This is a genomic window from Nocardia sp. NPDC019323 (assembly GCF_044389845.1).
In the GTDB taxonomy this organism is placed as follows: Bacteria; Actinomycetota; Actinomycetes; order Mycobacteriales; family Mycobacteriaceae; genus Nocardia; species Nocardia implantans.
On record NZ_JBIRYN010000013.1, the window covers coordinates 56809 to 112588 of the forward strand.

General features: G+C 69.3%; 57 protein-coding genes and 1 riboswitch (2 of these 58 running past the window's edge). Of the genes, 36 read left to right on the forward strand and 21 right to left on the reverse strand.

Going from position 1 to position 55780, the window contains the following annotated elements; translation table 11 throughout:
- The 3 genes in view from ACH49X_RS31260 to ACH49X_RS31270 are tightly spaced (each overlapping or abutting the next) and all read right to left on the reverse strand, a layout consistent with a single transcriptional unit that may run on beyond the window.
- Window positions 1-106, reverse strand: the 5' portion of a protein-coding gene (locus tag ACH49X_RS31260) for a cyclase family protein (RefSeq protein ID WP_357208953.1). 611 nt of this gene lie to the left of the window's left edge; the window shows 106 of its 717 coding nt (coding positions 1-106); the start codon lies at window positions 104-106; its stop codon lies off the left edge, out of view.
- Window positions 103-2952, reverse strand: coding sequence for a protein kinase (locus tag ACH49X_RS31265; RefSeq protein ID WP_357208955.1), 2850 nt, complete (start codon window positions 2950-2952; stop codon window positions 103-105). The genes ACH49X_RS31260 and ACH49X_RS31265 overlap by 4 nt, the downstream gene beginning before the upstream one ends.
- Window positions 2949-5495, reverse strand: a complete 2547-nt coding sequence (locus tag ACH49X_RS31270) for a serine/threonine-protein kinase (protein WP_357208957.1) — start codon at window positions 5493-5495, stop codon at window positions 2949-2951. Before ACH49X_RS31270 ends, ACH49X_RS31265 begins: the two co-directional genes overlap by 4 nt.
- A 178-nt stretch (window positions 5496-5673) precedes the next feature.
- On the opposite strand from ACH49X_RS31270, the gene ACH49X_RS31275 reads away from it, so the two are divergent.
- On the forward strand, window positions 5674-7146 hold the full coding sequence (locus tag ACH49X_RS31275; protein WP_357208959.1) for an amidase family protein: 1473 nt from the start codon (window positions 5674-5676) through the stop codon (window positions 7144-7146).
- Here the strand turns inward: ACH49X_RS31275 and ACH49X_RS31280 are convergent.
- The 3 genes from ACH49X_RS31280 to ACH49X_RS31290 all read right to left on the reverse strand — a co-directional run bounded on the left by ACH49X_RS31280 (window position 7136) and on the right by ACH49X_RS31290 (window position 10886).
- On the reverse strand, window positions 7136-8023 hold the full coding sequence (locus ACH49X_RS31280) for a LysR family transcriptional regulator (protein WP_195078008.1): 888 nt from the start codon (window positions 8021-8023) through the stop codon (window positions 7136-7138). The two genes, ACH49X_RS31275 and ACH49X_RS31280, sit on opposite strands and share 11 nt — an antisense overlap.
- A 428-nt stretch (window positions 8024-8451) precedes the next feature.
- Entirely contained in the window at window positions 8452-9285 is an 834-nt protein-coding gene (locus ACH49X_RS31285) for an SDR family oxidoreductase (protein WP_357208961.1), read from the reverse strand.
- Complete coding sequence (locus tag ACH49X_RS31290; RefSeq protein ID WP_195078010.1) at window positions 9282-10886, reverse strand: aldehyde dehydrogenase family protein; 1605 nt, start codon at window positions 10884-10886, stop codon at window positions 9282-9284. Before ACH49X_RS31290 ends, ACH49X_RS31285 begins: the two co-directional genes overlap by 4 nt.
- A 171-nt stretch (window positions 10887-11057) precedes the next feature.
- Here ACH49X_RS31290 and ACH49X_RS31295 point away from each other — a divergent pair, with 171 nt between their 5' ends.
- Window positions 11058-12371 carry a helix-turn-helix domain-containing protein gene (locus tag ACH49X_RS31295; protein WP_357110666.1) on the forward strand — a complete coding sequence of 438 codons (1314 nt, stop codon included), beginning with the start codon at window positions 11058-11060 and terminating at the stop codon, window positions 12369-12371.
- Window positions 12372-12383: 12 nt separating this feature from the next.
- Here ACH49X_RS31295 and ACH49X_RS31300 read toward each other — a convergent pair whose 3' ends face one another.
- The gene (locus tag ACH49X_RS31300) at window positions 12384-12650 is read right to left on the reverse strand and encodes a DUF2277 domain-containing protein (RefSeq protein ID WP_195078011.1); all 267 of its coding nucleotides are present in this window, start codon (window positions 12648-12650) and stop codon (window positions 12384-12386) included.
- A gap of 153 nt (window positions 12651-12803) precedes the next feature.
- Between ACH49X_RS31300 and ACH49X_RS31305 the strand changes: the two genes are divergently transcribed.
- On the forward strand, window positions 12804-13637 hold the full coding sequence (locus ACH49X_RS31305) for a DUF1266 domain-containing protein (RefSeq protein ID WP_195078012.1): 834 nt from the start codon (window positions 12804-12806) through the stop codon (window positions 13635-13637).
- Here ACH49X_RS31305 and ACH49X_RS31310 read toward each other — a convergent pair.
- Window positions 13617-14495, reverse strand: a complete 879-nt coding sequence (locus ACH49X_RS31310; RefSeq protein ID WP_323124576.1) for a hypothetical protein — start codon at window positions 14493-14495, stop codon at window positions 13617-13619. The genes ACH49X_RS31305 and ACH49X_RS31310 overlap by 21 nt on opposite strands.
- Window positions 14496-14922: 427 nt before the next feature.
- Between ACH49X_RS31310 and ftsH the strand changes: the two genes are divergently transcribed.
- The 19 genes from ftsH to ACH49X_RS31405 all read left to right on the forward strand — a co-directional run bounded on the left by ftsH (window position 14923) and on the right by ACH49X_RS31405 (window position 33654).
- Window positions 14923-17298, forward strand: coding sequence for an ATP-dependent zinc metalloprotease FtsH (gene ftsH / locus ACH49X_RS31315; RefSeq protein ID WP_195078014.1), 2376 nt, complete (start codon window positions 14923-14925; stop codon window positions 17296-17298).
- A gap of 138 nt (window positions 17299-17436) precedes the next feature.
- Window positions 17437-18048 carry a GTP cyclohydrolase I FolE gene (gene folE, locus ACH49X_RS31320; RefSeq protein ID WP_323124589.1) on the forward strand — a complete coding sequence of 204 codons (612 nt, stop codon included), beginning with the start codon at window positions 17437-17439 and terminating at the stop codon, window positions 18046-18048.
- 71 nt (window positions 18049-18119) lie between these two features.
- Complete coding sequence (gene folP, locus ACH49X_RS31325) at window positions 18120-18977, forward strand: dihydropteroate synthase (RefSeq protein WP_195078392.1); 858 nt, start codon at window positions 18120-18122, stop codon at window positions 18975-18977.
- Window positions 18974-19411, forward strand: coding sequence for a dihydroneopterin aldolase (gene folB / locus ACH49X_RS31330; RefSeq protein WP_195078016.1), 438 nt, complete (start codon window positions 18974-18976; stop codon window positions 19409-19411). Before folP ends, folB begins: the two co-directional genes overlap by 4 nt.
- Window positions 19412-19469: 58 nt before the next feature.
- The gene (gene folK, locus ACH49X_RS31335; RefSeq protein ID WP_357208963.1) at window positions 19470-20006 is read left to right on the forward strand and encodes a 2-amino-4-hydroxy-6-hydroxymethyldihydropteridine diphosphokinase; all 537 of its coding nucleotides are present in this window, start codon (window positions 19470-19472) and stop codon (window positions 20004-20006) included.
- Between the two features lie 2 nt (window positions 20007-20008).
- Window positions 20009-20479 carry a DUF3180 domain-containing protein gene (locus ACH49X_RS31340; RefSeq protein WP_195078393.1) on the forward strand — a complete coding sequence of 157 codons (471 nt, stop codon included), beginning with the start codon at window positions 20009-20011 and terminating at the stop codon, window positions 20477-20479.
- 70 nt (window positions 20480-20549) lie between these two features.
- Entirely contained in the window at window positions 20550-21488 is a 939-nt protein-coding gene (locus ACH49X_RS31345) for a DUF6779 domain-containing protein (RefSeq protein ID WP_357208965.1), read from the forward strand.
- Window positions 21489-21628: 140 nt separating this feature from the next.
- A complete protein-coding gene (locus ACH49X_RS31350; protein ID WP_357208967.1) occupies window positions 21629-22573 on the forward strand; it encodes a DUF2520 domain-containing protein in 945 nt (314 codons plus the stop codon).
- Window positions 22573-23550, forward strand: coding sequence for a pantoate--beta-alanine ligase (gene panC, locus ACH49X_RS31355; protein ID WP_357208968.1), 978 nt, complete (start codon window positions 22573-22575; stop codon window positions 23548-23550). Before ACH49X_RS31350 ends, panC begins: the two co-directional genes overlap by 1 nt.
- Before the next feature lie 13 nt (window positions 23551-23563).
- On the forward strand, window positions 23564-23983 hold the full coding sequence (gene panD, locus ACH49X_RS31360; RefSeq protein ID WP_067794633.1) for an aspartate 1-decarboxylase: 420 nt from the start codon (window positions 23564-23566) through the stop codon (window positions 23981-23983).
- A 17-nt stretch (window positions 23984-24000) separates the two neighbouring features.
- Window positions 24001-24798, forward strand: coding sequence for a type III pantothenate kinase (locus ACH49X_RS31365; protein ID WP_357208969.1), 798 nt, complete (start codon window positions 24001-24003; stop codon window positions 24796-24798).
- Window positions 24799-24979: 181 nt separating this feature from the next.
- Window positions 24980-25576 carry a cysteine dioxygenase family protein gene (locus tag ACH49X_RS31370; protein WP_195078021.1) on the forward strand — a complete coding sequence of 199 codons (597 nt, stop codon included), beginning with the start codon at window positions 24980-24982 and terminating at the stop codon, window positions 25574-25576.
- Window positions 25577-25584: 8 nt separating this feature from the next.
- On the forward strand, window positions 25585-26007 hold the full coding sequence (locus tag ACH49X_RS31375) for a rhodanese-like domain-containing protein (RefSeq protein WP_195078395.1): 423 nt from the start codon (window positions 25585-25587) through the stop codon (window positions 26005-26007).
- Window positions 26008-26211: 204 nt separating this feature from the next.
- Window positions 26212-27768 (forward strand): lysine--tRNA ligase, encoded by a 1557-nt coding sequence (lysS, locus tag ACH49X_RS31380; RefSeq protein WP_397071604.1) that lies wholly within the window; start codon window positions 26212-26214, stop codon window positions 27766-27768.
- Between the two features lie 115 nt (window positions 27769-27883).
- Window positions 27884-28243 carry an Lsr2 family protein gene (locus tag ACH49X_RS31385; protein ID WP_039794672.1) on the forward strand — a complete coding sequence of 120 codons (360 nt, stop codon included), beginning with the start codon at window positions 27884-27886 and terminating at the stop codon, window positions 28241-28243.
- A 182-nt stretch (window positions 28244-28425) separates the two neighbouring features.
- A complete protein-coding gene (locus ACH49X_RS31390; RefSeq protein WP_195044519.1) occupies window positions 28426-29073 on the forward strand; it encodes an FHA domain-containing protein in 648 nt (215 codons plus the stop codon).
- A gap of 126 nt (window positions 29074-29199) precedes the next feature.
- Complete coding sequence (locus tag ACH49X_RS31395) at window positions 29200-29778, forward strand: DUF1772 domain-containing protein (protein ID WP_195078022.1); 579 nt, start codon at window positions 29200-29202, stop codon at window positions 29776-29778.
- Window positions 29779-29911: 133 nt separating this feature from the next.
- On the forward strand, window positions 29912-30808 hold the full coding sequence (locus ACH49X_RS31400; protein WP_195078397.1) for a triacylglycerol lipase: 897 nt from the start codon (window positions 29912-29914) through the stop codon (window positions 30806-30808).
- 290 nt (window positions 30809-31098) lie between these two features.
- Window positions 31099-33654, forward strand: a complete 2556-nt coding sequence (locus tag ACH49X_RS31405; protein ID WP_067794648.1) for an ATP-dependent Clp protease ATP-binding subunit — start codon at window positions 31099-31101, stop codon at window positions 33652-33654.
- Window positions 33655-33721: 67 nt separating this feature from the next.
- On the opposite strand, the gene ACH49X_RS31410 is transcribed toward ACH49X_RS31405, so the two are convergent.
- The 4 genes from ACH49X_RS31410 to ACH49X_RS31425 form a co-directional block, all read right to left on the reverse strand.
- Window positions 33722-34525 (reverse strand): LLM class flavin-dependent oxidoreductase, encoded by an 804-nt coding sequence (locus tag ACH49X_RS31410; RefSeq protein ID WP_357208970.1) that lies wholly within the window; start codon window positions 34523-34525, stop codon window positions 33722-33724.
- Between the two features lie 28 nt (window positions 34526-34553).
- The gene (locus ACH49X_RS31415; protein WP_323124579.1) at window positions 34554-34823 is read right to left on the reverse strand and encodes a hypothetical protein; all 270 of its coding nucleotides are present in this window, start codon (window positions 34821-34823) and stop codon (window positions 34554-34556) included.
- A gap of 462 nt (window positions 34824-35285) precedes the next feature.
- A complete protein-coding gene (locus tag ACH49X_RS31420) occupies window positions 35286-35978 on the reverse strand; it encodes a response regulator transcription factor (RefSeq protein WP_357208972.1) in 693 nt (230 codons plus the stop codon).
- Window positions 35979-36009: 31 nt separating this feature from the next.
- Entirely contained in the window at window positions 36010-37584 is a 1575-nt protein-coding gene (locus ACH49X_RS31425) for a histidine kinase (protein ID WP_357208973.1), read from the reverse strand.
- Between the two features lie 204 nt (window positions 37585-37788).
- Here ACH49X_RS31425 and ACH49X_RS31430 point away from each other — a divergent pair, with 204 nt between their 5' ends.
- Both ACH49X_RS31430 and ACH49X_RS31435 read left to right on the forward strand, forming a co-directional pair.
- Window positions 37789-38691 carry an ABC transporter ATP-binding protein gene (locus tag ACH49X_RS31430; protein WP_357208974.1) on the forward strand — a complete coding sequence of 301 codons (903 nt, stop codon included), beginning with the start codon at window positions 37789-37791 and terminating at the stop codon, window positions 38689-38691.
- Entirely contained in the window at window positions 38688-39551 is an 864-nt protein-coding gene (locus ACH49X_RS31435) for an ABC transporter permease (RefSeq protein ID WP_357208975.1), read from the forward strand. The genes ACH49X_RS31430 and ACH49X_RS31435 overlap by 4 nt, the downstream gene beginning before the upstream one ends.
- 55 nt (window positions 39552-39606) lie before the next feature.
- Here the strand turns inward: ACH49X_RS31435 and ACH49X_RS31440 are convergent, their stop codons facing one another.
- On the reverse strand, window positions 39607-40227 hold the full coding sequence (locus ACH49X_RS31440) for a TetR/AcrR family transcriptional regulator (RefSeq protein ID WP_195078027.1): 621 nt from the start codon (window positions 40225-40227) through the stop codon (window positions 39607-39609).
- A 110-nt stretch (window positions 40228-40337) separates the two neighbouring features.
- Here ACH49X_RS31440 and ACH49X_RS31445 point away from each other — a divergent pair, with 110 nt between their 5' ends.
- The 3 genes from ACH49X_RS31445 (at window position 40338) to ACH49X_RS31455 (ending at window position 41911) form a co-directional block, all read left to right on the forward strand.
- Complete coding sequence (locus tag ACH49X_RS31445) at window positions 40338-40985, forward strand: FMN-dependent NADH-azoreductase (protein WP_195078028.1); 648 nt, start codon at window positions 40338-40340, stop codon at window positions 40983-40985.
- A gap of 1 nt (window position 40986) precedes the next feature.
- Complete coding sequence (locus tag ACH49X_RS31450) at window positions 40987-41307, forward strand: multidrug efflux SMR transporter (RefSeq protein ID WP_195078029.1); 321 nt, start codon at window positions 40987-40989, stop codon at window positions 41305-41307.
- A gap of 163 nt (window positions 41308-41470) precedes the next feature.
- Entirely contained in the window at window positions 41471-41911 is a 441-nt protein-coding gene (locus ACH49X_RS31455; RefSeq protein ID WP_067794871.1) for an OsmC family peroxiredoxin, read from the forward strand.
- A gap of 57 nt (window positions 41912-41968) precedes the next feature.
- On the opposite strand, the gene ACH49X_RS31460 is transcribed toward ACH49X_RS31455, so the two are convergent.
- The 4 genes from ACH49X_RS31460 to mhuD form a co-directional block, all read right to left on the reverse strand.
- Entirely contained in the window at window positions 41969-42451 is a 483-nt protein-coding gene (locus ACH49X_RS31460; protein ID WP_357208976.1) for a hypothetical protein, read from the reverse strand.
- A gap of 35 nt (window positions 42452-42486) precedes the next feature.
- Window positions 42487-43293 carry a CbtA family protein gene (locus ACH49X_RS31465; protein ID WP_357208977.1) on the reverse strand — a complete coding sequence of 269 codons (807 nt, stop codon included), beginning with the start codon at window positions 43291-43293 and terminating at the stop codon, window positions 42487-42489.
- Complete coding sequence (locus ACH49X_RS31470) at window positions 43284-43478, reverse strand: CbtB-domain containing protein (protein ID WP_039794710.1); 195 nt, start codon at window positions 43476-43478, stop codon at window positions 43284-43286. Before ACH49X_RS31470 ends, ACH49X_RS31465 begins: the two co-directional genes overlap by 10 nt.
- Window positions 43479-43507: 29 nt before the next feature.
- Window positions 43508-43660, reverse strand: a riboswitch (cobalamin riboswitch).
- Between the two features lie 80 nt (window positions 43661-43740).
- The gene (gene mhuD / locus ACH49X_RS31475; protein WP_039794711.1) at window positions 43741-44055 is read right to left on the reverse strand and encodes a mycobilin-forming heme oxygenase MhuD; all 315 of its coding nucleotides are present in this window, start codon (window positions 44053-44055) and stop codon (window positions 43741-43743) included.
- A gap of 58 nt (window positions 44056-44113) precedes the next feature.
- Between mhuD and ACH49X_RS31480 the strand changes: the two genes are divergently transcribed.
- Window positions 44114-44860, forward strand: coding sequence for an alpha/beta fold hydrolase (locus ACH49X_RS31480; protein WP_195078032.1), 747 nt, complete (start codon window positions 44114-44116; stop codon window positions 44858-44860).
- 25 nt (window positions 44861-44885) lie between these two features.
- Here ACH49X_RS31480 and ACH49X_RS31485 read toward each other — a convergent pair whose 3' ends face one another.
- The gene (locus ACH49X_RS31485; RefSeq protein ID WP_357110704.1) at window positions 44886-45806 is read right to left on the reverse strand and encodes an A/G-specific adenine glycosylase; all 921 of its coding nucleotides are present in this window, start codon (window positions 45804-45806) and stop codon (window positions 44886-44888) included.
- A gap of 88 nt (window positions 45807-45894) precedes the next feature.
- Here ACH49X_RS31485 and ACH49X_RS31490 point away from each other — a divergent pair, with 88 nt between their 5' ends.
- Both ACH49X_RS31490 and ACH49X_RS31495 read left to right on the forward strand, forming a co-directional pair.
- Window positions 45895-46518, forward strand: a complete 624-nt coding sequence (locus ACH49X_RS31490; protein WP_195078033.1) for a carbonic anhydrase — start codon at window positions 45895-45897, stop codon at window positions 46516-46518.
- A gap of 123 nt (window positions 46519-46641) precedes the next feature.
- On the forward strand, window positions 46642-47289 hold the full coding sequence (locus ACH49X_RS31495; RefSeq protein WP_357110707.1) for a hypothetical protein: 648 nt from the start codon (window positions 46642-46644) through the stop codon (window positions 47287-47289).
- Window positions 47290-47300: 11 nt separating this feature from the next.
- Here ACH49X_RS31495 and radA read toward each other — a convergent pair whose 3' ends face one another.
- Both radA and ACH49X_RS31505 read right to left on the reverse strand, forming a co-directional pair.
- A complete protein-coding gene (radA, locus tag ACH49X_RS31500; RefSeq protein WP_195078035.1) occupies window positions 47301-48698 on the reverse strand; it encodes a DNA repair protein RadA in 1398 nt (465 codons plus the stop codon).
- Window positions 48699-49322: 624 nt separating this feature from the next.
- Window positions 49323-50078, reverse strand: coding sequence for a hypothetical protein (locus ACH49X_RS31505; protein WP_357111122.1), 756 nt, complete (start codon window positions 50076-50078; stop codon window positions 49323-49325).
- Window positions 50079-50486: 408 nt separating this feature from the next.
- Between ACH49X_RS31505 and carD the strand changes: the two genes are divergently transcribed.
- From carD to ACH49X_RS31535, 6 genes are all read left to right on the forward strand, one after another.
- Window positions 50487-50975: an RNA polymerase-binding transcription factor CarD gene (gene carD / locus ACH49X_RS31510; RefSeq protein ID WP_011206964.1), complete on the forward strand. Its 489-nt coding sequence runs from the start codon at window positions 50487-50489 to the stop codon at window positions 50973-50975.
- 2 nt (window positions 50976-50977) lie between these two features.
- On the forward strand, window positions 50978-51703 hold the full coding sequence (gene ispD, locus ACH49X_RS31515; protein WP_195078036.1) for a 2-C-methyl-D-erythritol 4-phosphate cytidylyltransferase: 726 nt from the start codon (window positions 50978-50980) through the stop codon (window positions 51701-51703).
- Window positions 51704-51705: 2 nt separating this feature from the next.
- Complete coding sequence (gene ispF / locus ACH49X_RS31520; RefSeq protein WP_195078402.1) at window positions 51706-52173, forward strand: 2-C-methyl-D-erythritol 2,4-cyclodiphosphate synthase; 468 nt, start codon at window positions 51706-51708, stop codon at window positions 52171-52173.
- Between the two features lie 64 nt (window positions 52174-52237).
- Complete coding sequence (cysS, locus tag ACH49X_RS31525) at window positions 52238-53644, forward strand: cysteine--tRNA ligase (RefSeq protein WP_357111125.1); 1407 nt, start codon at window positions 52238-52240, stop codon at window positions 53642-53644.
- On the forward strand, window positions 53644-54621 hold the full coding sequence (rlmB, locus tag ACH49X_RS31530; RefSeq protein WP_195078038.1) for a 23S rRNA (guanosine(2251)-2'-O)-methyltransferase RlmB: 978 nt from the start codon (window positions 53644-53646) through the stop codon (window positions 54619-54621). The genes cysS and rlmB overlap by 1 nt, the downstream gene beginning before the upstream one ends.
- 62 nt (window positions 54622-54683) lie before the next feature.
- Complete coding sequence (locus ACH49X_RS31535) at window positions 54684-54962, forward strand: DUF4190 domain-containing protein (protein ID WP_195078039.1); 279 nt, start codon at window positions 54684-54686, stop codon at window positions 54960-54962.
- 153 nt (window positions 54963-55115) lie between these two features.
- Here ACH49X_RS31535 and ACH49X_RS31540 read toward each other — a convergent pair whose 3' ends face one another.
- A protein-coding gene (locus tag ACH49X_RS31540; RefSeq protein WP_195078040.1) for an enoyl-CoA hydratase/isomerase family protein crosses the window boundary here: on the reverse strand, window positions 55116-55780 show its 3' portion. 142 nt of this gene lie beyond the right edge of the window; the window shows 665 of its 807 coding nt (coding positions 143-807); its start codon lies off the right edge, out of view; the stop codon is at window positions 55116-55118.

Genomic DNA, 55780 nt, shown 5'->3' on the forward strand with positions numbered 1-55780 from the left:
CGATGTCGGTGCGGAATTCCGGATCGTCCGGATACAGCGGCGTGGTGACCGGATCGTGGACGTGCGACAGGTTCACCAGCCGTCCGAGCGGGCGGGGTGCGGTCATCGCGTCCGCTGGGGAATCGCTCTGGCCAGAGCGAGCAGATCCGCTTCCAGGAGCCGGAACAGTCGATAGGTCAGCACGAAGGCCAGGATGCCACCCACGCTCAGCACACGCACCGGAACGATCACCAGCTCCAGGTCGGCGGCCTCGACGAAGGTCGCGCTGGCCACGCCGAGCAGCGGCACCGACGCCGCAACACCCAGGTAGAAACTGCCGCGCCTGGCCAGCGCGCGCAGCTGGCGTTCGTCGTCGGGACCGATGCCGCCGCGCACCAGAAGCTGTGGATAGATCGCTCGCACCGAGTAGACCATGATCGGAAAGAACGGGTAGGCCAGCGCGATCGCCGCGCACACCACCTGCGCGGCGAAGAAGTGCAAGAAGGTGCCGCGCGGCAGGTCGACGCCCGAGAAGGCCAGCCCCAGCGGCCAGACGATGCCCGCGACCAGCCAGAAGCCGAACGGTATCCACACCGCCCAGTCGCCCATCAGCAAGGTGTCGCGGCGGGCTTGGGCGAGTGTGCGCGCGGAGTACCCCTCGCCACGGCCGAGGCGATGGGAGATGGCGAGCGGACGCCGGGTCATGAACACCAGCAGCAGCGCGGCGACCGGGAACGCGATGAGGTTGTTGATCAACCCGACCGCCGCGAACTTTTCCTGGTCGGCGACCGACATCCGGTCGATGATCAGGGTCTGGTTCAGCTGGATGTTGTAGAAGCTGGCCAGCAGGTTCGGCACGCCGACGCACAGCGCCGCGACCGGGAGCAGCCACCCGCGGGCACGGTGGGCGAGGCTGCGTGGCGGGGGATCGACCAGGTCGCGCGCGCGGCTGTCCAGGCACAGGTCGAGTTGTCCCGCGAGTTCGGCGCCGCCGCGCCAGCGCCGCTGCGGGTCTTCGTGCAGGCAGTCCAGCAGCACGCGGCGCAGCGCGGCCGGGGTGCCCTCCGGCAGGCGTGCGAGCGCGGCGGCCGGGACGCCGCCGCGGCGCACCGCGAGCATCCGCGCGTACGTCTCGGCGTCCGGGCCGTTCTCGTCCAGTGGCGGATCATCGAACGGGGTTGCGCCCGTGAGCATTTCCCATAGCAGCACTCCGAGGGAGTAGACGTCGCTGGCGTCGCCGGGGGCGGGTGCGTCGGGGACGAGATAGCGGGTCAGCTGCTCCGGGGAGCGGTAGACCAGCGCGTCGGTCGCGCCGGGGCCGGGCGGCGCGATGCGGCCCGTCGTCTCACCGAGGGCGAAGTCGGCGAGTTTGGGAATACCCTCCGCGGTGAACAGCACGTTCGCCGGTTTGATGTCGTGGTGCAGCACGCCGTGGTGCGCCGCGTAATCCAGCGCGTCGGCCAGCCGCCTGCCCACCCACGCCACGGTCTCCGGCCAGTCCAGCCGCGCGATCTCGGCACGCACGCTGGAATCCGCCGGGCGGATCTCGCCCTTGGCCTCCATGGCGGTGTCCACCGCGCGTAGCAACAGAGCGCCGCCGTCGGTCACGGGGCCGCGACGGCGTTGCTCGAGCAGGCCGACCGCCGTGCCGCCGGGGAGATATTGCATGTAGACCAGGCGTGGGAGCACCGCCGTCCGGGATTCCGGCGCGACGGGCGGTCCCGAGGCCGCGGCCGCGGTGCCGTCCGGCGCGGCGGCGACGGTCGCGTCCGGATCGCTCGAACGCTCGGTCGCCGCGTCCGGATAGGCCGGCACCGTTGCGGCTCCGCGGAGGTCGGCCGAGCGTCCGGAATCGGGAAGCAGAAGGCGGCCCGGGTGAATCGGAGCGAGCGTGGGTGGATCGCCGACCACCACGGTGTCGTCGTCCTTCGATTCCGGTGCGTCCGTCGCATCGCCTGCGGAGGAGGGCTGGGTGACGGTCGGAGAGCGCCCGTCGCCGTCGCGGGTGCGCGGTTCGTCATCGCCGGGGTGGCTCGCTGTCCGGGGTGGGTGTGCCGTGATGGTTTCGTCGTCACCCGGGCGACCCGCCCTCCGGGGTGGGTGTGCCGTGATGGTTTCGTCGTCGCCGGGGCGGCTCGTCGTCCGGGGTGGGTGCGCCGCAATCGTTTCGTCGTCACCGGGGCGGCTCGTCCGGCTGGGTGGGACGGCCGTGAGGGTGGCGTCGAGCTCGAAGGGTTCAGCGGTTGTGGTGCCGAGGTCCGGGTGCGGCGCGGTGATCGTGCCCTGCACCGCGTTGTGGCGGCCGTGCGCGGAACCGGCGACCGTGAGGACCTGTGCGGCGTCGGCGCTGAGCACGCGCTGGTCGAAGACCCGCACGATGTGGGCGTGATCGAGCTGGGCCATCGTGTGGGCCGCGCCCGCCCGCCCCGCCGAGAACCGGACGGCGACCAGCCGTTGCATGGAATGCTGCCTGGCCAGGAAGACCCGGCCGAGCAGCCCGGCGCCCAGGTCCGTGAGCAGGTCGAAGTCATCGATCCGCAGGCCGGGGGCGAGGTCGGCCAGCGCGGCGACGGCCTCGCTGGACTCGGCCTCCGGTTGGTCGTCGCCCGCGAGATCGGCGAGCCGTTCGCCGACCGCGCCGGCCAGTTCCGGGTACTCGGCCAGGAAGTCATCCAGCGGCAGCGGTCCGCGCCCGCGGCGCGCCAGGAATTCCTCGCACAGCAGATCGACCAACTCAGGGCTGGTTGCCACTTCGGGGAATTCCTCGCGATAGTCGGCGATCCGTTTACCGGGCCCGCCGTACTGCCACCGCCGTCGCAGATCCACCCGGATCAGCTCGACCAGGACAGCCAGGCGAACCTGCGTGCCGTCGGGCACGTAGTCGCGGATCTGCGGCGGCAATCGATCACCATGGAGGCTGCGCTGCCAGTCGGCGGAGAACCGGGCGACGGCATCGGTGCGGGTCAAGCTCACGTGCTGGTCTCCGCGGCGGTCGTGGCGGCTCGGGCCGACCGGCCATCGGCGGCGCCCGTCTCGGCGGAATCCGGATCGACCACCCGCTCCAGCGCCCGCAGATCCGCTTCCAGCGCGCGGAACAGCAGATAGGTGCCCACGAAGGCGAGTATGCCGCCGACGCACAGCAGCCGGACCGCGACGATGACCGACGGGATATCGGACGGGGGCAGGAAGGTCACTCCGGCGACCGCGAGCAGCGGCACCGAGGCCGCCACCGCGAGGTAGCCGTTGCAGCGCCGGTCCAGGCCGCGCAGCCACACCGCGTCCTCGGGACTGATGTCACCGTGGCGGAGGAACAGCGGGTAGACGCATCGCACCATGTAGAAGGTCAGCAGGAAGAAGGGATAGGCCACCGCGATCGCGCCGCACACCACCAGCGAAGAGAAGAAGTGCACGACCGAGCGCGTCGATATCTCTCCGGTGGACACTTGCAGCGCGATCAGGAAGCACGGTGCGGCCAGCACCCACAGCGAGAAGGCCACCGCGACCGCCCGGTCGCCCATCAGCAGCGCGTCGCGTCTGGCACGTCGTAGCGTTGCGGGGTCGTATCGTCGCCCTTTGCGCAGGCCGCGGGGCACGATCAGCACGTATCTCGCCAGATACAGCACGAGCGCGATGCCGACCGGGAAGAAGATCGCGTTCACGATGCCGGTGATGATGAGGAAGGTCTGCTGGGCGTCCGCGGTCATCCGGTCGATGATCAGATGCTGGTTGTGCTGGATGTTGTACAGCGAGGCGAGCACGTTCGGCAGCGCCATCGCCACCAGCGCCACCGGCACGATGTACGGCCGCAGCCGCCGCCGCCAGCTGTTCGGCGCGGGGTCGACCAACTCCCGCGCACGCGCGTCCAGGCACATCTCCAGCTGCCTGGCCAGGATGGCGCCGTTGGACCAGCGATCGGCTCGCTCGGGAGCGAGACAGGTCAGCAGGATGCGGCACAAGGCGGCGGGACAGTCGGCCGGAACCCGCGACAGCGCGACGTCGTCCACGCCCGAGCTGCGTCGCTCCAGCATGGCCTCCAATGTGGTGTCGTCGCTTCGATCGCCTGCGCCGGCCGTCCGGTCGTCGAACGGTTTCGCTCCGGTGAGCAGCTCCCACAGCACCACGCCGAGGGAATAGATGTCGGCGCGGGTGTCCAGGTCGGCGGCGCTGCGGCCGAAGCCGGGGTGGCAGGCCTCCAGCTGTTCCGGCGACATGTAGGCCAGTGAGCCGCCGAAGTAGGCCACCGGGCTGGTGCCCTCCACGTTGCGGCTGAAGCTGATGTTGAAGTCGGCGAGTTTCGGCACGCCCTCGGCGGTGAGCAGGACGTTGGCCGGTTTGACGTCGCGGTGCAGCACGCCGTGCGATGAGGCGTAGTCCAGCGCCTCGGCCAGCCTGCGGCCCAGCCAGGCCACCGTCTCCGGCCAGCTCAGCGCCGCGATCTCGGCGCGCACGCTGGAATCGGTCGGACGGATCTCGCCCTTCTCCTCCATGGCCGCGTCGACGGCGTCCAGCAGGAGCCGGCCGCTGCGCTCGGCAGGCGGGGTCGCGCGCACCCAGCGCAGCACCCCCAGCAGTGTGCCTCCGGGGAGGAACTGCATGTAGAGCAGCCGCAGCCGGCGCGCTGCGCCCTGGGTGTCCTCCAGCAGCCGCTGGTCGAAAACCCGCACGATGTAGTCGTGGTCGAGTTGGGCCAGCGTCTGCGGCTCGGTGCCGTGGTCGGAGGAGATCTTGACCGCGACCAGTCGCTGCAGCGAGCGCTGCCGGGCGAGGAAGACCCGGGCGAACGCGCCGCTGCCCAGACCGGTCAGCAGATCGAAGTCATCGATCCGCTGACCGATCTCGATCCGGTCGAGCGGGTCGGAGCGGCCCGGCCCGGTCCCGATCGTCGTGGGCGCGGCGGTGGCCGTACCCGTCAGGTCGGCGGCGGTCGTTCTGGTCACCTCGGAACCACGAGCAGACTCGGCGGTTCGGTTCAATGCGGTGTCGGCGAGAACCGGGTCACCGTCCGCGACGACGGTCCGGGTCGAATCCTCCTGGGTCGCGCGGCGGGTGCTCTGATCGATCTCCTCGGCGTTCAACAACTCGCGCAGTTCCGCCGCTTGCCGCGGGTATTCGCGCAGGCATTCGCGCGGATCGACTCGCTCGCCGCTCTGGCGGCGGATGACGAACTCCTCGTACACCAGACCGGCCGGAATATCGTCGGAGGCGAGCTCGGAGAATTCGGCGCAGTAATCGGTCAGGCGCATGCGCGCGGCCGGATCGGGCGCGGCGCCCGAATTCCTTCCGCGGCGAAGCCAGCGATGGCGCAGGTCGACGCGGATCAGCTCGAGCAACGCCTCACGGCGCAGGGTGCTGGCGTCGGGCAGATATTCGGCGATCGCCGGTGGGCGGCGCGTGGATTCCCATGCCGCGGCGAACGCCGACACCGCCTCGGATTCGGCGTGCGACAGGTCGCCACTCCTCGGCCGGGTGGAAACACCCGTGTCGGGGTCGGACCTTCTCTCAGAGTTCGCACTCATGCTCGGACCTAGTGGCTCGGCGGACACCGCGGAATCCGCACCGGTTGTTGTCCGATGTGCCGAAAATTTCCGCCACACCCAACACCATCATCCCCCGCGCCGTATTCGAAATGATAACTTGCGGCTCGACAGTGGATCACCCGATTTCGACAACGACCGGACGGGGGATGACCAGCACATGTCCGACGAGGCCGCAATCATGGCGGACGGCTCGATCTCGGCGGGAAACTCCGCCCCGCCCCTGACATTCTCGAATGCGAAGACCGGCGTCACCCGACCGCTGGGAGCCGCCGACGTGCTTCCCGCGGAAGCCGGGGCCGCGCTCGAACGCGGCCCGGCCGCGACGATCGCCGCGTGCGTGCGCGACGGCCTGCTGCATCCGGGCCAAGTGGCGGCGGATGCCGGGACGCGGATCGCGGCGGCGGACCGGAAACTCGACGCCTTCAGCGTCCTGCGCGACGAGCAGGTGACGGTCGAATCGGTCGGCCTGATGGAGCGTGACGACCTGGACGTGCTGCCGCTGGCCGGTGTCCCGGTCGTGGTCGAACACGGCGTTCCCCTCGCGGGCGAGCCGGTGCCGTGGGGGCCGGTGGCCGCCGCGGATGATCCGGTGGTGGCCAGGTTGCGTGCGGCGGGCGCGGTGGTCATGGGCCTCGTCGCGGCCCCGGAGCTGAGTCGATGGGTGACCAGCGCGGGCGCCGAGCGCGTCATCCGCAATCCGTGGAATCCCGCGCGCAACGCCGGAAGCGCGGCCGGCGCGGCGGTCGCGGCCGGGCTGGTTCCGGTGGCGCACGGCTGCGACGGTTTGGGGGCGGTGCGGGTGGCAGCCGCGTGCTGCGGTGTCTTCGGGATCAAGCCGGGGCAGTACACGGTCCTCGGGACGGGCCCGTGGTCGAGTCTGGTCGAAAACGGTGTCCTGGCGACGAGCGTGGACGATGCCGCGCTGGCGCTGTCGGTCCTGGCGGCGCGACCGGGCCTAGCCGAGGTGGATCCACCCGGCCGACTACGCATCGGGCTGGCGGTGGATCCACCTTCCAGCCTGCTGCGCGTCGACCGGCACTGGACGGCGGCGGCCCGCACGGCGGCCTCGGTGGCCGCGGCGGTGGGGCATTCGGTGCGACCGACCGCGCTACCGTACGGAAACGCGCTGCTCGCGGCCTCGCTGCGCTGGCTGGCCCTCGGTGCCCGCGACGCTCGAGCACTGCCAGAGCCCGACCGACTATCGCGGACAGTCCGGCAGCGCCTGGCTCTGGGCCGGACCGTGCATCGGTTACGGCTCGCGCGTCCCGCCCAGATCGACCGGGTGGAGGCGCGACTACTGGAGTTCTTCGAGCACTACGACGTGGTGATCACACCCACGCTCGCCGCCCCGCCGCCGCCGGCGCGGGCCTGGCACTTCCGCGACCGCCCCGCCACTCTGCTCACCAGCGCGCGGTTCGCCCCCTTCACTCCGCTGTGGAATCTGGTCGGCTGGCCCGCCGTCTCCATCCCCATGGGCATGCATCCCGGATCGGGTACGCCGGTCGCGGCTCAACTCGCGGGACCACCCGGCAGCGAATCCACTCTGCTCCGGCTGTCGGCGCAATTGGAGACCCGCCGCCCCTGGCAGCGCACCGCCCCCGAGGCCCGGCCGGGCCGGTTCAGACGCTGACCGGCTGCTGCTGCGCGGCGAACCCGCCCTCGACGGCCCGTCCGGCGAACTCCAGGATGGTCGGCCGGTTGTCGTCGGCCCGCCAGGCCACGGCGAGCTCGCACGGCGCCAGTCCCGACACCGGACGCGCGGTCAACCCGGGCCAGCGGTACATCGGCACGTTGTTCTCCGCGAGCAGGCACACGCCGAGGCCGAGGCTCACCGCTTCCAGCTTGTCCTCGGCGGTCGCGGCTTCGGCGCCGATCTTCGGCGGACGGCCGCCGCGTCCGTCGTTGCCCAGCCAGAAGTCGCGCACGGCGCCTGCTTCGGTGGGCAGCGCGACGAACGGCTCGTCGAGCAGATCGGTGAACTCGATGGTCTCCGAGACGGCCAGCGGGTGGTTCTCCGGCAGCAGCACCCAGCGCGGTTCGGTGCGCAGCACCTGCCACCGGTACCGGCTCTGGTCCGGCAGCGGAAGCCAGACCAGAGCCAGGTCGGCCTGACGGCCTGCGAGCCCGCTGGACGGATCGGTCCACGACGCCGCGTGCAGCGCGAGACGATGTCCGCTCGCGCTCTCCAGATCGCTGAGCAGACCGCGACCGAGCGTGGATTGGATGCCGACGCGCAGCACCTCGCCCGCCTCCTGCAGCGAGACGTTGGTGACCTCCCACAGCTCCAGGATCTTGCGGGCGCCTTCGAGCAGCTCCTTGCCCGCGACGGTCAGCGCGACGCTGCGCTGGTTGCGGTCGAACAGGACCACGTCGAGCTGGCGTTCCAGCTGACGGATCTGACGCGACAGGGTGGGTTGAGCGATGTGCAGCCGCTGAGCGGCGTTGGTGAAATGCAGTTCCTCAGCGACGGCGACGAAATACCGCAGGTCGCGCAAGTGCGGGTCCATAGCCCCTTGCTATCAGAATCAGTCCGGAATTTCCAGCCTTATCAGGCCGGAAAGTTCGGATACGGGCACCGAAACAGTCGGCAGGTTTGTTAGGAACAGCATATTGCCTGTGATGGTGCCGCGCACCAAGCGGTTGGCGAATTTTCGGCATGCTCTGCGCATTTGCCGTCGCGCTCCCGGATTTGGGCGCTTGACCAGCATGAATGGGGGTTCGCCCGAAGTCTCCGTGGCGGATTGAGGGACGCCTTCGTGGGCATCGAGTGCGGGCTGAGAATTTGCCGCTGACCGGCTATGCGAAGTAAGCGGCAGGTCGCGTGATTTTGCTCACAAGGAACTTCGCGTGTGTCGGGCCCCCATGTGGCCCGAACGCGGCGAGGCGCCGTGGCCGAGACGAATCCCGGCCGCGGCGCCCCGGCTCCGCGTCGCGCTCACACGCCGCGAGCGCGCTCCTCGTAGGCCTTGCGCTTCTCGGCGTCGACGTCGTCGAGAAAGGCGCGGCCGGACCCGAGCGCGCGGCCGATGCCGTCCCCGAGCGCTTCCGGCAGCAGGCCGACGAACTGGGAGATGAACCCGGCCACCGCGGTCACCCTGACCTTCGACTTCGGCGTGACGATCAGCTTCGCGACCGCGTCGGCGATCTCCTCCGGCTCGGCGGCGCGCATCAGCTTGGGCGCGGTGACGCCCGATCCGAGCTCGGTGTTGGTCAGCGTCGGTAGCACCGAGGAGAAGCGCACGCCGGTGCCGCGGTACTCCTCGCGCAGCGTGTCGGTGAATCCCAGCACCGCGTGCTTGCTGGCGTTGTAGGTGGCCAGGCCGGGGATGTGCGCCTCGCCCGCCAGCGAGGCGATGTTGATGATGTGCCCGCCGCCGCGCGGCAGCATCCGGCGCAGCGCCAGCTTGGATCCCAGGATCACGCCGTAGACGTTGATGTCCAAAATCCGGCGGGTCAGCGGGTCCGGCTCGTCCACCAGTTTGCCGGTCGGCATGATGCCCGCGTTGTTGATCAGCACGTCGATCGGGCCGAGGGCGCGCTCCACCTCGTCGAGGAAGCTGTCGAAGGAATCGTGATCGGTCACGTCGAGCTTGCCGTAGAACTCGAAACCGCGCGCCGTGCCCGACTCCTTGACCGTGGTCTCGTCGATGTCGCCGATCGCGATCTGCGCGCCGAGGGCCTGCAGCGTGGTCGCGGTGGCGAGTCCGATGCCGCGGGCGCCGCCGGTGATCACCACGACCTTGCCGCGGATCTGCTTCGCATCGGTCACTTGTCGTCCCCCTTCAGCTTCAGCAGGGCGGGCAGGTCGAGCCGGCGCAGGCCGCGAGCGCCCGCGGCGCGCATGGCGCCGAGCGCGAACAGCAGCTTCGGCATCGAGTACGGGTACCAGAACAGTTCCTTCTGCTGCGTCGGCAGGATCGGTGTGGTGATCGCCTGCTGACGGCAGTACTTGCGCACGCCGTTCGCGCCGCCCCAGCGCGCGCCGACGCCGGACAGGCCCCAGCCGCCCATGGGCAGCGCGTAGCTGAACAGGTTGGCGAAGACGTCGTTGATATTGACCGCGCCCGCGTTCAGCTGCCGGGCGATCCGCTCGCCCCGCTCCTTGTCGCCGGTCCATACCGAGGCCGAGAGGCCGTACACCGAGTCGTTGGCCAGCCGGATCGCCTCCGACTCGTCGGCCACTTTCATCACCGGCAGCGTGGGACCGAAGGTCTCCTCGGTGATGCAGGACATGGTGTGGTCGACGTCCACCAGAACGGTCGGCTCGAAGGCGGTGCCGAATCCGGCCCGCTTGCCGCCGGTGAGCACCTTCGCGCCCGCCGCGACGGCCTCGTCGACATGGCGCTGCACGATGGCCGCCTGGTTCTCGTTGGCCAGCGCGCCGACGTCGTGCTTCGACTCGCGCCCGTCGAGACCCTGGCGCAGCGCCTTGACGTTGGCCGTGAGCTTGGCGACGAACTCGTCGTAGACCGGCGCTTCGACGTACACCCGCTCCACCGAGATGCAGACCTGGCCAGAGTTGAACATGCCGCCGAAGGCGATGCCGTGCGCGGCGCGATCGAGGTCGGCGTCGGCCAGGACGATGGCCGGGTCCTTGCCGCCGAGTTCCAGGCTGTAGGGCACCATCCGCTCCACGCAGGCGGCGGCGATCTTTCGGCCGGTCGCGGTGGAGCCGGTGAACTGGATGTAGTCGGCGTTGCCCACCACGGCCGCTCCGGTCGCGCCCGCGCCGGTGACCACCGCGAAGACCGGCGGCGCGCCGATCTCGGCCCAGCCCTTGGCCAGTTCGATCGCCGAGAGCGGGGTGACCTCGGACGGCTTGAGAATCACGGCGGCGCCCGCGGCGAGCGCGGGGAACACGTCCATCACCGGCATGGCCAGCGGGAAATTCCACGGCGTGATGACGCCGACCACCGGATAGGGCCGATAGACCGTGGTCAGTCGCTTGACCCTGGCCAGCGGGCTGTGCGGCGACGGGTGGTCGTCGGCGAGGAACTTGGCCGCGCGGCGGGCGTAGTAGCCGATCAGATCGGTCGCGAAACCCGGATCGATCAGGGCGTCGACCCTTGGCTTCGCGGTCTCCGACTGCAGCACGGTGGCCAGGCGATCGGTGTTGTCGATCAGCCAGTCCTGGAATTTCAGCAGCCAGACCTTGCGTCCTTCGGGGCCGATCGCCTCCCACTCCGGCTGGTACAGCCGCAGTTCGCGGACCTTGGCCGCGACCGCGTCGGCGGTCTCGTCCGGCACCGTGCCGACGACCTCTCCCGTGCCGGGATTGCGCACCTCGATGACGGCGGGGCCGTCGCTCTTCGCGGTCGTTTCGCGTGCCTGCGCCTGCTCGGCCGCTGGCGCTGGTTCGGTGTTGGTCACTGCTGTTCTCCCACTGACGTTGTGTTGAACCGCGGTCTGCGACTGCTGTGAGGCAGGCCACTGAACTATGATCGTGACACAATCCGAACAGAGTTTCTTGGCCCGAATTGTCAAGGAAAACGTGCGATTTTGTTTCTTCGAGACAAAATCGCCGAGCCGAAGGAGAGGGCGATGACGATGGGGCCTTCGCCGGGCGTCTCGGTCAGTCCGAACCCCGGTCCCGACGAAGTGCGCGACTGGCTCGCCGAGTACGTCTATGAGACGACGCGCGCGGAGGTGCTGGAGCGCATCGTCACCCGGCTGGACGACGTGATCATCGCGCGCATCCCCGAACTCGCCGATCGCGATATGCGGCGCGACCTCGCGGCCAGTACCAGGGCGCACGCCAGGATCGTGCTCAGCCGACTGGCCACCGACACCTTCGAGTACTCGCTGCCGGAGGAAGCGCACGCGTTCGCGCGCAGCGTGGCGCGGCGCGGGTTCGAGCTGCGGTTGCTGCTGCGGGTCTATCACGTGGGCATGGAAGCGGTACTGGACTACATGACCGAGGTGGTCGAGCAGCGGCGGACCACGCCCGAACTCGAGCGCGTGCTGCTGCTGCGGTTGTTCGAGCGGGCCACCAAGTGGATCAGCACCTCGGTCGAACTGCTCACCGACACCTATATGGAGGAGCGCGAGCAGGTGCTGCGCGCCGCGCTCAACCGGCGCGCCGAGACCGTCCGCGCCCTGCTCGACGGCGACGACGTGGACGTCGATCAGGCCTCGGTGCGGCTCGGCTATCGACTTTCCCAGCAACACCTGGCCTTCGTGTTGTGGACCGACGAGCCGACCGGAGAGCCCGCAGGCGCGGAGGCGGAGGCGACCGGACTGCTGGACCGGGTCGCGGCGCGACTGGCCGCGGCGCTGGGCAGCGCCAGGGTGCTCACCGTCCCCTCCGGCGCCAGCGCGATGTGGGCGTGGGCCGGATCGGACGACGGGGAACACGGCGCGGGACTCGCGGCGCCCGGCGAAGTGGAACGGCTGGCCGCCGCGCAGGTCGAGGCGCCGGTGCGGGTGGCGTTCGGTGTGCCGGCCGGGGGGATCGCCGGTTTTCGCCGCAGTCATCGCGAGGCGGTCGCCGCGCGGCAGGTCGCCGAGCGCGCGCCCGCGGGCGGGCGGCGGGTCACCGGGTATCGAACGGTGGAGATCGCCTATCTGGCCGGGGCGGACGAAGCGGCCATGCGGGGACTGGTCGAGCGGGAGCTGGGCGCGCTGGCGGGCCGGGACGCGAACGCCGCACGGCTGCGCGAGACGCTGCACGCCTATCTGCGCAGCCAGCGCAGCCCGGAGGCCACGGCGAAGGTGCTCGGGGTACACAAGAACACGGTCCGCTACCGCGTGCAGCGGATCGAACAGCTACTGGGATATCCGATCGAAGAGCGCGGGCTCCCGCTGGAGATCGCGCTGGTGTGCGTCGCCGTCTACGGCGCCGACGCCCTGCCTTGAACCGGTCGGCGCCTACTCTCCTGCCGCGGCCTCCCGCGCGGCGATGCGGCGCAGCGGCGGTTCGGTGGTCGGCGCCACCCTGCGGTCGGGTAACTCGGCGAGCAAGGTGGTGGTCGCCTTCGCGATGGCCGCGACGGCCTTGTCGACGGCCGGTTTGGTGGTCGAGCTCAGGCCGGACACGCCACCGACCTTGCGCACGTACTGCAGTGCGGCGGCATAGATTTCCTGCTCGGTTGCGGCAGGTTCCAGACCACGCAGGACGGTGATGTTTCTACACATGCGAGCACACTAGCCCCACATCACGACATGCGTCAGGGCAAGAAGCAACCGAGGCCGAAATCGATTCGCCCGGCGGACGCGCCCGCGGGGACGAATGTGCGCCCATCCGTGAATCCCACGCGTGCGGCGCGCGGCATGGGGAACAATCGGGGCATGTCTTCGCGCGGTGTACCCACCTTGACGACCTTTCCGTACGCGGAGCTGGACGAGCGGGAGGAAGACCATTGGTCCGGCGCCGCGGTTTCCGACGACGAATTGCGTGCGCTGGCCCTCGGCGCGTTCTACTCGGCGCGCTGGGACGCGTTCCACGACGCGCTGCTGCTCGGCCCCGAACGCGCGCATCCGCTCGGTGACCGGCGTGAACTGGCCATCGACACGCTCACCGGCGCGTGGGGCATCACCGACGGGACCGAGGCGCAGGCCTCGATGGAGCAATTGCTGGACGGCATGCACGCCCCGCTCTACGCGCTGGTGCATCCGCTGGTGACGGCCTCCATCAACGCCAGCGAGCGCGATCGCTTCGGTGAGCGCGCCGATCGGCACCGGGCGTTCCTGCGCCAGGTCGGCGCGTTCCGCGGGATGGACAATCCGGAGGCGCTGGTCCGCGACTACGACATCTGGTCGCAGGCGATCAAGATCGGATTCACCGATCATCTGGCCCGGCCGCTGCCGAGCGACATCCACGCCTGGGATCTGGCCAGGGTGGTGGCGGTGGCCAGGATGGCCTACACGGCCGGGTACCTCGACGCCGACGTGGCCTGGAGCTATCTGGCGCGCGCCCTGCCGCTGGCGCAGAGCAAGTACCGCAACTGGCGCCAGTTCGGCGACGCCTATCTCACCGGCTGGACCTACTGGCAGGCCTGCGAGGACCTGGCCGAGCTGAAGAACGGCGGCGTCGACCGCCGCAAGGAGTTGCTGCGGCTGTGGCTGCGTCCGACCAGCCCGTGGCGACGGATCGCGCTGAACTCAGCTCCCGTCGGGGAGTGAGCGCAGGATCCCGCGGCCGTAGCGCTGGAACTGCGCGTCGTCCACCATGCCGAGGGAGTGCCGCTCGACCAGCAGCTCCCATTCCGAATACAACTGCGCCACACCGGGGTCGGCCGACCCGGCGGCGCCGTCGGCGGACTCCCGGCGCACCGCGAAGTTCACCGCGCAGCTGACCCGTTCGGTGTCGGCGCGGTCCGCGCCGGAGAAATGCAGCGTCCGGCTCCCGTCGTGCACCTCCATGCCGACGGCGCCGCGCCCAGGACCGATCTCACCGCGCCCTGCGGTGGGGGTATCGGTGACGCGCGCCCATAAGACCACGGGAATCGGGAGTTCGTGCGCGTACCGGCCCTCGCCCATGGCGATGAACAGCAGGCGGGTGGTGGTCGCCGCGAGCAGGCCGGAGCCGTTGCCCGCGGGCGGGTGCGCGACCGCGACGGCGGTCTCCAGGACGTACTCCTCCGGCGTCACGTAACGATGCAGAGCCGCTATCGCCTGCTTCGCCTCGCGGCGCGGTGACATCCTGCGCGTGGCCCGTTCCACGTCCGCGCGGGTGGGACCGCCGCGGCCCCAGACGGGGGCGGGCGGGCGCAGGTCCGGCGCCGCCACGTCGATGCGCTGGGTGGCCAGGATGTGCGCGTTGATGCGATCGACGATCTCGGTGGCCGCGGGCACGTCGTGCTCGGCGATGATGACCGGGAGGGGGGTGCGGTCCGCGGGGACGCCGGTGAGCACGGGCGTGGGGTAGCGCAGATAGATCTCGATGACGACCGCGTCGTCCGCGCGCCGGTTCAGCCGGACTTTCAGCAGGTCGGAAACCGGGACATCGAGCACGCGCTCGCCGTCGGATCCGGGTCGCAAGACGATCAACCTGCCGCGGCCGTGACGCAGTATCGCTGTTGGTGTCCGTAACTCGACTATGTCCATACCCCCTGCGCTCGTGTCTGGTCTGCGGCGCTCCCGGGGCCCTTCGTGGTGTGCGAGCTACCGCCTGGGTGGCCCGTCGCTCGCGCCGCGATGTTGTGTCGTCGCTCACGATAGGCCGAACATGCCATGATTGTTGCCACTTGGAGGAAGCCGAACCGGAGACATCGGGAACCACCGTCGGTCTCCGGCCGTTTACCTCTTTAACTGCACCTGCAGCCGAACTGCGCGATGTATCGAGTAGACCGTACGCGGTAACGTGGCTTGTCCGCATCCGAACCCCCGCGGAACCGGACGCGCCAGACGCATCGCTAGGCAAGAACCGGAGACACCGGAAAGGACTGGCCGCCCCGGCCGACGCTCTATGAACCGCAAGACTGTGTTTCGCACCCTGGCCATAGTCTCGGGCATTCTGCTCGTGATCTATGCGTTCAGCTACTTCGGCAACGACACGCGGGGCTGGAAGAGCGTCGATACATCGGTTGCCCTCAGCCAGCTCGAGAACAAGAGCAACGTCCAGAACGTCCAGATCGATGATCGCGAGCAGCAGCTGCGCATCGAGCTGAAGGACGGCAACGACGCCACCGGCGGACAGACCAGGATCATCGCGAAGTATCCGGGCGGCAGCGAGACCTCCGCGCAGATCTTCTCGGCCGTGAAGAACTCCGGCGCGCCCTACAACACCGTGGTCAAGCAGGAGAGCTGGTTCACCCAAATCCTGCTGTTCGTGCTGCCGATGGTGATCCTGCTCGGCCTGTTCATCTTCGTGATGGCCCGCATGCAGGGCGGCGGCCGCGGCGGCATGATGGGCTTCGGCAAGTCGAAGGCCAAGCAGCTGTCCAAGGACATGCCCAAGACCACGTTCGCCGACGTGGCCGGAGCCGACGAGGCGGTCGAGGAACTCTACGAGATCAAGGACTTCCTGCAGAACCCGGTCCGCTACCAGGCCCTCGGCGCCAAGATCCCCAAGGGCGTCCTGCTCTACGGCCCGCCGGGCACCGGTAAGACCCTGCTGGCCCGCGCCGTCGCGGGCGAGGCCGGTGTGCCGTTCTTCACCATCTCCGGTTCGGACTTCGTGGAGATGTTCGTCGGCGTCGGCGCCTCCCGTGTGCGCGACCTGTTCGAGCAGGCCAAGCAGAACAGCCCGTGCATCATCTTCGTCGACGAGATCGACGCGGTCGGCCGCCAGCGCGGCGCCGGCCTCGGCGGCGGTCACGACGAGCGCGAGCAGACCCTCAACCAGCTGCTGGTGGAGATGGACGGCTTCGGCGACCGCACCGGCATCATCCTGATCGCCGCGACCAACCGCCCGGACATCCTCGACCCGGCGCTGCTGCGTCCCGGCCGGTTCGACCGGCAGATCCCGGTCGGCAACCCCGACCTCGCCGGTCGCCGCGCCATCCTGCGCGTGCATTCGCAGGGCAAGCCGATCTCGCCGGACGCCGATCTGGACGGCCTGGCCAAGCGCACCGTCGGCATGTCCGGCGCCGACCTGGCCAACGTGATCAACGAGGCCGCGCTGCTCACCGCCCGCGAGAACGGCGCGGTGATCACCGGCGAATCACTGGAGGAGTCGGTCGATCGCGTGATCGGCGGCCCGCGCCGCAAGAGCCGGATCATCAGCGAGCACGAGAAGAAGATCACCGCCTATCACGAGGGCGGGCACACCTTGGCCGCCTGGGCGATGCCGGACATCGAGCCGGTCTACAAGGTCACCATCCTGGCGCGCGGCCGCACCGGCGGCCACGCGATGACCGTGCCCGAGGACGACAAGGGCCTGATGACCCGCTCGGAGATGATCGCCCGCCTGGTCATGGCGATGGGTGGCCGCGCGGCCGAGGAACTGGTGTTCCACGAGCCGACCACCGGTGCGTCCTCCGATATCGACCAGGCCACCAAGATCGCGCGCGCGATGGTCACCGAGTACGGCATGAGCGCACGGCTGGGCGCGGTCCGTTACGGCCAGGAGCAGGGCGACCCGTTCCTCGGCCGCTCGATGGGCATGGGTTCGGACTATTCGCACGAGGTGGCGGGCGCGATCGACGAGGAGGTGCGCAACCTGATCGAGGCCGCGCACACCGAGGCGTGGGCCATCCTGAACGAGTACCGCGACGTGCTCGACGACCTGGCCACCGCGCTGCTGGAGCGCGAGACGCTGCACCGCAAGGATCTCGAGCAGATCCTCGCCTCGGTGCAGAAGCGCCCCAGGATCACCGCGTTCAACGATTTCGGCGAGCGCGTCCCCTCGGACAAGCCGCCGGTGAAGACGCCGGGCGAGCTGGCCGCCGAGCGCGGCGAATCCTGGCCGCCGGAGCCGGTGGTGAAGCCGGTGGCCGCCTCCGCCCAGCGCGAGCCGCAGCCCGCCAACGGGTACCCGCCGCACGGCAGCGGTTACGGCGCTCCGCCGCAGTACCCCCGCCCGTCCGCGCCCGGCTACCCGCTGCCGGAGGCTCCGGCCTATCCGCGGCAGGGCACGCACGGGTCGCGCCCGGACTACGGCGCTCCGGCGGGTTGGTCGGCTCCCGGCTGGCCGCCGCGCGACGAGCCGCAGCAGGGTCAGCCCGGCTGGGGCGACCAGCAGCCCAGGCACGGCTACCAGCAGTGGGGTCCGCAGGGTTCGCCCGAAGGCGGCTACGAGCGGGACGGCTACGGCGACCGCGGCGGCTATGACGAGCCGCGCAGGGCGAATCCGAACGGCGAGGGCGACGGCGATTGGGATGGACCGAACGGTCGTCACTGATCAGTGACGATTAGGCTCGACCATCTGGGGTGCCGAGAGATTGCCGGCGCCCGGGGAGTTTGGAGGTGTCCTCGATTGTCGGCCAACGAGCATGGCGGTGGTCACACCCTCGCCGAAGCGGAACACGACGGTGTCGACATCGGCGTGCCGGAGCCTGGCCTCGTGGCACTGGAAACGGGCAGATCGTTCGATCAGGCGCGGGCCGAAGCGGCGGTACGGGAGTTGCTGATCGCCGTCGGCGAGGACCCGGACCGGCCAGGACTGCTCGACACGCCCGCCCGGGTCGCGCGCGCCTACCGAGAAACCTTCGCCGGGCTCTACGTGGAACCGGATTCGGTGCTCAACACCACCTTCGATGAGGGGCATCAGGAACTGGTGCTGGTCAGGGACATTCCGATGTACTCCACCTGTGAACACCATCTGGTGTCCTTCCACGGGGTCGCCCATGTGGGTTACATCCCCGGCCCGCACGGTCGGGTCACCGGCCTGTCCAAACTCGCCCGTCTGGTCGACCTGTACGCCAAGCGTCCGCAGGTGCAGGAGCGGCTCACCAGCCAGATCGCCGACGCGGTGATGCGCAAGCTGGACCCGCGCGGCGCGATCGTCGTGGTCGAGGCCGAGCATCTGTGCATGGCGATGCGCGGCATCCGCAAGCCGGGCGCGAGCACGACCACCTCCGCGGTGCGCGGACTGCTGCAGTCCAACGCCGCCTCGCGCGCCGAGGCGCTCGATCTGATCCTGCGGAAGTGAGCGGGCCCCCGGTGTCCCCACCGAGGCGCATCGACAGCCTCGGCGCCCGCGACGGGCGCTCCTGTGTGGTGATGGGCGTGGTGAACGTCACCAGCGATTCGTTCTCCGACGGCGGGCGATACCTCGATCCCGAGCTGGCTGTCGCGCACGGCATTCGGCTGCACGCCGCGGGCGCGGACATCATCGACGTCGGCGGCGAGTCGACCAGGCCGGGCGCGGTTCGCATCGACGCGGCGACCGAGACCGCGCGGGTGACGCCGGTCATCCGCGGACTGGTCGCAGCGGGCGTGCCGACCAGCGTGGACACCATGCGCGCCGCCGTCGCCGAAGCGGCGATCGAAGCCGGGGTGTCGGTGGTCAACGACGTCTCCGGCGGTCGCGCCGACGCCGACATGGTGCGCGTGGTGGCCGCCGCGGGCGTTCCGTGGATCCTCATGCACTGGCGGGCGGGCGCCGACTACCGGCACACCGGACCGGCCGACCACTACGACGACGTGGTCGCGGAGGTGGTCGCCGAGTTGGACGCGCAGGTGGACTCGGCCGTCGCCGCGGGCGTCGAGCCGTCGCGGCTGCTCCTCGACCCCGGCCTGGGCTTCGCGAAGAACGCCGAGCACAACTGGGCACTGCTCGCAGCGCTGCCGGAATTGGTCGCGCGCGGGCTTCCGGTCCTGATCGGCGCCTCCCGCAAGCGGTTTCTCGGTGCGCTGCTGGCCGACGAAGCGGGTTTGCGTCCACCGGACGGCCGGGAGACGGCCACAGCGACCATCTCGGCGCTGGCCGCGTTGCACGGCGCGTGGGGGGTGCGGGTGCACGACGTGCGCGCCTCGCTGGACGCCATCGCGGTCACCGACGCGTGGCAGAATGCCGCACGGCAGCGCGCCGCACAGCACGACACCGCCCGATCCAGTGCGCAAGGAGCTCAACGATGAGCCGGTCCCCGGTCAACGCCGAAGACGATGCACCGCCGCGTGATCCGGCGCTGCGGCGCGGCGCCGACCGCATCGAGTTGCGCGGCCTGCGCGCCTATGGGCACCACGGCGTGTTCGAGCACGAGCGCCGCGACGGCCAGGAGTTCCTGGTCGATCTGACGGTCTGGCTGGACTTCGCCGCGGCCGCGGCATCCGACGATCTGGCGGCCACCGTGGATTACGGCGCGCTGGCCGAGCGGGCGGTGCGCATCGTCCAAGGGCCGCCGCGCGATCTCATCGAAACGGTGGTGTCGGAGATCGCCGACGACGTGATGACCGATCCGCGGATCAAGTCGGTCGAGGTGGTGTTGCACAAGCCGTCCGCGCCGATCCCGCACACGTTCGCCGATGTGCGGGTGATCACCTCGCGCCACCGGGGGGAGCCCGCCGAATGAGCGAGCGCAACTGCGGCGCGGCTTTTTTCACCGTGCCGGGCGTCGCGGAGGCGCGCCGATGACCCGCGCCGTGCTGTCCATCGGTTCGAATCTGGGTGACCGGCTCGCGCACCTGCGCAGCGTCCTGGACGGGTTCGGCCATCGCGTGCTGGCGGTCTCCGCCGTGTACGCCACCCCGCCCTGGGGTGGCGTACCGCAAGGGGACTATCTCAATGCCGCTGTGCTGGTCGAGGATCCGGCTTTCGGCTGCGCCGACTGGCTGCGTCGCGGCCAGGAGCTGGAACAGGCCGCGGGGCGGGTTCGTGAAGTGCGCTGGGGTGCACGCACTCTCGACGTGGACGTGGTGTGGTGCGCCGAACTGCGCGACGGCCGGCCGGTCGCGTGCCGCAGTTCCGACCCGGATCTGATACTCCCGCACCCGCAGGCGCATCGGCGCGCCTTCGTGCTGGTGCCGTGGCTGGACGTGGCGCCGGACGCGGTGCTGGAGGTCGACGGCGCACCGCACGCCGTCGCGGATCTGCTGGCCCGGCTCGATCCGGCCGAGCGCGCCGGGGTGCGGCGCACCGAGTTCTCGCTGACGGGCGCGGCGTCGTGAAACTGAAGCCGACTCGCATTCTGGACCTCGTGGCGAACGTGTTGATCGCCGCGATCGTCGCGTGGATCGCCACCAGGGCGGCCTATGACAACTTTCCGCCGATCTCGGTCTTCGCCGGCGCCTCGCTGTATCCGGTGGCCGCGATCGAGGCTGTGCTCGCCTTCGTCATCCGAGCGCGCGTCAACGATCATCAGATCGGCGACGGACGCCACCAGCTGCATCCGATCACCGCGGCCCGCGCCGTCGCGCTGGCCAAGGCGTCGGCGCAGGTCGGTTCGATCGCCGCTGGTATCTGGCTCGGCTTCCTGTGCTGGGTCTTCCCGCAGCGCGGCACGCTGCGCGCGGCCGCGGCCGACAGTCCCGGTGCGATCGTCGGGATGCTGGCGGGTGTCGCTTTGGTTGCTGCGGCCCTCTGGCTGGAGTACTGCTGCCGGGCGCCGGAGGATCCTACCGATGATGCGGCAACTACATAGCTAGCCTGGCGAACGGAATCACAAAACCGGAATCTGGGCGTGGCTCGAGCAATTGGCTACCCTGGCTGGCATGGTTTCACCCTCCCGTAGCAGCACTTCCCGTGGACGGCGGGACGACGCGGGAAAATTCTTCGTCGGCGTCCTGATCGTGCTCGGTCTGGTTGCCAGTATTTTCCTGATCTTCAGCAATAGCGTCGAGTTCGTACGGGTAGGTCTGGTCGCGGCCCTGTGGGCCGCGGCGATCGGGGCTCTGGCTGCGACGAAGTACCGCAAAGAGGCGACGATCGATAAGGCGAAGGTCCGCGATCTGCAGACCGTCTACGAGTTGCAGCTGGAGCGGGAGGTCACCGCGCGCCGCGAGTACGAACTCGGCGTGGAGGCGCGGGTACGCGAGGAAGTGGGCGCCGACGCGGCCGAACTCGCGGCCTTGCGAGCGGAGCTGACCGTGCTGCGCCAGAGCCTGCAGCGGCTGTTCGACGGCGATCTGCCGATGGATCGCCCCGCGTTGCGCGCCGACGCGACCAGGATCCAGGAGCTGACCAGCTCGGGCGGGGAATCGGGGAACAATAGCTCCGCGAATGCCGGGATGTGGTCGCTGTTCGCCGACCAGCAACCGCGCAGCAGTATGACGCCGATCTTCGAGCCCGATCATCCGCAGCCGCCGGTCTTCGCCAGTCCGTTCGACGATCCGGTCACCGCGGAGACCGCGGTCGTCTCCATCGACGACGACGCCGAGCAGCCCGATGCGCAGCAGGCACGGTACGCCGAGCCGCGCGGCTGGGCCGACGCCTTCACCGAGACCGTGGACGAGCCGCTGGACGAGCCCGCGACCCAGCCGGCCGCGCGGTCGACGCCGGAACCGGCCCCTCGGCCGGCTTCGACGCCCATGGGCACGCCGAGCGCGCGCAGGCGCAGGCGGGCCGAGAGCGACGACGAGACGTCCTCGCGCCGTCTCTCGGTCGCGGAGATCATGGCCAACCTGCAATCCGAGGAGCGCGAGCGCCGGTGATCCTGGCCGAGCCCGGCTCGGGTACTGCGGCCTAGATCACGCGCGCACCCCGTGGCGGCGGCGAAGCGGCTCTGGATATCCTCTTGGCGTACCGTCCGGTACCCGCATGGCGGGACTGGAACGACATCGAGAGGACAACGTTGACCTCGAGAAGCGTGAATTCCGACAACGCTGATTCGGGCTACGACCCCGCGCCCGCACGCCTGACGGTGGGAATCGTCTCGGCGGGACGCGTGGGCTCGGCATTGGGCGTCGCGCTGGAGCGCGCCGGACACGTCGTGTTCGGCGTCTGCGCGATCTCCGACGCGTCGGTGCGCCGTGCCAGGACCCGGCTGCCCGATTCGGAGATCCTGCCGATCGAGCAGGTGGCCGCCCGCAGCGAGCTGCTGCTGCTGGCCGTGCCCGACACCGAGCTTCCCGGCCTGGTTCGTGGTCTGGCCGGTGCCGGAGTGGTCCGGCCTGGCACCATCGTCGCCCACACGTCCGGCGCGAACGGCGTCGGCGTACTCGCGCCGCTGGCCGAGGCCGGTGCGCTCGCGCTCGCCATCCATCCGGCGATGACCTTCACCGGACACGACGAGGACGTGGCCCGCCTCGGCAACGCGTGCTTCGGCATCACCGCCGCCGACGAGGTCGGCTATGCCATCGCGCAGTCGCTGGTGATCGAGATGGGCGGCGAGCCGGTCCGGGTCAGGGAGGAGAACCGGCCGCTGTATCACGCCGCGCTGGCGCACGGCAGCAATCACCTGGTCACGGTGATCATCGACGCGGTGGCCGCGTTGCGCGCCGCGCTGACCGGCCCCGGCTTGCTGGGACAGCAGCTGGTCGACGAGCAACCGAACGGTCTGGCCGAGCGTCTGCTCGCGCCCTTGGCGTCGGCGGCGCTGGACAACGCGCTGCGCCGCGGCCAGTCCGCGCTGACCGGCCCGGTCGCGCGTGGCGACGCGGACGCGGTGGCGGCGCATCTGACCGCGCTGGCGTCGGTCGATGCCCGGTTGGCCGAGGCGTATCGCGCGCTGTCGCTGCGCACCGCGGAACGCGCAGGCACCGCACCCGCCGTCATCGAACTGCTGGAAGGACGCTGATGTTCGACCCGAAATTGCGCGGCGCGTACCGGCCCGGCGCGCTGACCGTGCACCACGATCCCGCCGTGCTCGGCGCGGTGTCCGCCGCGCTGCGCGGCGTCGGCCGCACCGTCGCGCTGGTGCCGACCATGGGCGCGCTGCACGAGGGGCACTTGGAGATCGTGCGGCTGGCCAAGCGGACCAACCAGGTGGTCATCGTGTCGATCTTCGTCAACCCGCTGCAGTTCGGGGCGAACGAGGATCTGGACGAGTACCCGCGCACGCTGGACGCCGACGTCGAGCTGCTGCGCGCGGAGGGTGTCGAGCTGGTGTTCGCGCCCAGCGTGTCGGACATGTATCCGGACGGCCCGCGCACCACGGTGCATCCGGGCCCGCTCGGCGCGGAGCTGGAAGGGGCCAGCCGCCCGACCCACTTCGCGGGCATGCTGACCGTGGTCGCCAAACTGCTGCAGATCGCGCGGCCGACCGAGGCGTTCTTCGGCGAGAAGGACTACCAGCAGCTCACCTTGATCCGGCAGATGGTCCGCGACCTGAATTTCGACGTGAAGATCACCCCGGTGGTGACCGTCCGCGAGCCCGACGGCCTGGCCATGTCCTCACGCAACCGCTATCTCGACCCGGTGCAGCGCGAAGCGGCGCTCGCTTTGTCGGCCGCGCTGTCGGCGGGCAAGCACGCGGGCGGCCTCGGCGGCGATGCGGTGCTCGCCGCCGCCAACCAGGTGCTCGACGCCGCGACCGGTGTGGAGGTCGACTACTTGGAGCTGCGCTCGGCCACCCTCGGCCCCGCCCCGGCCACCGGCAACGCCAGATTATTGATCGCGGCCAGGGTCGGCGCGACCCGGTTGATCGACAACATCGCCGTCACGCTCGGCGCTCCGATCGACGGCCACCCCAACGTCTCCGGTTCGCGGCCCGCCGTGGACTCCCAGCCCGTACCGGCGGTGTCCGATCCCGCCCCGATTCCTCCCGCGAACTAGAAAGGCCGACGCGATGCTGCGCACCATGATGAAGTCGAAGATCCACCGTGCCACCGTGACGCACGCCGACTTGCACTACGTCGGCTCGGTCACCGTCGACCAGGATCTGCTCGACGCCGCCGATCTGCTGGAAGGCGAGCAGGTCTGCATCGTCGACATCGACAACGGCGCCCGCCTGGAGACCTACGTCATCGCCGGGGAGCGGGGTTCGGGGGTGATCGGGATCAACGGCGCCGCGGCTCACCTGGTGCACCCCGGCGACCTCGTCATCCTGATCGCCTACGGCCAGATGAACGAGCAGGAGATCGCGGAATACGACCCCAAGGTCGTGTTCGTCGACGAGCGCAACCGCCCGGTCGAACTCGGTTCGGATCCGGCGCACGCGCCGGAGGGTTCCGGCCTGACCTCGCCGCGCTCGCTGTCGTTCGTCTGAGCAGCGGCGAGCCGGACATGTTGCTGACCATCGATGTCCGCAATACGAGTATCGAACTCGGCTTGTTCTCCGGTTCCGGAGCCCATTCGAAACTCGTGCGCCACTGGCGGATGCACACCAATCCGCTGCTGACCGCCGACGAATTCGCCATGCAGGTGCGCGGGCTGGTCGGCGCGCAACTGGACGAGGTGATCGGCGTCTCGGCGCTTTCCACGGTGCCGCCCGTGCTGCGCGAACTGCGCGGCATGCTCGGCCAATACTGGGGGCATGTTCCGCACGTGCTGGTGGAACCCGGTGTGCGCACGGGCATTCCGCTGCTGGTGGACAATCCGAAAGAAGTCGGCGCCGACCGCATCGTCAATTGCCTGGCCGCTTACCAGCGGTATTCCGGGCCTGCGATCGTCGTCGATTTCGGCACGGCGATCTGTGTGGATCTGGTGTCGAAGAAGGGCGAGTTCCTGGGCGGGATCATCGCCCCCGGCGTGGAGATCTCCACGGAAGCCCTGGTAGAGCGCAGTGCGCTGCGGCGGGCGGAGTTGACCAGGCCGCGGTCGGTGCTGGGGAAGAACAGCATGGAATGCATGCAGTCCGGCGCGGTATTCGGTTTCGCCGGACTGGTGGACGGCCTGATCGATCGGATTCGCGACGAGTTCGACGCCTTCGCAGGCGACGACGTCGCGGTGGTGGCGACCGGCGCGACCGCGCCGTTGATCGTCCCCGAGTCGGAAACGATCGACGACCACGACCCGCATCTCACGTTGACCGGCCTGCGGCTCGTATACGAACGCAACCAGCGGCGCAAGGGAAATGTCTGATATGCGCGGTGTCGGATTTGTCGCAGGCCAGGTACTTGTCGGCACCGCGTCGCATGCTGTTAAACTCCTTCTCGTGACCTTCCACGTGAGCACCCAGGAGTGTTGTCGAGGCTGACTCGCCTCGACCGATCGAGGCTGACTTCCCGCCCTCGACCGTTACCTTCCTCCTGGAGATTCGCTCATGCGTTCTTCTGTCCTTTCCCTTTCTTCCGCGCGTACCGCGCTGTCGGCTACCCCGCCGGTGGAACGCTCGGTGGCCCCCGCCCTGCCCACCCGGTTGCGCCCGGCCGACCTGCTGCGGCTGACCGACGAAGGCGCCGAGGATGTGCTGGCCGGACGCTATGACCATCTCCTTCCCGCTGGTGGGATATGGCCGCAGGACGAGCGCTGGGCGACCAGACTGCTCTCCGACGACGAGGTCGACGTCTGGCTGATCAGCTGGACGCCGGGCAAGTCGACCGAGCTGCACGACCATGCCGGGTCGCTCGGCGCGCTCACCGTGCTCAGCGGCGCGCTGTCCGAATACCGTTGGAACGGAACGGAACTGCGTTGCCGTACGCTCGCGGCGGGTGATCAGGCGTCCTTCCCGATCGGCTGGGTGCACGACGTGATGCGGGCACCCGGCGTCGTCGAATCCGCGGGCCCGCCCGATCCGACGCTCAGCGTGCACGCTTATTCCCCGCCGCTCACCGCCATGTCGTATTACGAGGTGACCGGCCACGGCACCCTGCGGCGCACTCGAACCGTCCTCACCGACCAGCCCGAAGGTGACATGTGATGACCCGTTTGACCATCGATCAGATGCTCGAGAACGCACGGGCCCGACTCGACCGGATCTACGCCTTCGAATTGCCGGAAGCCATCGAGCGCGGCGCCATTCTGGTGGATATCCGCCCCCAGGCGCAACGCGGCCGGGAGGGCACCTTGCCCGGCGCCTTGGTGATCGAACGCAATGTCCTGGAATGGCGGCTGGACCCGACCAGCTCGGCCCGCTTGGCGCTGGCCGCCGATCACGACGTGGAATGGATCATCGTCTGCTCCGAGGGCTATACCTCCAGCTTGGCCGCCGCCGCGCTGCAACAACTCGGGCTGCACCGGGCGACCGATCTGGTCGGCGGTTACCAGGCGTTGAAGGCCGCCGGGCTGTTGAACGTCGCCGTCGGGGCGCCGCACTTCGTGCGTGAGGCCGAAGCGCTCGCCTCGCTGTAATTACCCGTCAACACTTCCATCTCGAAATAGCCGGTCGCGCAGCTGTTTTCGCACACACGGTGATGCGCACCGGCTATTTCGCGTCTCCGGGACGTCGGCTCCGACCGCTCGGGCGGGGCCCCGCATCGATACCGTTTCGTTACTCCGGGTCGGAGTCCGGGCGGCGCGCAAAACGATTTCCGGTGCACGCTAGGGTTGTTCGATGTGAGCACCCCGAACTCTGCATCTTCCAGCGCGTCGACATCGGATTCGCGGCCCGCCGTGGCGCAGGCCGCCGACGATGCCCCGGAGCAGATACGGATTCGCCGGGAGAAGCGGGAGCGGCTGCTCGCGGCCGGTGGCGAGGCGTATCCCGTCGTCGTGCCGCGCACGCATACCCTGGCGGAAATTCGGGCCGCATATCCGGACCTGGCAGCCGACACCGCCACCGGGCAAGAGGTCGGCGTCGCCGGACGCGTCATATTCCTGCGTAATACCGGCAAGTTGTGTTTCGCGACACTGCAGGAAGGCGACGGCACCAAGCTGCAGGCGATGATCAGTCTGAACGGGGTCGGCGCGGACGCTCTCGCCGCCTGGAAGGCGGACGTCGATCTCGGTGACTTCGTTTTCGTGCACGGCGAGGTCATCTCCTCGCGAACCGGGGAACTGAGCGTCATGGCCGATTCCTGGTTCATGGCGGCGAAGGCCCTGCGGCCGCTGCCGGTGGCGCACAAGGAGATGAACGAGGAGTCGCGGGTCCGGCAGCGCTATGTCGACCTGATCGTGCGTCCTGAGGCCAGGGAGATGGCCCGTACCCGCATCGCCGTGGTGCGCGCGCTGCGCAACGCGCTCGAGCGCAGGGGCTTCCTCGAGGTGGAGACGCCGATGCTGCAGACGCTGCACGGCGGCGCGGCGGCCCGGCCGTTCGTCACCCATTCCAACGCCCTGGACATGGACCTCTACCTGCGCATCGCGCCCGAGTTGTTCCTCAAGCGCTGCGTGGTCGGCGGCCTGGAGCGGGTGTTCGAGATCAACCGGAACTTCCGGAACGAGGGCGCGGACTCCACGCATTCCCCCGAGTTCGCCATGCTGGAGACCTACCAGGCCTACGGCACCTATGACGACTCGGCGGTGATGATCCGGGAATTGGTGCAGGAAGTGGCGCAGGAGGCGTTCGGCACGCAGGTGGTGACCTTGGCCGACGGCACCGAATACGATCTGCGCGGCGAGTGGGCCACCGTCGAGATGTATCCTTCGCTGTCGGACGCGCTGGGTGTGCAGGTCACCCCGGAAACGTCGGTCGACGAATTGCGCGCACTCGCGGATCGGGTCGGTCTGGAAATTCCGGAGGGCAAGGGCTACGGCCACGGGAAACTCGTCGAGGAACTCTGGGAACACCAGTATGGCGACAAGCTGTACGCACCGACTTTCGTGCGCGACTTCCCGGTGGAGACATCCCCGTTGACCAGGCAGCATCGCAGCACCGCCGGCGTCACGGAGAAGTGGGACCTCTATGTCCGCGGCTTCGAGTTGGCCACGGGCTATTCGGAGTTGGTCGACCCGGTGATCCAGCGCGAGCGGTTCGTCGACCAGGCTCGGCTGGCCGCGCAGGGCGACGACGAGGCGATGGTGCTGGACGAGGACTTCCTCGCCGCGATGGAGCACGGCATGCCGCCGACGACCGGAACCGGTATGGGAATCGATCGGTTGTTGATGGCGCTCACGGGTTTGGGAATCCGAGAAACGATACTGTTCCCAATTGTGCGTCCGGTCACCAGGTGACCACTGGATTGCAAAGCAGCGGCTCCGTCTTGGAATTTCCGGAATTCGAGGTATTCTTGCCTCGGGTAATCGGCCTAGTATGCGGGTCGCACGATTTCGAGAGGACGTTCATCTCATGGCAAAGAAGGTCACCGTTAGCCTGATCGACGATGTCGACGGTGAGTCCATCGCAGACGAGACCATCGAGTTTGCGATCGACGGTGTGTCGTACGAGATCGACCTGTCGTCGGCAAATGCGGCGAAGCTGCGCGACGGTTTGGAGGAGTGGGTTTCGAATGCGCGCCGGGTCAGCGGCCGGCGCCGGGTCAAGGCCGCCGCGGCCGCCACGGGCACTCCGAAGAGCCGGGTCTCGATCGATCGGGAACAAAGCGCCGCAATTCGTGAGTGGGCGCGTCGTAATGGACACAAGGTGTCCGCGCGTGGCCGCATCTCCGCCGACATCACCGACGCGTACAACAAGGCCGCGAAGGGATAGTTCTTTTTCCCGGCCGCCGTCCCGGCGAATCGTGCGACGTCGGGGCGGCGGTCTTGTTTGTGATAGGGCTTCGATATAGCAGCGAGACCGGATGGCACGGTGGCCCGTCACGGCGGAGGAATCGATCTTGCTCGCGGTACCCCGACGCGGCACCATGGAAACGTGCGACGGTCACTGGCGGTATGGAGAGGCGAGGTATCGGCGCAGTGACAGGATTCGTCGGATCATTTTTGCGGTTCACCGATGACGCAGGCCGGCAGCAGGAGTTCACGCTCACGCCCGACCGCGGCCGCGTCACCATCGGCCGCTCCCCGCATGCCGATCTCGCCCTGAGCTGGGACGCCGAGGTCTCCCGGCTGCACGCCGCGGTCGAATACCTGGGCGCGCACTGGACCATCGTGGACGACGGCCTCTCCCGCAACGGCACGTTCGTCAACGGGGACCGGCTGGTCGGACGCCGCAGGCTGATGGCGGGCGACGTCATCCGGGTCGGTACCTCGCGGGTGTCGTTTCACGACTTCGGCGGCGTCTCCGACGACATCACCCGCACGTCCACCGGCTCGATACCCACCGCGCGGTCGCTCACCGAAACGCAGCGCTCGGTCCTGATCGCGCTCTGCCGCCCGTACAAGCACGGCGCCGGTTTCGCCACGCCGGCCTCCAATCAGCAGATCGCCGAGGAGCTGTTCCTCAGCGTGGACGCGATCAAGACCCACCTGCGCGCGTTGTTCGCCAAGTTCGGGGTCGAGGATCTGCCGCAGAACCAGAAGCGGGTGCGGCTGGCTGGACTGGCCATGCAGAGTGGGCTCATTTCCGATCGGGACCTGTGAGACCTCCACCGTAGACCCTCGCTCATCCGGTCGAGCTTCTCGACCATGGAGAGTCGGCGCGACGACGGCTTGACTCGGAGCATGCAGCCGGAACGACTCCGGCGGGTTTCCGAGCAGGAGGAAGTCATGACCGCCACACGTCTCGCCGCGCTGGTGCTCGCCACACTGGCGACGGGCCTGATCGCAGGCCTTTTCTACGCGTACGCCAACTCGGTGATGCCCGCGCTGGCCCGCACCGGCGATCGCGCGATGGTCGACGTGATGCAGAAGATCAACGTCGTGATCATCAATCCCTGGTTCATGATCGGCTTCCTCGGCACGGTCGGGTTCACCGTCCTGGCCGCGGCGCTGCATCTGGGCCGCGAGCAGCGGAGCACGCTGATCTGGATCGGCGTCGCGCTCGTCCTCAACGTGATCGCCTTCGCCGTGACCTCCGGGCTGAACGTCCCGCTCAACGACCAGCTGGCCGCCGCGGGCGACCCGGCGTCGCTCACCGATCCGGCCGCCGTGCGCGCCGATTTCGAATCCGCCTGGGTGCGTTGGAACATCGTGCGCGGCGTCTGCCACACGCTGGCCTTCCTGGCGCTGTGCGGCGCCCTGTTCGTCGCCGGCGTCCAGCAGGGGAAGGCCTCCGTCGCGGCCGGGACAGGCCAGGTGAACGTGGCGTCGCACCCCTCCGGCGCGTCGGCCCTCGGTCAGAGCTAGTTTCCGCAACGACCCGCCGGAATCTGCGCCGTCCGGTCCACTCCGTGCGGTAGCTTCCCGGAAGACGAGACCGGACCGGGAGGCTATCGTGCGGCGTGTCCCAGGCTTTTCGTTGTTCATCGTTCTGCTCGCCATGGTGTGCGCCGCCGCGGGTGCGGCGCACGCGCAGGATCGATATCCGGTCGAGTTCAACTTCTTCGCGGGCATTCCCGCCGAACTCGCCAATCCGGGCGGCTCACTGCCCGGCACCAACGACTGGTCCTGCCGGCCCAGCTCCGAGCATCCGAACCCGGTGGTTCTCGTGCACGGCACCGGTGGTGGCGCACAGACGAATTGGGGCGTGTACGCGCCGTTGCTGGCCAACGAGGGCTACTGCGTGTACGCGGCCACGTTCGGCGCCTACAACCTGCCGTGGCCCGCGTCGGCCATCGGCGGCATGCTCCCGATCGAGCAGAGCGCGGCTCAGCTGGCCGGTTTCGTGGAGCGGGTGCGCGCCGCGACCGGCGCGCGGAAGGTCGATCTGATCAGCCACTCCCAGGGCAACTTCATCGGCAACTACTTCGTCAAACGGCTCGCGGGCGCGGGCAAGGTGGACAAGATGGTCGGCCTGGCCCCGCCGTGGCAGGGCTCGAACGCCTACGGGATGGCCGACCTGAACGCGTTCGGCACGCGCCTCGGCCTCGGCCCGCTGTTCGACGCCGTGGCCGGATCGCCGTGCAACGCCTGCCGTCAGGTGCTGCAAGGGTCGGAATTCGTGCGGGCGCTCAACGCGGACGGCGTCTACCACCCCGACGTGACCTACACCAATATCGCGACCGTGCTCGACGAGCTGGTGGTTCCGTATACCTCCGGCTTGGTGACCGGCCCCCATGTGACCAACATCGTGGTTCAGGACGGCTGCGCGACGGACTACTCTGGGCATACGGGCATAGCGGGCAGCAAGAGGGCCGCGACCTACGTGCTCAACGCGCTCGATCCCGCTCATCAACGCCCGGTGCCCTGCGGTTTCGTCGACCCGTACACGGGGTAGGCGGCCGAGGTCGTACGTGTGCGGCGCTGATCCGGTCGGTGGACGGTTTGTTCGCTGAGGGCAAAACCCGGCCGGAAACGAATCCCGCGACGCCCACGTTATGAGTGAATGACCGTGCTGTCGCCGGTCGGCAATAGGGTGGACCGGCGGCGGTGGCATCCCCCGCCAACTAGAGTGGAGGCGGGGGCCGCAACCCCCGGGCTTCATGGCAGGCTGACGCCCACGGTTGTTGTACACAGCACACTGCGGCGTCTGTTGCCAGAATGTCGGAGCAGGAGAGTGAGGGAGCGATGTTCGAGAGGTTCACCGACCGCGCGAGGCGTGTCGTTGTCCTGGCCCAGGAAGAGGCCCGGATGCTCAACCACAACTACATCGGCACCGAGCACATCCTGCTGGGGCTGATTCACGAGGGTGAGGGCGTCGCGGCCAAGTCGCTGGAGTCGCTCGGCATTTCGCTGGAAGGCGTGCGCAGCCAGGTGGAGGAGATCATCGGCCAGGGCCAGCAGGCCCCGTCCGGTCACATCCCGTTCACCCCGCGCGCCAAGAAGGTGCTGGAGCTGAGCCTTCGCGAAGCGCTGCAGCTGGGTCACAACTACATCGGTACCGAGCACATCCTGCTCGGCCTCATTCGTGAGGGCGAGGGCGTGGCGGCGCAGGTGCTGGTGAAGCTGGGCGCCGATCTCAACCGTGTGCGCCAGCAGGTCATCCAGTTGCTGTCCGGGTACCAGGGCAAGGAGCCGGTCGAATCCGGCTCGCGCGGCGAGGCGGGCACCCCGTCCACCTCGCTCGTGCTCGACCAGTTCGGTCGCAACCTGACCCAGGCCGCGCTCGAGGGCAAGCTCGATCCGGTCATCGGCCGCTCGAAGGAGATCGAGCGGGTCATGCAGGTGCTCAGCCGCCGCACCAAGAACAACCCGGTGCTGATCGGCGAGCCCGGCGTCGGCAAGACCGCCGTCGTCGAGGGGCTCGCGCAGGCCATCGTCAACGGCGAGGTCCCCGAGACGCTGAAGGACAAGCAGCTCTACACCCTCGATCTGGGCTCCCTGGTCGCGGGCAGCCGCTACCGCGGTGACTTCGAAGAGCGCCTGAAGAAGGTGCTCAAGGAGATCAACACCCGCGGCGACATCATCCTGTTCATCGACGAGCTGCACACGCTGGTCGGTGCGGGCGCCGCCGAGGGCGCCATCGACGCGGCCTCGATCCTGAAGCCGAAGCTGGCCCGCGGCGAGCTGCAGACCATCGGCGCGACCACCCTCGACGAGTACCGCAAGTACATCGAGAAGGACGCCGCCCTGGAGCGCCGGTTCCAGCCGGTGCAGGTGGGCGAGCCGACTGTCGAGCACACCATCAACATCCTCAAGGGTCTGCGCGACCGCTACGAGGCGCACCACCGGGTCTCCATCACCGACGGCGCGCTGGTGGCCGCGGCCACCCTGGCCGACCGCTACATCAACGACCGGTTCCTGCCGGACAAGGCGATCGACCTGATCGACGAGGCGGGCGCGCGGATGCGCATCCGTCGCATGACCGCTCCGCCGGACCTGCGCGAATTCGACGACAAGATCGCCGAGGCGCGCCGGGAGAAGGAGTCCGCGATCGACGCGCAGGACTTCGAGAAGGCCGCGCGGCTGCGCGACAAGGAGAAGCAGCTCGTCGCCAAGCGGGCCGAGCGGGAGAAGCAGTGGCGTTCCGGTGACCTGGACGTCGTGGCCGAGGTCGACGACGAGCAGATCGCCGAGGTGCTGGCGAACTGGACCGGTATCCCGGTGTTCAAGCTCACCGAGGAGGAGACCACCCGTCTGCTCCGCATGGAGGACGAGCTGCACAAGCGGATCATCGGCCAGGAGGACGCGGTCAAGGCGGTCTCCAAGGCCATCCGCCGCACCCGTGCCGGCCTGAAGGACCCGAAGCGTCCGTCCGGCTCGTTCATCTTCGCCGGCCCGTCCGGCGTCGGTAAGACCGAGCTGTCCAAGGCGCTGGCGAACTTCCTGTTCGGCGACGACGACGCGCTCATCCAGATCGACATGGGCGAGTTCCACGACCGCTTCACCGCTTCGCGGCTGTTCGGCGCCCCTCCGGGCTACGTCGGCTACGAAGAGGGCGGCCAGCTCACCGAGAAGGTGCGCCGCAAGCCGTTCTCGGTCGTGCTGTTCGACGAGATCGAGAAGGCCCACCAGGAGATCTACAACACCCTGTTGCAGGTCCTGGAGGACGGTCGCCTGACCGACGGCCAGGGCCGGACCGTGGACTTCAAGAACACGGTGCTGATCTTCACCTCGAACCTCGGCACCTCGGACATCTCGAAGGCCGTGGGTCTTGGCTTCTCGCAGTCCAACAACGAGGGCTCGAACTACGAGCGGATGAAGCTCAAGGTCAACGACGAGCTGAAGAAGCACTTCCGGCCGGAGTTCCTCAACCGCATCGATGACGTGATCGTCTTCCACCAGCTCACCAACGAGCAGATCGTCGAGATGGTGGACCTGATGATCGGCCGCGTCGCCACGCAGCTGAAGAACAAGGACATGGCGATCGAGCTCACTCCGAACGCCAAGAACCTGCTGGCCAAGCGTGGCTTCGACCCCGTGCTCGGTGCCAGGCCGCTGCGCCGCACCATCCAGCGCGAGATCGAGGACCAGCTGTCGGAGAAGATCCTCTTCGGCGAGATCGGCCCCGGCCAGACCATCGAGGTCGACGTCGAGGGCTGGGACGGCGAGGGCTCCGGCGAGGACGCCAAGTTCACCTTCACCGGTAAGGCGAAGCTGACCAAGGCCGCGAGCGAGGAGAAGCCCGAAGTCGTGCTGACCGGCGCGACGGAAGGCTCCACCGAGGCCGCCTCGGGCGAGTAAGTCGCAACCGAAAAGCCCGTGCCCATCGTGGGCACGGGCTTTTTCGTGTTCTCGAGGTCGGGGGAACTCAGGAGCGGTCGGCGAGGTAGGCGAGGATCGGTGCGAAGTCGGCGGCGAGTTCGCCGGGCACGATCACCTCGTCGATACCGTACTTCTCCCGGCGGCGCTCGAGGATCTCGGCGGCGGCGGACGGTTCCGCGGGGATCATCCCCGCCGCGCCCGCGTCTGTGAGGGCGTCGGCGGTCAGGCCCAGCTTCGTCGCGGTCCAAATGGGCAGCCGCCCGCCGATGCCCACCACCTGGTGGGTGAAGCGCAGGGCGCGGTTGGTGGCGTCCCGTGCGGTGCGGACCAGCTCGGCCAGCTCCGCCTCGGTGGCACTGGGCCCTGCGGCCAACAGGATGCGGTCGGCGGCTTCGGCCGCGGTCGCCAGCATCCTGGGGCCGTTGGCGGCGACCACGACCGGCGGGGCGGGGTCCACCTCAGCGCGGACCGCGGCGATGGTGGCGACCAGGTGCGCGCGTCGCTGCGCGGGGGAACCCCAGGACGCGCCGAGCCACTGCGCGTCGGCGGCGGCGTCCGGCCGTCCCGAGCCGATCCCGAGTTCGAAACGCCCGTCCGACAGCAGTTGCAGGGCCGCCGTCTCGCGGACCGTGGCGGCGGGGGTGCGCAGCGGTGCGGCGAGGACGTTCGGGCGCAGCCGGATCGTGGTGGTCACGGCGGCCGCCGCGGCGAGGGCCGGGAACGGGGAAGGGGTGAACCGGGTGTCCGGCAGCAGAATGGTCCGGTAGCCCTGCTGCTCGGCCGCGGTCGCCGCGCGCGCCCAGTCGGTTCCCGAACGCGGTGTGAGAACGATGCCGAAGGTCATGCTCATAGTGGGATCTCCCGATCGTGAAGGCCGGTCAGCGCTTGCTGCCGCGCCGGGATTCGCTCAGGACGGCGAGCCTGCTGCGGTACTGGTCCTCGGTGATCTCCCCGCGGGCGAACGCGGTGCGCAGCGCGCCGATGCCGCTGCCGTGCCCGGTGAATCGCCTCCGGGCCAGGAGCAGCACCGCGATGACGGTCAGCCAGAACAGCAGCGGGAAAATCCAGAAGAACGGCCAGGGCTGCCACTCGCCGTCGTAGTGATCGGCCAGAAAACTCACCGCTTCGGGTCGAGTGAAAATATTCATGACGAAAGACTGCGCTCGAGGGCGGGCTGGGGGCATCGGTCGCGCGTCGGCACTCGGAATACGCCTGGCGACGTACCCGCGGAGTGTGAAATGTCCGCCCGCAGTGATTTACCAGTTATTTGCTGGACGTGACTCCCGGAGAAATATCTTGTTCGCTGAAAAATTGCTGTCTGCCGAAATGGAGTGCGGGAAGACCGCGCGGGACTGTGCTGCCGTGCCGCGCGAGGAAGGCATATTCGGCACTGGGCTACGACTGTGCGCTGGTCCTGGCCCTGGTGACGCGACGAAGAAGCCGAAGAAATGGGTGGACCACTCGTGCTGGCGGGGGTCCGACCGCGAACCGCGGAATACGACGTGGGTTTGCTCGCAGCTGGTCGCCGACCTGGAGTCTCTATGCGGAGGGCAGTGCGCTGGATCGTTCGCTTCGGTTCTTCTGGCAGTGCGCACCTGCGGCCGGGCGGCTCACTGCCAGCCGGGGCGGACCAGTCCGGATTCGTAAGCCATGACCACGAGCTGGGTGCGGTCCCTGGCCTGCAGTTTGGTGAGAATCCGGCTGACATGGGTGCGGGCGGTCGCGGGGCTCAGGTAGAGGCGTTCGGCGATCTCGGCATTCGTGAGTCCCTCGGCGACCAGCGTCATCACCTCGCGTTCGCGGTCGGTCAGCTCGGCGAGGGTGGACGGCGGCGGCGTTTTCGCGCGCGCGGAGAATTCCGCGATCAGCGTGCGGGTCACGCCGGGGGACAGCAGCGCGTCGCCGGCGGCGACCACGCGGACGGCGCGAACCAGATCGGCCGGTTCGGTGTGTTTGACCAGGAAGCCGGCCGCGCCGGAGCGCAGCGCCTCGAAGACGTACTCGTCGAGCTCGAAGGTGGTCAGCACGACCACGCGCACCTCGGTCAACGAAGGGTCCTCGGCGATCATGCGGGTGGCGGCCAAGCCGTCGAGGACGGGCATGCGGATGTCCATCAGCACCACGTCGGGACGCAGGCCGCGGGTCATCCGCACGGCCTGCTCGCCGTTGTCCGCCTCGCCGACCACGTCGATGCCGTCCTGGGCGTCCAGCAGCGCCACGAAGCCGCCGCGCACCAACGCCTGATCGTCGGCCACGAGCACCCGGATGCCGCCGGAGGGAACCGAATCGTCGTGGTGCTGCATCGGGTCTCCTGTCGTGGGCCGACTCATCCCGTCAGGGCTGGGTGTGACCGGCCGTATCGGCGGGCAGGCCCGACATGTCGGATTCGGTCTCGCTGGGGCTGGTAGTCGCCGAGCGCGATGTTCCCGCACCCTGCCTCGCAGATTTCGATTCCGCGGAGCCTTTCCTCGGAGCTTCCGATTCCGGGGAACTCTTCCTCGTCGCGTCCGATGTCGCGTCGCCCTGCTCGGTCTTTCGCGCTGTCGCGAGGGCGCGTCGCGGTGTGCTCGGCTCGGCGTTCTGGTCCGGCGCTTGTGACACCGCGTTGTTCCGGTCCGGCGCCCCGCTCGGGGCCGCCGACCCCGGTGCCGAACGGTTTCCGGCCGCGCCGGGTTCGGGTGTCCGCGTCGGTAGCCGGGCCGCGACCCGGAATCCGCCACTGGGCCGTGGGCCCGCGGTGAGCGCGCCGCCGAGGGCGTGGGTGCGCTCCCGCATGCCGATGATGCCGTTGCCGCCGCCGTTGCCGGAGCGCGACGGGGCACTGGTCGGGCGGCTGTTGTCGACGGTGATGTCGACCGAGTCCGGGGTGTAGCGCACGGTCACGGCGGCGTCGGCGCCTGGCGCGTGCCGCAGCACGTTGGTCAGCGACTCCTGGATGATGCGCGCCGCCGCCACGTCGATGACGCTGGGCAACTGCTGCGGAGTGCCGAGCACTCGGGTGGTGACCGTCAGTCCGGTGGTGCGCGGACGCTGCAACAGCTCGTCCAAGTCGCCGATGCTCGGCGCGGGTGCGCGCGGGGCTGGCGGCGGCTCGGCCTCGGTCGCGCCACCGGTCTCCTCGGCGTTCGCGTCGGCTGTGGACGATTGCTCGGCGGGCGTCGCGGATTCGCTTCCGGAGCGAATCGTGTGCAGGAGCGCGTGCACTTCGGCCAGGGCGTCGCGACTGGCGTTCTTGATCGCCGTGAGCGCTGTCTCCGCCTGCTCGGGGCGTTTGTCGAGCAGTTCCAGCGCCACCGACGACTGCACGTTGATCATCGACAGGCTGTGGGCCAGCACGTCGTGCAGTTCGCGGGCGATGGCGAGACGCTCTTCGCTGGCCCGCCGCTCGCGCTGCGCTTGCTCGTCCCTGCGCGCGGCCTCGGCGCGCTGCCCGCGCGCGACGAGCACGGCCTTGCGCTGGCGGATGCCCTCGGCCACCAGCAGCAGCACGGCCAGCCACGCCATCAGCGCGAACACCTGCCACAGGTTCGCGGGGCGGTCGAGCAGTGCGGGCAGCGGCCAGACCAGCGTCAGATACCCGAGCGGGACGAGAGGGTAGGTCCACCAACGCGATCCGCTGCTGGCGGCGGTCAGGAAGACGACGACCAGCGAGACGAAGATCGGGCCGTACCCGTAGCCGCGAAGGAAGAACGCCACGCACACGGCGAGGACGACGATCAGCACGGGCAGCGGTTGCGCGCGCCGCCAGATCAGCGCCACCGGGCCGGCCAGCAACAACAGGTAGCCGAGCACGTCCAGGGAGTGCACTCCGGTCTGCCGCATGTTCGCGAAAGTGCCTCCGACCAACTGAACCGCGGCGACGACGAGCGCGACGCCCCAATCCCAGCCGACCGAACTCCGATCTGTCATCCCTGCCACCCGCACCCACGTAGCCTATGCGGCCCGGCTGGGATTCGACGTCCGCCTTGCAACGTATTTCGCGTGAATTGCGCCGATTCGGATGTCGGCGGACGGTCGCGGCGGCATCCCGGCCGAGCCGTCGTTCCAGCTACGTATGCCGATAGTCGCCCGGCGACGGATGTCCGCGCCGGGCCTGCGGCGGATTCTCGATGCATGGCAGATTCGATCGTGGTCACCCGAGGGTTGACCAAACGCTACGGGGAGCACACCGCCGTCGACGACGTGAACATGAGCGTCGCGTCCGGCGAGATCTACGGCTTCCTCGGCCCGAACGGCGCGGGCAAGACCACCACCCTGCGCATGCTGGCCGGGTTGATCCGCCCGAGCGAGGGCGCGGTCACGATCGCTGGGCATCGGCCCGGCGACCCCGCCGTGGTGCGCCGGATCGGCGTTCTCATCGAGGGTCCCGGCTTCTATCCCTACCTCTCCGGCCGGGACAACCTGCGCGTGCTCGCCGAATATCGCGGGCTCGGGCGGAGGGAGGTCGAAGACGTGCTCGAGCGAGTCGGGCTGGCCGGCCGCGGCGAGGACAAGTACCGCACCTACTCGCTGGGTATGAAACAGCGTCTCGGCGTCGGCGCGGCATTGCTGGGCAACCCCGACCTGCTCATTCTGGACGAGCCGACCAATGGCCTCGATCCAGCGGGGATGGCCGACATGCGAGAGCTGATCACCGCTGTGGCCGCTGAGGGCCGCACTGTGCTGTTGTCGAGCCACCTGCTCAGCGAAGTCCAGGCGATCTGCGACCGGGTCGGGGTGATCTCGCAGGGCAGGCTGCGCACCGAGGCGACCGTCGCGCAGCTGCGCGGCAACTCGTCGCTGCTGCTGCGCGCCGAGCCGGTGGAGGTGGCCCTGCCCGCGGTGCGACGGCTGGCGGGTGCGCGCTCGGCGTTGCTGACCGCGAAAGGCATCCGGATCGAGTCGGACACCGTGACCGCGCCCGCCGTGGCGCGCGCGGTCATCGCGTCGGGGGCGGATCTGCTGGAACTGCGGGTCGAGGAGAAGTCCTTGGAGGAAGTGTTCTTCGAGATGACTGGATGGGAGACCGCGCGATGACCGGCACGGCGATCCGCGACCTGATCGCGAGCACGAAGGCCGAGATGCTGCGGCTGCGCAAGTGGCCCGCGTTCTGGATCATTCTCGGCACATGGATTCTGCTGAACCTCACGTTCGCCTATCTGTTCAACTATCTGGCCTACACCTCCGGGGAATCCAGCCGGATGTCCAACGGCTTGCCGCGCGATGTGCTGCTGCAACAGATGCTGCCCGCCGCGGTGCCCGAAGTGTTCACCCAAGGTATGGCCATGTTCGGCGGTGCGCTGATGCTCATTCTCGGCGCGCTGACCGTGGGCAGCGGATACGGTTGGGGCACCTGGAAAACGGCGTTCACTCAGGGGCCTTCGCGAGTACAGGCGGTCGCCGCGGTGGTGGTGAGCCTCGCGGCCGTGGTGGTGGCGCTGGTGTGCGCGGCGTTCGCCGCCGACATCGCGCTCGCCGCGCTGATCGCGGCGTCGCAGTCGCAGGCACTCACCGCGCCCGCGTTGGATCGGTCGCTGCTCGGCATCCTGACCGGCGTCGCCATTCTCGGTATGTGGACGCTGGCGGGGGCGCTGATCGGCGCCATCGCTCGCGGACCCGCGCTCGCGGTGGGGCTCGGCCTGGTCTGGGTGCTGGTGGTGGAGAACCTGTTGCGCGGCGTCGCGGGGATCTTCGCGCCGATCGAAGTGGTCACCGATCATCTGCCCGGCACGGCGGCCGGGTCGCTGGCGGGCGCGATGCGCACCGTGGACGGTCCCGCCACGCCCGGTGTGCTGCAGGTCCTTTCGCGGACGGAATCGCTGGTGGTGCTGGCCGCCTATCTGGCGCTGTTCGCGGTCGGCACGATTTGGCTGATGCGCGGACGCGATCTGGTGTGAACCACGAGGGGTGGCGAAACCGGTGGTGGATGTCGTCCACCGCCGGTTTCGTCGTTCATGGACTCACCCGAGGCCCGAGAACGGCTTCGGCGATGGCGCGCAGCGCATCGGTGATCTGTCCTGAGGTCAGCCCGCGCTCACGTTGCTGTCGGTAGACCTCCGCTGCCAGCGGTGCGAGCAGCGGGTCGACCAGCGCGTCCGGTTCGCGAATTCCCGCCGCGGCCAACAGTCCTCGCACATGCGCGTACCAGAAGCCGTAGGCGCCGGTCGCGAAGCGGGCTCCGCCGATTTCGGCGCCCAGCACCAGATGGGCGTGTGTATCGAGCAATTCGACCATCGCGGCGTAGAACGCGGCCAGCCGCTGTGCGGCCGGAGCTCCTGGACCCAGCGGCGGGGGGCCGGAAAGCAGTTTCTGTTGCAGCGCTCGCTCGTGTTCGTCCAGCAGCGCCACCGCCACCGAGGCGGTGTCCGGATAACGCCGGTAGAGGGTGCCGCGGCCGACGCCCGCGGCCTTCGCGATGTCGTCCATCGTCACCGTGCGCGGATCCCGGGTGGCGAACAACTCCGCGGCGGCGGCGAGCACTTTCGCCCGGTTGCGTGCGGCGTCCGCGCGTTCCGGCGCAGGCGCCGACCGGCCCGGCCCTTGACCGGTGAGCAGGTCGGATCGCGGTTCCATGCAGTGACTGTAGCCGATTCCGGGTTAAGTGGACAATATGTCCACATCGGTCGTATGGTTGTCCCGTCCGCAGAAATGGACATTCCGTCCGGTTATTCGGAGGTTCGATCATGAGCACCTTGTTGCACCTCGACGCCAGCGCTCGGCCGCGGTCGATCAGTCGGGAATTGAGCGCCGCTTTCGCGGAGGCGTGGCGCGTACGGCACCCGGACGGCCGCTATCTCTACCGTGACCTCGCCGCGCAGCCGGTGCCGTTCATCGGAGAGGCGTGGACCCAACTGTGCGACGCCGTGCTCGCGCTGCCGAGCACGGATCCCGAACGGCTCGGTGAATTGGCGCGCACTCCCGAACAGGCCGCCGCGTGGGAGGTCGTCGAGCCGCTGCTGGCCGAGCTGCTCGCGGCGGACGTGATCTTGATCGGCACCCCGATGTACAACTACTCGATCCCGGCCTCGCTCAAGGCATGGCTGGACCAGGTGACCTTTCCGCGAATGTCGCTGGGACACCGGCGGTTCGTCGTGACGAGCGCGCGAGGCGGCGCTTATTCGCCCGGCGCTCCCAAAGCGGCCTATGACTATCAGGAACGCTTTTTGCGCGACTTCTTCGCGGGCCATTTCGCGGTTTCCGACACCGTTTTCGTGCACGCGGAGTACGCCAACTCGCGCCAGGACCCGGCACTGGCACACTTGCGTGCCGAGCACGACAGGTCCCACGCTCGCGCTCTGGCGACCGCGAGTGACCTGGCCAGGGAGTACTGACATGAACTGGGTGGTCCTCGCCGCCGCCGGACTGGTGGAGATCGTCTGGTCGCAGAGCATCAAACCGACCGAGAATTTCACCAGGCTCGTCCCGACCCTGATCTGCTTCGTTCTCGGTGTCACCGCCGTGTACCTGCTGTCGCGGGCCATGCAGACGTTGCCGGTCGGCACCGCCTACGCGGTGTTCACCGGCATCGGCGCGCTCGGCGCGATCACGCTCGGCATCGTCGTCCACAAGGACCCGATCGGTGCGGGACGGTTGCTGGCCCTCGCTTTGATCCTCGGCGGCATCGTGCTGGCTCGGATCACGAATCCCGAGTAGAACAACGGATTCGTCTGGCGCGCCGCGCTTTACCGCGCCGATCGCGCGGCGTGGGTGCGCGGTGCGCCGAGGCGAACCCGATCGGCGAACCGGTGCGCCGGGGCGAGCCGGCCGGGGTAGGTTCGTGCTGAATCGTCAAACGATCATCGGCGAAAGGACCGTGATGCCCACACGTACCGCGCGTACTGCCTGGACCGGCACCCTGCAGGAGGGTTCGGGACAGGTCGAACTGGCCAGTTCAGGGGTCGGTAAGTACGACGTGTCGTTTCCCAAGCGTTCCGCCGAGGAGGCCGACGGCACCACCAGCCCGGAGGAGCTGATCGCGGCCGCGCACTCGTCCTGCTACGCGATGGCGCTCTCGGCGCAGATCGGCAACGCGGGCGGCACCCCGGAGAGCCTGGACGTCACCGCCGACGTGACCCTCGGCCCCGATCCGGCGGGCGGCTTCCGGATCACCGGCATCGAGCTGACCGTCCGCGGCCGCGTCTCCGGGATCGACGCCGACGCCTTCCAGGCCGCCGCCGAGGCCGCCAAGGCGGGCTGCCCCGTCAGCAAGGCCCTCGCCGGCGTCGACCACATCACCCTCGACGCCGCTCTCGCGTAATTCGGCCACCGGTTTCGTGCCCCTCCCACAGTGCGGGGGCACGAAACCGGCACGGCATCAGCGTCCGCGGAAGTAGCGACGGGCCGGGCGGGTGTAGAGAGCCGGGATCGCGATCAGGACGGCTACGACGTGAACGGTACGAAGCGTCGCGAGCAGCAAGCCGACGGGTGGGGTGTCCCGGAACAGATCGCGGAATTCGTTCGCGGACATCGCCGCGGCGAGCGGCTCGATGATCAGGGACAGCAGACCGAGCACGCCGATGCCGACGGTGATCAGCAGGCGGGCCCAGCGGTCGCCGCGAGTCATACGCACCGCGACGGCCAGCACCAGCAGATAGATCGCGATGCGAAGGCCGAGCCCGGGCGCCACGCTCGTCGGGTCGGCCGTCGAGAAATCGCGGGCGGCCCGCGCGATCGCCTCGGCGCCACCCGCGACCAACGCGACGACCAGAGCGTTGAACGCGACGCGCACCGCGCGCGGCGGTCCGGAAGGGGCTGCGCCCCGCGATGCGGGCCGGACGGAAAAGGCAGTGCCGGTCATGGGGCCGACACTGCCTCACTGCTTCCGAACGCGAATCACCCTGCGGTAGCGGGCGCTACCGATACCGGAGTATCGGTGCGTGTGGCGAACTCGGTGAGCGCGGCGAAGCCGAGCGCCAGGCAGGCCCACAGAGTCGCGGTCTCGGCCAGCGAGGCCACCCGGAACTGCCACAGCAGGGTGGCCGGGAAGTCCGCGCTCACCTCGTTCACGCCGGGCAGCAGGACGTAGCCGAGCGCGGTGACCAGCACGAACGCCGCGACGCCGCCGATCAGCCGGAACGTGGGCAGCTGGGCGCGCAGCGCGGTGAACGCCGCCACCGCCGCACCGACCGCGACGATGCCCAGCACAACGGCGGCCAGCCACAGCAGAGTGCGCTCGTTGATGGTGTCCGGGTCGCCGACCGCGGGCGGGTTGGCCGGGTACTTGAAGAACGGCACCGCGACGATCGCGGCCCAACCGGCCACACCGAGCGTCAGCGCGAGCCGCGGCCCGGACAGCGTGGTGTAGCGCCGCGCGAAGTGCGCGACCGAGGCGTAGATGGCGCCGAGCGCGAGACCGGCCAGGCCGAGGGCGAGAAACTGCCCGAACTTCTGGCCGCCGCGGCTCACCAGCGGTTCTTCCTCGTCACCGTGGGAATGGCCGCCGGGCGATTCGGCGTGCTCGCCGTGGGAGTGCCCGTCCGGCGATTCGGCGTGTGAGCTGTGCGCTTCCTCGATGGCGATGGCCGCGTCGACTTTGGGTTCGCCGACGAAATAACCGACTGTGGCGGCCAGCAGTCCGGCGATCAGACCGGCCAGCAGGCCGCGCAGCAGCAGGGTTCGAAGCGAACCGATCAGTGGCACGGAAGCCCCAGCAGGTGACGTCCGTCGTGCATCAGCTCATGCAGGTACATCCCGCTGCGCGAGATGACGCCCTGATCGAAGCCGACCAGGTACAGCGTGAGCAGTGCGAGAAGAACGACACCGACCGTGACGAGCACGGTGGCCAGGGAATCGGTTGCCCGGCTGGGTGAATGCGCGATGGCCATTCGAGTCCTCCTTGGGATACGCGTCCCTTAGGGTGGTGGCGCGACGGTGCCGGTGTCTGGCTTTCCGGCACCGGACTCGGTGCGTGGAACACAGTGGCGCGACCGCTCCGGAATCTCACCGGAATTACCGCGTCACCCTCGCGTTTGTCCCTCGAACTGTGACACCCGCACACCCTCGGCGTCAACCGGGTCCGGCACGGGCGTACCACGGCGTCGGGCGAGTCGCCGGGCAGGCTGGCCTGCCCGGCGGTGCGGCGCGCAGTCAGTTCGCGGGTTTGGCGTCCACGTCGAGCACGACCTCGAACTCGAGCAGCGACGCACCCGTCGAGACCGGCTTCTGACGCTCGCCCGCATGCGCCTCGCGCGCGGGCCCGTCCCGCCAAGCCGCGAAGGACTCTTCCGAGTCCCACTGGGTGACAACGAAATACCGCTTCTCTCCGGCCACCGGGCGCAACAGCTGGAAGCCGAGGAAGCCGGGGGAGTTCTCGACCGCGTGCGCGCGGTGGGCGAACCGCTTCTCCAACTCGGGGCCCGCGCCCTCGGGAACCTCGATCGCGTTGATCTTCACAACAGCCATGTGTCCAAGCTAGCGGCTGCCGCCGAGCAGATGCTCGGTGCCTCGTATTGTCGAACCGATGTTGCACGACGAAGGCGGAGCAGGCGCGCCGATCCTGCTGCTGCACGGACTGATGGGCAGCGCGCGCACGTGGCGCGATCAGCTGGGCTGGCTGCGCGAGCACGGCCACGTCTACACCTTCGACGCCGCCGGGCACGGCAGGCCGGCGCCCGCGGAGCTGACGACCGAGGCCTTCGTCGCCGACCTCGCCGCCCGCACCGCCGCGATCGAAGAGCCGATGGTCGTGATCGGGCATTCGATGGGGGCTCTGCACGGCTGGGTATTCGCGGCGACCCACCCCGACCGGGTACGCGCGCTGGTGATCGAGGACATCGCGCCGGACTTCACCGGCCGCACCGCCGCGCACTGGGCGGCGATGATCGAGGCGTGGCCGCAACCGTTCCCCGACGAGGAGGCCATGCTGTCGTTCTTCGGGCCGGTCGCCGGGCGCTACTTCTCGAACGCCTTCGAACACGGGCCGGAGGGATACCGGCTGCACGGCTCGGTCGCCACCTTCCGCGATATCTCCGAGGAGTGGGGGACACGCGATTTCTGGCAGCAATGGCATGCGGTGCGGGTGCCCGCGCTGCTGCTGGAGGGCGAGCACAGCATCACACCGCCGGGGCAGATGCGGCAGATGGCCGCCGCCCATCCGCACGCCGAACACGTGTTGGTGCCGGGCGCGGGCCATCTCGTGCACGACGATCAGCCCGACCGCTACCGAGCGGAAGTCGAGCGCTTCCTACGGCGAGTGCTCGCCAGCTAGCGGCACGGAATCATCGCGGCGTTCGTCAGTTGTCGAATCCGGTGGCCCCGCCTTCGCCCGCCAACGCGAACAGGCCGTCGGGCGTCTGCTCGATCAAGCCGTCCACCAGCAGCGAGTCCAACGCGCGGTCGCGCTGGCCCGGGTCGCGGGTCCAGGCCAGATCCAAGCGGACCCGCTCCACCGGCCCGCTCGCGTGCCGCAGGACATCCAGCAGCCTGCCGCGCGCTTGGCGGTCGGTGCCCTCGTATTTCTGGGTGCGGCGGACCACCTCGCTCGCCGGCCGTCCCGCGGTGACCCACGCGCAACTCGGCAGCGGGCAGCGCGAGCAATCGGGGGTGCGGGCCGTGCACACGGTCGCGCCGAGTTCCATGAGGGCGGCGGAGAACACCGCGGCGCGGTCGATCCGCAGCGGCAGCAGCGCCTCGGTCTCGGGCAGATCCCGCGACGAGGGGTTACCCGCTTCCGCGCGCCCGTGCACCGCCCTGGCAACCACACGGCGGACGTTCGTGTCCACCACGGGAACGCGTTGTCCGTACGCGAAACAGGCGACGGCGCGCGCGGTGTACGCGCCGATGCCGGGCAGCCCGAGCAGAACCTCCACATCGGCGGGCACCTCGTCGCCGTGCTCGCTCGCCAGCACCCTCGCGCACTCGTGCAGCCGCAGCGCACGGCGCGGATAGCCGAGCTTGCCCCAGGCGCGCAGCACTTCCGCCTGCGACGAGGCGGCCATCGCCGAAGGCACCGGCCAGCGCGCCACCCATTCCCGCCAGATCGGTTCGACCCGGACCACCGGAGTTTGCTGGAGCATGATCTCGCTCATCAGGATCTGCCATGCGGTGACGCCGGGGCGGCGCCACGGCAGATCGCGCGCGGTCTCCGCGTACCAGTCCAGCAACGTGTCGGCGTCGATGCCGTTCGGTGCGCCGTTCCGCACTGTCCTCACCATCCCCGTACTACTGCTGCCAGGCGACATTTGCCCGCCCGTAACCGACCGAACTCGCTGGTAACCGTAACCGTCCTGCACAATGGTCGGTATGCCGGATTCCAACCCGATCAGTGCCTGGAAGTCCTTGCGCGAAGGAAACGACCGCTTCGTCAGCGGCGCGCTGCTGCATCCTAGCCAGGGTGCCGCCGACCGGGCCAAACTCGTCAGTGGCCAGCACCCGCACGCGATCCTGTTCGGCTGCGGCGACTCCAGGGTCGCCGCGGAGTTGATCTTCGACCAGGGTCTCGGCGACATGTTCGTCGTTCGTACCGCGGGCCATGTGGTCGACAGCTCGGTGCTCGGCTCGATCGAGTACGGCGTGCAGGTGCTCAACGTGCCGCTCATCGTAGTGCTCGGCCACGACAGCTGCGGCGCCGTCAAGGCCACCATCGACGCGCTCGACGGCGGCGAGGTGCCGGGCGGATTCATCCGCAGCGTGGTCGAGCGGGTCGCGCCGTCCATTCTGGTCGGCCGCCGCGAAGGCTTGTCCACCGTCGACGAGATGGAGGCCAGGCACGTGGTGGAGACCAGCCGCCTGCTCATGCAGCGGTCGATGATCATCTCGCAGCGGGTCGCGACCGGCGAGCTCGCCATCGCCTGCGTGACCTACAAGCTGGCCGAGGGCAAGGCGCAGTTGCACCGGGTCGTCGGCAACATCGGCGAGGTGGTCTGAGCCGCGGCACGCCCGCGCCGGGGTCGGCGTGCCGGCGGAATGTACTCGCCGCCCGCGGGCGCACGCGGCCGACACGCCGTGCCCCTGAGACGATGCGCCCGATGGTGCCCTTACCGTTGAGACGTGCTGGAACCGAATGGACCGCTGCCACCGGAGATCTATTGGCGTCGACGCGTGTTCGCCATCGGAATCCTGGTGGTCGCCCTGGCGCTGGTGATCTGGGTCGTGCTCGCGGTCGTACGCGGCGGCGACTCGCCCGGTGACGCCGCGGCCGGCGGGACCAGCTCGGCCGTGACCAAGTCCGCCGACGCGGCGGCCAAGCCCTCGGCCGAGTCCGGCGCGCCCAAGTCCTCCGCGGCGGCCACCACCCTCGCGGCCGGACCGTGCCCGGACCAATCGCTGGCGATCAAGGTGACCGTCGAGCAGCCCACCTACAAAACGGGTGAGCAGCCGGTGTTCGGGATCGTCATCACCAACATCTCGGCGGTGGCGTGCACCCGTGACATGGGTTCCGGCCTCCAGCAGGTCTCGGTGCACACGCTCGACGGCCAGCGGCGTCTGTGGTCGAGCACCGACTGCTATCCCGATGGTCAGCCCGACGTCCGCACGATGGGCCGCGGTGAGCAGGCGGCGTTCACTGTCACCTGGTCGGGCACCACGTCCCAGCCGAACTGCGCGGGCGAACGCGTCCAAGTCCCACCGGGGCCCTACAGCGTCGTGGCGCAGCTGGGTTCGGTACGCAGCATGGCCGAGCCGTTCAACATCGCTTGAGAGGGGAGGGGTCAGCTGGCGGCCTCCTCAGGGGCGGCGCGTAGTTTGCGCAGGCCCGCTATGCGGATGGCGGAGCGCAGGTCGGTGACCTCGTGGATCTTCATGGTGCTTTTCACCGGGGCCAGGCCGGGGGGCACCAGGGCAGTGGTGAAGCCGAGGCGTTCGGCTTCGGCCAATCTGCGGTTGACGCCGGTCACCTTGCGGACTTCGCCCGCCAGTCCGACCTCTCCGAGGATCACCCAGCCAGGAGGAATCGGGACATCGGACTCGGCGCTGGCGATGGCGAGCGCGATGGCGAGGTCGGCCGACGGCTCGACCAAGCGCATACCGCCGACGGTCGCGGCGTACACATCGCTCTTGCCGAGGAACACCCGGCCGCGGCTCTGCAGGACGGCAAGCACCATGGCGACCCGGTTGTAGTCCAGGCCGCTGACCGCGCGGCGCGGTTGCGGAATCTCGGTCTTCACCGTCAGGCCCTGCACCTCGCCGACCAGCGGACGCTTGCCGTCCATCGCGACCGTCACCGCCGTGCCGGGCACGGAATCCGTCCGGTGGTGCAGGAACAGGCCGGACGGGTCGTCCACGCAGGCGATGCCGTCCTCGTGCAACTCGAAGCAGCCGACCTCGTCGGCGCTGCCGAAGCGGTTCTTGATGCCGCGCACCATGCGCAGCGTGGAGTTCTTGTCGCCTTCGAACTGGAGCACCACGTCGACCAGGTGCTCGAGCGTGCGCGGGCCCGCGACGTTGCCGTCCTTGGTGACGTGCCCGACCAGCAGCACCGCGATGCCGCTCGCCTTGGCCAGCGAAGTCAGGGCCGCGGTCACCTCGCGCACCTGGGTGACGCCGCCGATCACGCCGTCCACCTCAGGGGCGAGCATGGTCTGCACCGAGTCGACCACCAGCAGCGTCGGCCGCACCTGCTCGACGTGTCCGAGCACGATCGACAGGTCCGACTCCGCCGCCAGATAGACCCGGTCGTGCACCGCTCCGGTGCGATCGGCCCGCAACCGGACCTGCCCCGCCGACTCCTCGGCGGTGACGTACAGCGACTTCTCGTCCCGCTGGGCCGCCCAGCGATGCGCCACCTCGAGCAGCAGCGTCGACTTGCCCACTCCCGGCTCGCCGGACAGCAACACGACCGATCCCGGCACCACCCCGCCGCCGAGCACCCGGTCCAACTCGGTGACACCCGTCGGCCGCGCTTTGGTGATCTTGGAGTCGATCTGCGAGAGCGGCGCGGCCGCGGTGCTCGGCAACATCGCCTTGCGCCCCGGCGAACCGACCGCACCCGCCGCGGCGACTACCTCCTCAACGGTGCCCCAAGCCCCGCACTCAGGACACTTGCCCACCCATTTCGCGACCTCGTGCGAACAGGCGGAGCAGCGAAAGGTCGGCTTCGTCTTTGCCACACCGGCACCATACGCACCGGCTGTGTTGGATTTCCAGCGCCTGCGGCGCTGGGTGTTCGCGGCCCCTTTGTGGCTCGCGTGTGCGCGACCGCCGCTTGCTCCTTCGTCGCCTACGCGGCGGCCGCGCACACGCGAGCCGGGCCGCGAACGGCGGATGCTCGGTCTCGCTTCGCTCGAAAGACGTGGTGGGGGTGTACTGGGCACGTGGGTATCGAAGCTCGCTACCGGTGTACGCGGGTAGCGAGCGCTCCGCCTCGGCGCGCAGCTTGCCTGCTACTCGGGCCGACTGTTTGATGTCGCATAGGAGCAGTGGCTCTCCGCGCACGGGGGGTGGTGCGCGGACCGCGGGCGCGCTGAGCTCCCGCCGCGCAGTGGCTCTCCGCGCCAGGGGTGGTATGTCGAGTCGGGAGGCGCTGCCCGGTAAGAAGGTTTATGGCGTGGCCGGGGCCGCTCCATCCACACTTTCCGAGCCCCGCAGGGCGCGAGTCTTACGAGCGCCGTTCGCGGCCCGGTTCGTGGCCGGGTGGGCGAAGCGCATGCGACGCAGTCGCGAGTCTCGCCCGCCCGGCCACGAACCAAGAAGGGGCCGCGAGCACGCAGCGCCGCAGGCGCTGCAAATCGAACTCAGTGGCCGCCGCTGTGTTCGGCTTCGGCCGGGCCGGACTTGTCGGACTCGTGGCGCTCGGTGTGCTGGCCCGCGTCGACCGGGACCTGGACCTGGACGGTGCCGTTCTGCTTGAAGTTGAACGAGACGTTGTAGGTGAGGCCGGGGGAGATGTCCCTGGTCAGGCCGGTGATCTCGATCAGGATGGGGTTGGCCTCCGGGTCCTGGCCCGCGGCGGGGGAGCCGTGCTCGCCAGCGCCGTGCGACTCGGCGGTGGTGGTCGGCGCGGCGGAGCGCGGAGCGGAGGTGGGCGCGCCCGCGCTCGTGGTCGGCGCGGCGCTGGTGGTGGTCGGCGCGGCCTCGCGCTTGACCGGCTGGGTCGCCGCGACGACGGTCTGCTGCGGGGCGAGCTCGACGACCGACTTGCCGGAGGCCGGGGTGATCTTGACGGTGCCCAGGTCGGTGGTGATGCTGGTCAGCTCGTCGGTCACGGACTCGCCGTTGTTGATGATGGACAACGCGATGAGCGCCTTGCCGCCCTTGGTGTTGGTGTACCCGGTGCCCTCGGACGGATACACGATGTGCACGTTGCGCAGGGCGATGCGGCCCACGTCGGCGTGGTTGCCGTTCACGGCGGCGACCTGTTCGGCGGTCTGCGAGATCTGGCCCGCGCCGCAGCCGGACAGCGCGATCGCCGCTCCGGCGGCGAGTGCGGCAACCGTCACCATGCGACGTCGCGCCCCCTTGGGGGCGGTCACAGCTTTCAGGGCAGTCACGGGTTGTCCCTCCATGTCGACCGGGCTCTGGCTCCGCGCGGGAGCGTAGTAACTAGGCAGCGTAGTAGTTCCCTCGGCGGCACGGGCGCGGGGGCCGGGTCGAACTCGGGGCAAGCCCGCGCGCACGCGGTGGAGTGTGCGGCCGACCACGGGACGTGCGCGCCGACACTCGGCGCGTTGATAACGGTTCGATCGAACTTCGGAAGGTTGCCGCGAAGGTGCCGGCGCGCGGGCGGCGAGCGGCGGCGACGGAGCCGGGAGATAACCCGTTCTGGCACAACGTAATGCACACCGCCTGGCATCTGTCAAGCCCCTGGCCTTCCTCGTTGTGGCCCTGACCTGCACAGTTGATCGCGCCGTTACCGAGTCGCATGTTAAACTGTGAACATCGAAAGGGGCACGGGACACATGATTTTTAAGGTCGGAGACACCGTCGTTTACCCCCACCACGGAGCGGCGCTGATCGAAGCAATCGAGACTCGCACCATCAAGGGTGAGCAAAAAGAGTATCTGGTCCTGAAGGTCGCCCAAGGCGATCTCACTGTTCGGGTTCCCGCGGAGAACGCCGAATACGTCGGCGTGCGTGACGTCGTGGGTCAGGAGGGTCTCGATCGGGTCTTCCAGGTGCTTCGGGCGCCGCATACGGAGGAGCCGACCAACTGGTCCCGCCGCTACAAGGCCAACCTCGAGAAGCTCGCTTCCGGCGATGTGAACAAGGTGGCCGAGGTCGTCCGCGATCTGTGGCGCCGGGAACAGGACCGCGGCCTGTCCGCGGGTGAGAAGCGCATGCTCGCCAAGGCTCGGCAGATTCTTGTCGGTGAGCTCGCGCTGGCCGAAGGCACCGATGACGGCAAGGCTGAGACCCTGCTCGATGAGGTCCTCGCAGCGGCTTCCTGACCGTGAACACAACTGACAACGGTGTCCGTTCCAGTGACGGACCCGTCGTTGCTCTTGTGCCTGCCGCCGGTCGTGGCGTGCGTCTGGGTGAATCGGCACCCAAGGCGTTCGTCCCGGTCGGCGGCAGGCCCATGGTCCGGCTCGCCGTCGAAGGCTTGATCGCCTCCGGCGCGGTCGACCGGATCATCGTGATGGTTCCCACCGAACTCGTCGACAGCGCCGTTGCCCTGCTGCCGCCAACGAGTTCGGTTCAGGTGGTCGTCGGCGGCGCCGAACGCATCGACTCGGTGCGGGCGGGTATCGCCGCGGCGCCCGACGCCGCCTACTTCCTGGTGCACGACGCCGCCCGAGCGCTCACGCCGCCCGACCTCATCGCCAGGGTCGCGGCCGAACTGCGCGCGGGGCGCCCCGCCGTGGTCCCCGGGCTTCCGGTAGCCGACACCATCAAATCCGTCGACGCGGCCGGCGCGGTGACCGGCACTCCCGATCGCGCCCGGTTGCGCGCCATCCAGACGCCGCAAGGTTTCGCGGCCGACCTGCTGCGCTGCGCGTACGCGCCGGAGGGCATCCAGGCGACCGACGACGCGGGTCTGGTGGAGCGGCTCGGCGTCGCGGTCCACACCATCCCCGGCGATCCGCTCGCCTTCAAGATCACCACTCCCCTCGACCTCCGGCTCGCCGACGCGGTGCTCGACGGCGCGGGCGTCGGACGGGCGGTGGCGCCGTGACCATGCGCGTCGGCATCGGCAGTGACGTCCATCCGATCGAAGCGGGCAGGCCGTGCTGGATGGCGGGTCTGCTGTTCGACGGCGACGACGGCTGCGCGGGCCACTCGGACGGCGACGTCGCCGCGCACGCCCTGTGCGACGCGCTGCTGTCCGCGGCGGGCCTCGGCGATGTCGGCGCGGTGTTCGGCACCGGACGCCCGGAATGGGCCGGCGTCTCCGGCGCGGCCATGCTGAAGGAAGTGCGCAGGCTGCTGGACGAAGCGGGCTTCGAGGTGGTCAACGCCGCGGTGCAGGTGATCGGCAACCGCCCCAAGATCGGGCCGCGGCGCGCCGAGGCGCAACAGGTGCTCGGCGGACTGCTCGACGCCCCGGTCGCGGTGTCCGGCACCACCACCGACGGGCTCGGCCTGACCGGTCGCGGCGAGGGTGTCGCCGCCGTGGCGACCGCCCTGCTGCAAGCTTGTCGTTGATCCAGCTCCGACGGACCCGAGCCGGTCCGTGAACGACCTTATACACCAGCTAGGATCGACTGCCGTGACGCTGCGCCTCTTTGACACCGACACGCGGACCATGCGCGATTTCGCGCCCTTGGTCCCCGGCCGTGCTTCGGTGTACCTCTGTGGCGCCACCGTGCAGGGCGAGCCGCACATCGGCCATGTGCGCAGCGGAGTCGCGTTCGACGTGCTGCGACGCTGGTTGATCGCGCACGACATCGACGTCTTCTTCATCCGCAACGTCACCGATATCGAGGACAAGATCCTGACCAAGGCCGCCGAGGCGGGCAGGCCGTGGTGGGAGTGGGCCGCCACGCACGAGCGCGCCTTCGACCGCGCCTACGAACAGCTCGGTGTGCTGCCGCCGTCCGCGGAGCCGCGCGCCACCGGCCACATCACCCAGATGGTGGAGATGATGCAGCGGCTGATCGACCGCGGTCACGCCTACGCCTCGGCCGGGAACGTCTATTTCGACGTGGTCAGCTACCCCGATTACGGCAAGCTGTCCGGCCACAAGCTCGACGACGTGCACCAAGGCGAGAGCGCGGGCGAGGGCAAACGCGACCCGCGCGACTTCACCCTGTGGAAGGCGGCCAAGCCCGGCGAGCCGACCTGGCCGTCGCCCTGGGGGCCCGGCCGCCCCGGCTGGCACCTGGAGTGCTCCGCGATGGCCGAGTTCTATCTCGGCGCGGAATTCGACATTCATTGCGGCGGTATGGATCTGGTGTTCCCGCACCACGAGAACGAGATCGCCCAGTCGAAGGCGGCCGGCGACGGTTTCGCCCGGTACTGGCTGCACAACGGCTGGGTGACCATGGGCGGGGAGAAGATGTCCAAGTCGCTGGGCAACGTGCTGTCCGTGCCGAATGTGCTCGAGCAGGTGCGGGCCGTCGAATTGCGGTTCTACCTGGGCAGCGCGCACTACCGCTCGATGCTGGAGTACTCGGAGAAGGCGCTGCACGACGCGGCCCAGTCCTACCAGCGCATCGAGGCGTTCGTGAACCGGGTGGTGGACCGGGCCGGTGAGGTTCCGGTGGGCAAGTGGACCGACGCGTTCGCCGCCGCCCTCGACGACGATCTGGCGGTGCCGAAGGCGTTGGCGGAGATCCACCGCGTGGTGCACGAGGGCAACAAGGCGCTGGAGGTCGGCGCGATCGATTCCGCGCGCGACCTCGCCGGTCAGGTGCGCGCCATGCTCGCCGTCCTCGGTGTCGATCCGCTCGACCCGCACTGGTACACCCCGAGCGATTCCTCGGCCGCGCTCGGCGCTCTGGACGTGCTGGTGCGCGCCGAACTCGACCGCCGCCAGCAGGCGCGCGCCGCCAAGGACTGGGCGACCGCCGACGCCGTGCGCGATCGCTTGCAGGCCGCGGGCATCGAGGTCACCGACACGGCCGACGGCCCCGAATGGGCGCTGGCGGCATCACAATCCGGAAAGGCCGAGTGATGGCAGGCAATTCGCAGCGTCGCGGTGCGGTTCGCAAGAGCGGCAGCAAGAAGGGCGCCGTGGTGGGCTCCGGCGGCAAGCGCAGGCGCGGACTGGAGGGACGTGGCGCCACGCCGCCCGCGGAGATGCGCACCAAGCACCCCGCCGCCAAGCGGGCCGCCGCGAAAACCAAGGCCGCGCAGGGACGTTCGTCCGCGCGCGGTGCCACCACCCGTCCCGCCGGACGCAAGACCGAGGACGGCCCCGAGTTGGTGCTCGGGCGCAATCCGGTGGTGGAGTGTCTGCGAGCCGGTGTGCCGGCGACCGCGCTGTACGTCGCGGTCGGCACCGAGAACGACGACCGCTTGACCGAGAGCGTGCGGCTGGCCGCCGACACCGGGATCTCCATCCTGGAGGTGCCGCGTACGGATCTGGATCGGCTGAGTGCCAATGGTTTGCACCAAGGCGTAGCCCTTCAGGTGCCGCCGTACCGCTACGCCCATCCGGACGATCTGCTCGACCGGGTGCGGGGCGCCGCCGAGCCCGCGCTGCTGGTCGCGCTGGACAATATCTCCGATCCGCGCAACCTGGGTGCGGTGGTGCGTTCCGTGGCCGCCTTCGGCGGTCACGGTGTGCTGATCCCGCAGCGGCGCAGCGCGAGTGTCACCGCGGTGGCCTGGCGCACCAGCGCGGGCGCCGCCGCCCGGCTTCCGGTCGCCCGCGCCACCAATCTCACTCGCACGCTGAAGGATTGGGCGGCTCAGGGTATCCAGGTGGTCGGCTTGGACGCCGGCGGCGACACCACGCTCGACGATTTCGACGGCCGCGAGCCGACCGTGATCGTGGTCGGCTCGGAGGGCAAGGGGCTGTCGCGCCTGGTGCGGGAGTCCTGTGACACGATCCTGTCGATCCCGATGGCCGGGCCGGTGGAATCGCTGAACGCGTCGGTGGCCGCCGGGGTGGTGCTTTCGGAAGTCGCCCGCCAGCGCCGCGTGTGAAGGTTTGCGCCTCGCACGCCTAAAAACACGGAGAGGCCGCTCACCCCAGTAGAATTCGGGTGGTGGTGATACCCAATCAGCCCATAGGTTCGCCGGTCGAGCATCCGAACGCGACGGCGGTGTTGTTTCTCGGCGCGGCGAGCGTCTTGTGCTGCGGGGTGCTGGGGCCGGTGGCATGGGCGCTGGGACGGCGCGCGCTCGACCAGATCGAGGAATCCGGCGGCGCGTACGGTGGCCGGGCCCAGGTTATGGTCGGGTACATACTCGGCGTCATCGGCACCGTCCTCATGATCATCTTCGCGGTGCTGTTCCTGCTCATCCTGCTCGGCGGGAACGCTTGAGCGTCCGCGTGCGGACGCCGGACTACATCGGGAACGATCAGTCCCCGCACTGAACCGCGACAGGCCACGCCTGAGTCCGTTCCGCCAACAAGGGGGGTGGGCGCGGTCGAACGTTCCCGTGCGCTGACACCGCCGGAGCCGGGCGGAGACCGCCTAGTCCAGACTGGGCCGTTCGCGCTCGGCGGTGTCCCAGGCGGGCCACTCCGTGCTGACGCTGCCCGACCAGCTGGGCTGCCTGCGATCGCGGAACGCGGCCATGGCCTCGCCACCGTCGATGCTCTTGGTCGCGTGCTGGTTGAGATCGGTTTCGAGCTTGCCGACCACGGCCGGGCTCATGCCGAGCCCTTCCCAGAGCAGCCGCTTGGACAGTGCCACGGGTAGCGGCGCCGAGCCGTTCGCGATGTCGTGCGCGACGGCCAGCGCGGTGGGTAGCACCTCGCCGGCGGGTAATGAGCTGTTGGCCACGCCCATCGCCTTCGCCTCGTCACCGTCGAAGGTGCGCCCGGTGAGCATGATGTCGGCGGCGTTGGCCATGCCGACCAGCCGGGGTAGCGTCCAGTGCGCGTAGCCGTCGGCCAGGACGCCGCGGCGCACCTGGTTCAGTCCGTACACCGCGTCGCGCGCCATGTACCGCAGGTCGCATTGCAAGGCCAGGGCCAGGCCGATGCCGACCGCGTGGCCGTTGACGGCCGCGATCACCGGCTTGCGCACGCGCCACGGCGGCGGATCGATGGTGGCGCTCACCTCACCCACCCGATTGGACAGGTCCGCGCCCGCGCAGAAGGCGGGCGGGGTGCCGGTGATGATCACGGCACGGA

Excerpts from the sequence above, each read along its gene's own strand:
- ACH49X_RS31270 (WP_357208957.1), bottom strand. The coding sequence starts at position 5,495 with ATGAGTGCGAACTCTGAGAGAAGGTCCGACCCCGACACGGGTGTTTCC.
- ACH49X_RS31275 (WP_357208959.1), top strand. The coding sequence starts at position 5,674 with ATGTCCGACGAGGCCGCAATCATGGCGGACGGCTCGATCTCGGCGGGA.
- ACH49X_RS31280 (WP_195078008.1), bottom strand. The coding sequence starts at position 8,023 with ATGGACCCGCACTTGCGCGACCTGCGGTATTTCGTCGCCGTCGCTGAG.
- ACH49X_RS31295 (WP_357110666.1), top strand. The coding sequence starts at position 11,058 with ATGACGATGGGGCCTTCGCCGGGCGTCTCGGTCAGTCCGAACCCCGGT.
- ACH49X_RS31300 (WP_195078011.1), bottom strand. The coding sequence starts at position 12,650 with ATGTGTAGAAACATCACCGTCCTGCGTGGTCTGGAACCTGCCGCAACC.
- ACH49X_RS31305 (WP_195078012.1), top strand. The coding sequence starts at position 12,804 with ATGTCTTCGCGCGGTGTACCCACCTTGACGACCTTTCCGTACGCGGAG.
- ftsH (WP_195078014.1), top strand. The coding sequence starts at position 14,923 with ATGAACCGCAAGACTGTGTTTCGCACCCTGGCCATAGTCTCGGGCATT.
- folP (WP_195078392.1), top strand. The coding sequence starts at position 18,120 with ATGGGCGTGGTGAACGTCACCAGCGATTCGTTCTCCGACGGCGGGCGA.
- folB (WP_195078016.1), top strand. The coding sequence starts at position 18,974 with ATGAGCCGGTCCCCGGTCAACGCCGAAGACGATGCACCGCCGCGTGAT.
- folK (WP_357208963.1), top strand. The coding sequence starts at position 19,470 with ATGACCCGCGCCGTGCTGTCCATCGGTTCGAATCTGGGTGACCGGCTC.
- ACH49X_RS31345 (WP_357208965.1), top strand. The coding sequence starts at position 20,550 with ATGGTTTCACCCTCCCGTAGCAGCACTTCCCGTGGACGGCGGGACGAC.
- panC (WP_357208968.1), top strand. The coding sequence starts at position 22,573 with ATGTTCGACCCGAAATTGCGCGGCGCGTACCGGCCCGGCGCGCTGACC.
- panD (WP_067794633.1), top strand. The coding sequence starts at position 23,564 with ATGCTGCGCACCATGATGAAGTCGAAGATCCACCGTGCCACCGTGACG.
- ACH49X_RS31365 (WP_357208969.1), top strand. The coding sequence starts at position 24,001 with ATGTTGCTGACCATCGATGTCCGCAATACGAGTATCGAACTCGGCTTG.
- ACH49X_RS31370 (WP_195078021.1), top strand. The coding sequence starts at position 24,980 with ATGCGTTCTTCTGTCCTTTCCCTTTCTTCCGCGCGTACCGCGCTGTCG.
- ACH49X_RS31385 (WP_039794672.1), top strand. The coding sequence starts at position 27,884 with ATGGCAAAGAAGGTCACCGTTAGCCTGATCGACGATGTCGACGGTGAG.
- ACH49X_RS31390 (WP_195044519.1), top strand. The coding sequence starts at position 28,426 with ATGGAGAGGCGAGGTATCGGCGCAGTGACAGGATTCGTCGGATCATTT.
- ACH49X_RS31395 (WP_195078022.1), top strand. The coding sequence starts at position 29,200 with ATGACCGCCACACGTCTCGCCGCGCTGGTGCTCGCCACACTGGCGACG.
- ACH49X_RS31400 (WP_195078397.1), top strand. The coding sequence starts at position 29,912 with ATGGTGTGCGCCGCCGCGGGTGCGGCGCACGCGCAGGATCGATATCCG.
- ACH49X_RS31405 (WP_067794648.1), top strand. The coding sequence starts at position 31,099 with ATGTTCGAGAGGTTCACCGACCGCGCGAGGCGTGTCGTTGTCCTGGCC.
- ACH49X_RS31410 (WP_357208970.1), bottom strand. The coding sequence starts at position 34,525 with ATGAGCATGACCTTCGGCATCGTTCTCACACCGCGTTCGGGAACCGAC.
- ACH49X_RS31415 (WP_323124579.1), bottom strand. The coding sequence starts at position 34,823 with ATGAATATTTTCACTCGACCCGAAGCGGTGAGTTTTCTGGCCGATCAC.
- ACH49X_RS31420 (WP_357208972.1), bottom strand. The coding sequence starts at position 35,978 with ATGCAGCACCACGACGATTCGGTTCCCTCCGGCGGCATCCGGGTGCTC.
- ACH49X_RS31425 (WP_357208973.1), bottom strand. The coding sequence starts at position 37,584 with ATGACAGATCGGAGTTCGGTCGGCTGGGATTGGGGCGTCGCGCTCGTC.
- ACH49X_RS31430 (WP_357208974.1), top strand. The coding sequence starts at position 37,789 with ATGGCAGATTCGATCGTGGTCACCCGAGGGTTGACCAAACGCTACGGG.
- ACH49X_RS31435 (WP_357208975.1), top strand. The coding sequence starts at position 38,688 with ATGACCGGCACGGCGATCCGCGACCTGATCGCGAGCACGAAGGCCGAG.
- ACH49X_RS31440 (WP_195078027.1), bottom strand. The coding sequence starts at position 40,227 with ATGGAACCGCGATCCGACCTGCTCACCGGTCAAGGGCCGGGCCGGTCG.
- ACH49X_RS31445 (WP_195078028.1), top strand. The coding sequence starts at position 40,338 with ATGAGCACCTTGTTGCACCTCGACGCCAGCGCTCGGCCGCGGTCGATC.
- ACH49X_RS31450 (WP_195078029.1), top strand. The coding sequence starts at position 40,987 with ATGAACTGGGTGGTCCTCGCCGCCGCCGGACTGGTGGAGATCGTCTGG.
- ACH49X_RS31455 (WP_067794871.1), top strand. The coding sequence starts at position 41,471 with ATGCCCACACGTACCGCGCGTACTGCCTGGACCGGCACCCTGCAGGAG.
- ACH49X_RS31460 (WP_357208976.1), bottom strand. The coding sequence starts at position 42,451 with ATGACCGGCACTGCCTTTTCCGTCCGGCCCGCATCGCGGGGCGCAGCC.
- ACH49X_RS31470 (WP_039794710.1), bottom strand. The coding sequence starts at position 43,478 with ATGGCCATCGCGCATTCACCCAGCCGGGCAACCGATTCCCTGGCCACC.
- mhuD (WP_039794711.1), bottom strand. The coding sequence starts at position 44,055 with ATGGCTGTTGTGAAGATCAACGCGATCGAGGTTCCCGAGGGCGCGGGC.
- ACH49X_RS31480 (WP_195078032.1), top strand. The coding sequence starts at position 44,114 with ATGTTGCACGACGAAGGCGGAGCAGGCGCGCCGATCCTGCTGCTGCAC.
- ACH49X_RS31485 (WP_357110704.1), bottom strand. The coding sequence starts at position 45,806 with ATGGTGAGGACAGTGCGGAACGGCGCACCGAACGGCATCGACGCCGAC.
- ACH49X_RS31490 (WP_195078033.1), top strand. The coding sequence starts at position 45,895 with ATGCCGGATTCCAACCCGATCAGTGCCTGGAAGTCCTTGCGCGAAGGA.
- carD (WP_011206964.1), top strand. The coding sequence starts at position 50,487 with ATGATTTTTAAGGTCGGAGACACCGTCGTTTACCCCCACCACGGAGCG.
- ispF (WP_195078402.1), top strand. The coding sequence starts at position 51,706 with ATGCGCGTCGGCATCGGCAGTGACGTCCATCCGATCGAAGCGGGCAGG.
- rlmB (WP_195078038.1), top strand. The coding sequence starts at position 53,644 with ATGGCAGGCAATTCGCAGCGTCGCGGTGCGGTTCGCAAGAGCGGCAGC.